The sequence below is a fragment of the Collinsella aerofaciens ATCC 25986 genome, from assembly GCF_964239575.1.
GTDB lineage: Bacteria > Actinomycetota > Coriobacteriia > Coriobacteriales > Coriobacteriaceae > Collinsella > Collinsella aerofaciens_BQ.
Map to the genome: position 1 here is coordinate 1 of NZ_CAXSQQ010000007.1, position 57,042 is coordinate 57,042.

The 57,042-nt window shown below is 60.3% G+C and carries 53 protein-coding genes and 2 tRNA genes (1 of these 55 only partly in view); 45 read left to right on the top strand and 10 right to left on the bottom strand.

Annotated elements, in window-relative coordinates:
- On the bottom strand, positions 1–494 hold a 494-nt coding region (locus tag ACESUZ_RS05235; protein ID WP_373198856.1), incomplete at its 3' end, for an IS110 family transposase.
- Between the two features lie 167 nt (positions 495–661).
- Between ACESUZ_RS05235 and ACESUZ_RS05240 the strand changes: the two genes are divergently transcribed.
- On the top strand, positions 662–1,291 hold the full coding sequence (locus ACESUZ_RS05240; RefSeq protein ID WP_373198857.1) for an MATE family efflux transporter: 630 nt from the start codon (positions 662–664) through the stop codon (positions 1,289–1,291).
- Between the two features lie 212 nt (positions 1,292–1,503).
- Positions 1,504–2,274: a transposase gene (locus ACESUZ_RS05245; RefSeq protein ID WP_373198859.1), complete on the top strand. Its 771-nt coding sequence runs from the start codon at positions 1,504–1,506 to the stop codon at positions 2,272–2,274.
- A 70-nt stretch (positions 2,275–2,344) separates the two neighbouring features.
- Here the strand turns inward: ACESUZ_RS05245 and ACESUZ_RS05250 are convergent, their stop codons facing one another.
- Positions 2,345–2,800: a cob(I)yrinic acid a,c-diamide adenosyltransferase gene (locus tag ACESUZ_RS05250; RefSeq protein ID WP_373198936.1), complete on the bottom strand. Its 456-nt coding sequence runs from the start codon at positions 2,798–2,800 to the stop codon at positions 2,345–2,347.
- A gap of 122 nt (positions 2,801–2,922) precedes the next feature.
- On the opposite strand from ACESUZ_RS05250, the gene ftsH reads away from it, so the two are divergent.
- Together ftsH and ACESUZ_RS05260 are read left to right on the top strand one after the other, a co-directional pair.
- Complete coding sequence (gene ftsH, locus ACESUZ_RS05255) at positions 2,923–4,815, top strand: ATP-dependent zinc metalloprotease FtsH (RefSeq protein WP_373198938.1); 1,893 nt, start codon at positions 2,923–2,925, stop codon at positions 4,813–4,815.
- 75 nt (positions 4,816–4,890) lie between these two features.
- The gene (locus ACESUZ_RS05260) at positions 4,891–5,352 is read left to right on the top strand and encodes a 2-thiouracil desulfurase family protein (RefSeq protein WP_373198861.1); all 462 of its coding nucleotides are present in this window, start codon (positions 4,891–4,893) and stop codon (positions 5,350–5,352) included.
- A gap of 46 nt (positions 5,353–5,398) precedes the next feature.
- Here ACESUZ_RS05260 and ACESUZ_RS05265 read toward each other — a convergent pair whose 3' ends face one another.
- A complete protein-coding gene (locus ACESUZ_RS05265; RefSeq protein ID WP_373198862.1) occupies positions 5,399–6,487 on the bottom strand; it encodes an iron-containing alcohol dehydrogenase family protein in 1,089 nt (362 codons plus the stop codon).
- Positions 6,488–6,997: 510 nt separating this feature from the next.
- Here ACESUZ_RS05265 and ileS point away from each other — a divergent pair.
- From ileS to ACESUZ_RS05390, 25 genes are all read left to right on the top strand, one after another.
- Positions 6,998–9,775 carry an isoleucine--tRNA ligase gene (gene ileS, locus ACESUZ_RS05270; protein WP_373198940.1) on the top strand — a complete coding sequence of 926 codons (2,778 nt, stop codon included), beginning with the start codon at positions 6,998–7,000 and terminating at the stop codon, positions 9,773–9,775.
- Positions 9,776–10,231: 456 nt separating this feature from the next.
- Complete coding sequence (gene lspA, locus ACESUZ_RS05275) at positions 10,232–10,771, top strand: signal peptidase II (RefSeq protein WP_373198864.1); 540 nt, start codon at positions 10,232–10,234, stop codon at positions 10,769–10,771.
- Positions 10,771–11,784: an RluA family pseudouridine synthase gene (locus ACESUZ_RS05280; RefSeq protein WP_373198866.1), complete on the top strand. Its 1,014-nt coding sequence runs from the start codon at positions 10,771–10,773 to the stop codon at positions 11,782–11,784. Before lspA ends, ACESUZ_RS05280 begins: the two co-directional genes overlap by 1 nt.
- Before the next feature lie 82 nt (positions 11,785–11,866).
- Positions 11,867–13,162, top strand: a complete 1,296-nt coding sequence (locus ACESUZ_RS05285; protein WP_373198867.1) for a glycosyltransferase family 2 protein — start codon at positions 11,867–11,869, stop codon at positions 13,160–13,162.
- Between the two features lie 82 nt (positions 13,163–13,244).
- A complete protein-coding gene (locus tag ACESUZ_RS05290; RefSeq protein WP_161160181.1) occupies positions 13,245–13,667 on the top strand; it encodes a prepilin peptidase in 423 nt (140 codons plus the stop codon).
- A 31-nt stretch (positions 13,668–13,698) separates the two neighbouring features.
- A complete protein-coding gene (locus ACESUZ_RS05295; RefSeq protein ID WP_373198869.1) occupies positions 13,699–14,946 on the top strand; it encodes a deoxyguanosinetriphosphate triphosphohydrolase family protein in 1,248 nt (415 codons plus the stop codon).
- 60 nt (positions 14,947–15,006) lie between these two features.
- Positions 15,007–16,356 carry a replication-associated recombination protein A gene (locus ACESUZ_RS05300; RefSeq protein WP_373198871.1) on the top strand — a complete coding sequence of 450 codons (1,350 nt, stop codon included), beginning with the start codon at positions 15,007–15,009 and terminating at the stop codon, positions 16,354–16,356.
- A 100-nt stretch (positions 16,357–16,456) separates the two neighbouring features.
- Positions 16,457–17,044, top strand: a complete 588-nt coding sequence (locus ACESUZ_RS05305) for a hypothetical protein (RefSeq protein WP_195362129.1) — start codon at positions 16,457–16,459, stop codon at positions 17,042–17,044.
- On the top strand, positions 17,037–17,414 hold the full coding sequence (locus ACESUZ_RS05310; RefSeq protein WP_006233993.1) for an ATP-binding protein: 378 nt from the start codon (positions 17,037–17,039) through the stop codon (positions 17,412–17,414). The genes ACESUZ_RS05305 and ACESUZ_RS05310 overlap by 8 nt, the downstream gene beginning before the upstream one ends.
- 1 nt (position 17,415) lies before the next feature.
- Positions 17,416–18,207, top strand: a complete 792-nt coding sequence (locus ACESUZ_RS05315; protein ID WP_373198873.1) for an RNA polymerase sigma factor SigF — start codon at positions 17,416–17,418, stop codon at positions 18,205–18,207.
- Positions 18,204–19,613, top strand: coding sequence for an AI-2E family transporter (locus ACESUZ_RS05320; RefSeq protein WP_373198875.1), 1,410 nt, complete (start codon positions 18,204–18,206; stop codon positions 19,611–19,613). Before ACESUZ_RS05315 ends, ACESUZ_RS05320 begins: the two co-directional genes overlap by 4 nt.
- Positions 19,614–19,765: 152 nt before the next feature.
- Positions 19,766–22,423 carry an alanine--tRNA ligase gene (alaS, locus tag ACESUZ_RS05325; RefSeq protein WP_373198877.1) on the top strand — a complete coding sequence of 886 codons (2,658 nt, stop codon included), beginning with the start codon at positions 19,766–19,768 and terminating at the stop codon, positions 22,421–22,423.
- 17 nt (positions 22,424–22,440) lie between these two features.
- Positions 22,441–22,869 carry a Holliday junction resolvase RuvX gene (gene ruvX, locus ACESUZ_RS05330; protein WP_035138185.1) on the top strand — a complete coding sequence of 143 codons (429 nt, stop codon included), beginning with the start codon at positions 22,441–22,443 and terminating at the stop codon, positions 22,867–22,869.
- Positions 22,862–24,295: an endolytic transglycosylase MltG gene (gene mltG, locus ACESUZ_RS05335; protein ID WP_373198879.1), complete on the top strand. Its 1,434-nt coding sequence runs from the start codon at positions 22,862–22,864 to the stop codon at positions 24,293–24,295. Before ruvX ends, mltG begins: the two co-directional genes overlap by 8 nt.
- Before the next feature lies 1 nt (position 24,296).
- Positions 24,297–24,794, top strand: coding sequence for a YqeG family HAD IIIA-type phosphatase (locus ACESUZ_RS05340; RefSeq protein ID WP_117646451.1), 498 nt, complete (start codon positions 24,297–24,299; stop codon positions 24,792–24,794).
- A gap of 8 nt (positions 24,795–24,802) precedes the next feature.
- Positions 24,803–25,336 (top strand): shikimate kinase, encoded by a 534-nt coding sequence (locus tag ACESUZ_RS05345; RefSeq protein ID WP_373198881.1) that lies wholly within the window; start codon positions 24,803–24,805, stop codon positions 25,334–25,336.
- Entirely contained in the window at positions 25,333–26,442 is a 1,110-nt protein-coding gene (locus ACESUZ_RS05350) for a hypothetical protein (protein WP_373198883.1), read from the top strand. Before ACESUZ_RS05345 ends, ACESUZ_RS05350 begins: the two co-directional genes overlap by 4 nt.
- Before the next feature lie 132 nt (positions 26,443–26,574).
- On the top strand, positions 26,575–27,705 hold the full coding sequence (locus ACESUZ_RS05355; protein WP_138112424.1) for a M24 family metallopeptidase: 1,131 nt from the start codon (positions 26,575–26,577) through the stop codon (positions 27,703–27,705).
- 160 nt (positions 27,706–27,865) lie between these two features.
- Entirely contained in the window at positions 27,866–28,429 is a 564-nt protein-coding gene (gene efp / locus ACESUZ_RS05360) for an elongation factor P (RefSeq protein WP_117799248.1), read from the top strand.
- A gap of 24 nt (positions 28,430–28,453) precedes the next feature.
- On the top strand, positions 28,454–28,816 hold the full coding sequence (locus ACESUZ_RS05365) for an Asp23/Gls24 family envelope stress response protein (RefSeq protein WP_006233982.1): 363 nt from the start codon (positions 28,454–28,456) through the stop codon (positions 28,814–28,816).
- 3 nt (positions 28,817–28,819) lie between these two features.
- Entirely contained in the window at positions 28,820–29,404 is a 585-nt protein-coding gene (gene nusB, locus ACESUZ_RS05370) for a transcription antitermination factor NusB (protein ID WP_373198885.1), read from the top strand.
- Between the two features lie 2 nt (positions 29,405–29,406).
- Entirely contained in the window at positions 29,407–29,646 is a 240-nt protein-coding gene (locus ACESUZ_RS05375; RefSeq protein WP_373198887.1) for an exodeoxyribonuclease VII small subunit, read from the top strand.
- Positions 29,647–29,681: 35 nt separating this feature from the next.
- Positions 29,682–30,485 (top strand): TlyA family RNA methyltransferase, encoded by an 804-nt coding sequence (locus ACESUZ_RS05380; protein ID WP_373198942.1) that lies wholly within the window; start codon positions 29,682–29,684, stop codon positions 30,483–30,485.
- Positions 30,482–31,342 carry an NAD(+)/NADH kinase gene (locus ACESUZ_RS05385; RefSeq protein ID WP_035138200.1) on the top strand — a complete coding sequence of 287 codons (861 nt, stop codon included), beginning with the start codon at positions 30,482–30,484 and terminating at the stop codon, positions 31,340–31,342. The genes ACESUZ_RS05380 and ACESUZ_RS05385 overlap by 4 nt, the downstream gene beginning before the upstream one ends.
- Positions 31,332–32,960, top strand: coding sequence for a DNA repair protein RecN (locus ACESUZ_RS05390; RefSeq protein WP_373198889.1), 1,629 nt, complete (start codon positions 31,332–31,334; stop codon positions 32,958–32,960). The genes ACESUZ_RS05385 and ACESUZ_RS05390 overlap by 11 nt, the downstream gene beginning before the upstream one ends.
- A 59-nt stretch (positions 32,961–33,019) precedes the next feature.
- Here ACESUZ_RS05390 and ACESUZ_RS05395 read toward each other — a convergent pair whose 3' ends face one another.
- Positions 33,020–33,877 carry a MurR/RpiR family transcriptional regulator gene (locus ACESUZ_RS05395; protein ID WP_240128741.1) on the bottom strand — a complete coding sequence of 286 codons (858 nt, stop codon included), beginning with the start codon at positions 33,875–33,877 and terminating at the stop codon, positions 33,020–33,022.
- A gap of 272 nt (positions 33,878–34,149) precedes the next feature.
- Here ACESUZ_RS05395 and ACESUZ_RS05400 point away from each other — a divergent pair, with 272 nt between their 5' ends.
- The 10 genes from ACESUZ_RS05400 to ACESUZ_RS05445 all read left to right on the top strand — a co-directional run bounded on the left by ACESUZ_RS05400 (position 34,150) and on the right by ACESUZ_RS05445 (position 44,956).
- Positions 34,150–36,129, top strand: a complete 1,980-nt coding sequence (locus ACESUZ_RS05400; protein WP_373198891.1) for a fructose-specific PTS transporter subunit EIIC — start codon at positions 34,150–34,152, stop codon at positions 36,127–36,129.
- Positions 36,130–36,678: 549 nt separating this feature from the next.
- Complete coding sequence (locus tag ACESUZ_RS05405; RefSeq protein ID WP_022094575.1) at positions 36,679–36,942, top strand: HPr family phosphocarrier protein; 264 nt, start codon at positions 36,679–36,681, stop codon at positions 36,940–36,942.
- Between the two features lie 133 nt (positions 36,943–37,075).
- Positions 37,076–38,779, top strand: coding sequence for a phosphoenolpyruvate--protein phosphotransferase (gene ptsP, locus ACESUZ_RS05410; RefSeq protein WP_035138206.1), 1,704 nt, complete (start codon positions 37,076–37,078; stop codon positions 38,777–38,779).
- A 74-nt stretch (positions 38,780–38,853) separates the two neighbouring features.
- Positions 38,854–39,786 carry a 1-phosphofructokinase family hexose kinase gene (locus tag ACESUZ_RS05415; RefSeq protein WP_055309489.1) on the top strand — a complete coding sequence of 311 codons (933 nt, stop codon included), beginning with the start codon at positions 38,854–38,856 and terminating at the stop codon, positions 39,784–39,786.
- 189 nt (positions 39,787–39,975) lie between these two features.
- Positions 39,976–40,908, top strand: coding sequence for a 1-phosphofructokinase family hexose kinase (locus tag ACESUZ_RS05420; RefSeq protein ID WP_138112436.1), 933 nt, complete (start codon positions 39,976–39,978; stop codon positions 40,906–40,908).
- Positions 40,909–41,072: 164 nt separating this feature from the next.
- Positions 41,073–42,467 carry a CCA tRNA nucleotidyltransferase gene (locus ACESUZ_RS05425; protein WP_373198894.1) on the top strand — a complete coding sequence of 465 codons (1,395 nt, stop codon included), beginning with the start codon at positions 41,073–41,075 and terminating at the stop codon, positions 42,465–42,467.
- 127 nt (positions 42,468–42,594) lie between these two features.
- Positions 42,595–42,671: transfer RNA gene (locus ACESUZ_RS05430), tRNA-Glu, on the top strand.
- 22 nt (positions 42,672–42,693) lie between these two features.
- Positions 42,694–42,770: transfer RNA gene (locus tag ACESUZ_RS05435), tRNA-Glu, on the top strand.
- A 150-nt stretch (positions 42,771–42,920) separates the two neighbouring features.
- A complete protein-coding gene (locus ACESUZ_RS05440) occupies positions 42,921–44,228 on the top strand; it encodes a lysylphosphatidylglycerol synthase transmembrane domain-containing protein (RefSeq protein WP_368135345.1) in 1,308 nt (435 codons plus the stop codon).
- A gap of 116 nt (positions 44,229–44,344) precedes the next feature.
- Positions 44,345–44,956 carry a TetR/AcrR family transcriptional regulator gene (locus tag ACESUZ_RS05445; RefSeq protein ID WP_373198896.1) on the top strand — a complete coding sequence of 204 codons (612 nt, stop codon included), beginning with the start codon at positions 44,345–44,347 and terminating at the stop codon, positions 44,954–44,956.
- Positions 44,957–45,144: 188 nt separating this feature from the next.
- Here the strand turns inward: ACESUZ_RS05445 and ACESUZ_RS05450 are convergent, their stop codons facing one another.
- From ACESUZ_RS05450 to ACESUZ_RS05475, 6 genes are all read right to left on the bottom strand, one after another.
- Positions 45,145–46,578: a radical SAM protein gene (locus tag ACESUZ_RS05450; RefSeq protein WP_349074244.1), complete on the bottom strand. Its 1,434-nt coding sequence runs from the start codon at positions 46,576–46,578 to the stop codon at positions 45,145–45,147.
- A gap of 188 nt (positions 46,579–46,766) precedes the next feature.
- Positions 46,767–47,969 (bottom strand): ABC transporter ATP-binding protein, encoded by a 1,203-nt coding sequence (locus ACESUZ_RS05455; protein WP_349074241.1) that lies wholly within the window; start codon positions 47,967–47,969, stop codon positions 46,767–46,769.
- A 12-nt stretch (positions 47,970–47,981) separates the two neighbouring features.
- Positions 47,982–49,004, bottom strand: coding sequence for a FecCD family ABC transporter permease (locus tag ACESUZ_RS05460; protein ID WP_195503389.1), 1,023 nt, complete (start codon positions 49,002–49,004; stop codon positions 47,982–47,984).
- A 22-nt stretch (positions 49,005–49,026) separates the two neighbouring features.
- The gene (locus ACESUZ_RS05465) at positions 49,027–50,598 is read right to left on the bottom strand and encodes an ABC transporter substrate-binding protein (protein WP_349127969.1); all 1,572 of its coding nucleotides are present in this window, start codon (positions 50,596–50,598) and stop codon (positions 49,027–49,029) included.
- A 4-nt stretch (positions 50,599–50,602) separates the two neighbouring features.
- Positions 50,603–51,136: a hypothetical protein gene (locus ACESUZ_RS05470; protein WP_195363984.1), complete on the bottom strand. Its 534-nt coding sequence runs from the start codon at positions 51,134–51,136 to the stop codon at positions 50,603–50,605.
- A gap of 145 nt (positions 51,137–51,281) precedes the next feature.
- Positions 51,282–52,208, bottom strand: coding sequence for a sirohydrochlorin cobaltochelatase (locus ACESUZ_RS05475; RefSeq protein WP_055286465.1), 927 nt, complete (start codon positions 52,206–52,208; stop codon positions 51,282–51,284).
- Positions 52,209–52,666: 458 nt separating this feature from the next.
- On the opposite strand from ACESUZ_RS05475, the gene cobM reads away from it, so the two are divergent.
- The 6 genes in view from cobM to cbiE are tightly spaced (at most 48 nt apart) and all read left to right on the top strand, a layout consistent with a single transcriptional unit that may run on beyond the window.
- Positions 52,667–53,458 (top strand): precorrin-4 C(11)-methyltransferase, encoded by a 792-nt coding sequence (gene cobM, locus ACESUZ_RS05480; RefSeq protein ID WP_373198899.1) that lies wholly within the window; start codon positions 52,667–52,669, stop codon positions 53,456–53,458.
- A 1-nt stretch (position 53,459) separates the two neighbouring features.
- Positions 53,460–54,644, top strand: a complete 1,185-nt coding sequence (gene cbiD, locus ACESUZ_RS05485) for a cobalt-precorrin-5B (C(1))-methyltransferase CbiD (RefSeq protein ID WP_373198902.1) — start codon at positions 53,460–53,462, stop codon at positions 54,642–54,644.
- On the top strand, positions 54,637–54,870 hold the full coding sequence (locus ACESUZ_RS05490) for an SAM-dependent methyltransferase (protein ID WP_187359579.1): 234 nt from the start codon (positions 54,637–54,639) through the stop codon (positions 54,868–54,870). The genes cbiD and ACESUZ_RS05490 overlap by 8 nt, the downstream gene beginning before the upstream one ends.
- A gap of 48 nt (positions 54,871–54,918) precedes the next feature.
- On the top strand, positions 54,919–56,004 hold the full coding sequence (locus ACESUZ_RS05495; RefSeq protein WP_225094248.1) for a cobalt-precorrin 5A hydrolase: 1,086 nt from the start codon (positions 54,919–54,921) through the stop codon (positions 56,002–56,004).
- A gap of 14 nt (positions 56,005–56,018) precedes the next feature.
- Positions 56,019–56,747 carry a precorrin-3B C(17)-methyltransferase gene (cobJ, locus tag ACESUZ_RS05500; protein WP_373198904.1) on the top strand — a complete coding sequence of 243 codons (729 nt, stop codon included), beginning with the start codon at positions 56,019–56,021 and terminating at the stop codon, positions 56,745–56,747.
- A protein-coding gene (gene cbiE, locus ACESUZ_RS05505; RefSeq protein ID WP_373198905.1) for a precorrin-6y C5,15-methyltransferase (decarboxylating) subunit CbiE crosses the window boundary here: on the top strand, positions 56,735–57,042 show its beginning. The gene runs 1,027 nt beyond the window's last position; the window shows 308 of its 1,335 coding nt (coding positions 1–308); its start codon is at positions 56,735–56,737; its stop codon lies off the right edge, out of view. The genes cobJ and cbiE overlap by 13 nt, the downstream gene beginning before the upstream one ends.

Genomic DNA, 57,042 nt, shown 5'->3' on the forward strand with positions numbered 1-57,042 from the left:
CCGGCGGGCGTGGTGCCGCCGTAGACGAACCCCCGCCTTGCGAGGAAGGCGAGCAGCCGCTGCTTGGCGGTCGCCAGGCGCGCGGTCGCCCCGTCGTAGGCGCCGGCGAGGTCCCTGATGCCTTCGACCTCGGGGGAGGGGACCCATACGGGGGAGATGTCGTGGGCGAGTATCGCCTTGGCCATCCTGGCGGCGTCGTTCCTGTCGTTCTTGGAGGCCGAGTCGGCGGCCGACCTGGGGATCTTCGAGACCGCGGCGACGACGCACTCGACGCCGAGCCCGGCGAGCTCCCTTTGCGGGGCGAAGCCGAGGTAGCCGCTCTCGTAGGCCGCGAGCGACGGCCCGGGGAACCCATCCATCCACCCGGCGATCTCGCCCCAGGGGTTGCCGGGGAACCTCCTCGTCACGGCCTCGCCGGTGTCCGCGTCGAGGGCGCAGACGGTGGTCGACCTCAGGTGGACGTCCATCCCGAACGCGGTAGAATACTTTGGCATGGGAGCCTCCCAACCTCGTTGCGGCGCGGCTGCGCCTATGGCACTTCGACATCATTGTCGCAGCCCCGACCCGCGGTCACGAGCGGGGGCTCCTGTCTTTTTAGTGCCCTCGGATTGGGTCATAGTGTCTGTCTAAGCTCGGTATCGATCGCGGTATTTGCAAGAGTATGATCTCGTGTGGTCTGCCACTCGGTTTTCAATCGGCTGCCTATTCGATCTCGAACGTGCTGATCCAGGTGTCGGTTAATTCGTTTGGCGCCGATGTCACGACTGCTTGGGGTCTATCTGGGCGCCTGGATGGCATTATCTGGATGGTGACCGAGGCGCTCGGCGTATCGATCACTACGTTCTCGGCGCAGAACTTTGGCGCGCGCAACTACGAGCGCATGCGCAAGGGCTACCATACGTCGCTCGTGCTGTCGTTTATGCTCATTGGTGGCCTGTCTGCCGTGCTGCTGGTGTTTTCGGGCCCGCTGTCGCGTTTGTTTGTCGACGATGCTTCGATTTCGGCGTACACCACGACCATCCTCCATTTCATTGCGCCGTTCTATGCGATTTTCTCGATTATCGAGAACGCCTCGGGCTCCATTCGCGGCGCCGGCGTGAGCTTGCAGCCCATGCTGCTCACGATTTTTGGCACTGTCGTGCTCAGGGTGATCTGGGTGTTTGCGATTATGCCGTTCGATCCGTCGCTTGAGCACCTGCTGTTGGTTTACCCCGTAACCTGGCTCATCACCGCAACCATGTTCACCATCTACCACCACAGCGGCAACTGGCTAGGCCGCGCCACCGTCTAGCCAGCACTTGGCACTTGGGGACGTCCCCTTTCTGCCGGCATATAGGGACGTTCCTTTTCTGCCGGCACTTTGGGACACTCCTTGTAAGGCTGTTTCGTCGTTTTTCGGAGAATCTGCCTGGCTTGCCCTGTAAACTGTCAGCACGGGCTTAGCTAATTAGATCGTCCGCGCCTATCAGATGTTGCCCGGTGGGTTTGTGATGGGAGGGCGATGTGCCAAGAACAGGTCGAGTCGTTTCGCTGACGGGCTATAACCACATTATCGCACGTGGTAATGGTGGCATCTGCATCTTTGAAGACGACGAAGATCGATATCGGATCCTTACGTTGTTCGAGGATAAGCTAGTTGGGAATGGTATCGGCGTTATCGCGTGGTGTCTCATGTCGAATCATTTTCATCTTATGGTTGATGATCCTCATGGGAAGATATCTTCGTGTATGAGCGGCGTTCTTACGTCGTATGCGATGTATTTCAATCGCAAAACCGACCGAGTTGGGCATTTATTCCAAGATAGATTTACTAATATTCCGGTCGAGAATGATGCGCAGGCAATTTCACTTGCGGACTATATTCATATGAATCCGGTCAAGGCGGGCGTTTCGGCCGCCGACAATTATCGTTGGTCCAGTTATCGGGCTTATGCTTATGGCTACGATTCGTTTGGGTTTTGCGACCCTGGCATTGTTCTGGATCTTGTGGGTGGCTCGCTTGAGTATCGGCACTATTTTGCCGATCGAATTGACCAGGCTCCCTACGATGCTGAACCTCGACCGCGCATTCTGGACGATGAAGCTCTTGAGGTCGCCAAGGGAATTGCTTTCCCCACAGCTCTTCCTGAGCTTGCAGCCATGAAGCCTTCCGAGCGTAGACCTATTCTCTGCAAAATGAGAAAAGCGGGCCTTACGATAAATCAGATCGTGAGTGTCGTTGGCATTGGTCGTACGTCTGTTGTTTCTGGTACGGCAGGTTGGAATGAAGGATAGATTTCTGGACTGTTGGCAAACAGGAGTGTCCCCAAGTGCCGGCAGAAAGGGAACGTCCCTAAGTGGCGGACTAGTATTCGATGCCTTGGCGGGCTAGGAGGCCTTCGTCGAAGTAGTGTTTGATGGGACGCATTTCGGTGACTAAGTCCGCGAGGTCGGCCAACGGCAGCAGCCCGCGGCCGGTGAGCACGAGTTCCGTGGTGGCGGGCTTTATCGCGATCAGCGCTTCGACATCCTCGCGTGTCACGAAGCCGCGGCGCATAGCCTCGCCGAGTTCGTCCAAAATCAGAACGTCGACCTGTGATATCTGCTCGTGTGCTAGCTCCAGAATCTGTGCCGCGCAGGCCTCGGGCGTGTCGCGGTCGGCTTGTACGATGCGCAGACCCAAACGGGGCGCCGCATCATGCTCGGCGCAGTGCAGTTTCTTGGCAGACTGCAGCCTAAGAACGTCGAGCCCGTAGCCCGTCGCGCGCAGCGCGAGCCCCAGCGCAGCCGTCGTCTTGCCCTTGCCGTCGCCTGTATAGATTTGAACCTTGCCGACTTACAGTGATGCCATCTCTGTCCTTTCGTGCCCGGCGTCGGTTTATCGCCGTCCGGGTTGGGTATTCTAGAAAGCATTATCAACCCCAGTAGATGGAGTTCAAGCAGATGGAGATGGATGACAACAAACGTAGACGGAATATGATCCTCTACGTGCTCATCGCCTTCGTCGTCTACCTCGTGCTCTCGACCGTTCTGTTCCCCAACATCGGTCACACGCAGCAGATTACGAAGACCGATTACTCGACGTTTGTCAAAGCGCTCGATAAGAAGAGCGTCGACAAGGTCGAGTACAACACGGACGATTACTCGATTTATTACACCAAGAAGGGCGAGGACGAGAACATCGCCTACAAGACGACCGGTGTGCCGAATGACGCGGGCTTTACCGATCGCGTGCTTGAGTCTGGCGCTTCGCTGGAGTCGGTCGTTCCCGATAAAAACTCGGATTTGATGACCTACTACCTGCTCACACTCATTCTTCCCATGGCGATTTTCTTCCTCATCGGTTGGTGGCTCAACCGCCGCATGAAGAAGGCTATGGGCGATGACGGCCCGTCGATGAACTTTGGCGGCGGCGGTTTTGGCGGCGGCGGACTGGGTAAGTCCGGCGCGCGCGTGATCGCCTCCAAGGACGTGGGCGTGACCTTTAAGGACGTCGCCGGTCAGGAAGAGGCCAAGGAGTCTCTCAAGGAGGTCGTCGACTTTCTGGAGAAGCCGCAGCGCTACGAGGAGATCGGCGCCAAGCTGCCGCGTGGTGCTCTCCTTGTTGGCCCTCCGGGTACCGGTAAGACCCTGCTTGCCAAGGCTGTTGCCGGCGAGGCCGGTGTTCCGTTCTTTAGCATTTCGGGCTCTGAGTTCGTTGAGATGTTTGTCGGTCGCGGCGCTGCTAAGGTTCGTGACCTGTTTAAGCAGGCCAAGGAAAAGGCACCGTGTATCGTCTTTATCGATGAGATCGATACCATCGGTAAGAAGCGCGATGGCGGCGGCTTTAGCGGCAACGACGAGCGCGAGCAGACGCTCAATCAGTTGCTGACCGAGATGGATGGCTTCGATAACCACAAGGGTATCGTTGTCCTTGCCGCAACCAACCGCCCCGACAGTCTCGATCCCGCTCTACTGCGCCCCGGTCGTTTTGACCGCCGCATCCCCGTCGAGCTGCCCGATCTGACCGGCCGCAAGAACATCCTCGAGCTGCATGCCAAGAGCGTGAAGACCGAGCCGCCGATCGACCTGACCGCGATTGCCCGCGCCACGCCCGGTGCCTCGGGCGCCGACCTGGCCAATATCATCAACGAGGGCGCCCTGCGCGCCGTTCGCGAGGGTCGTAAGCGTGCAACCCAGGACGACTTCGAGGAGTCGGTGGAGGTCGTCATTGCCGGCCAACAGCGTAAGTCCACGGTGCTGTCCGACCACGAGAAGCAGGTCGTTTCTTATCACGAGATCGGCCATGCCATCGTTGCCGCTCGCCAGAAGGGCTCTGCGCCGGTCACGAAGATCACCATCGTGCCGCGCACGAGCGGTGCTCTTGGTTATACCATGCAGGTCGAGGAGGACGAGCGCTTCCTGACGACGCGCCAGGAGGTCTTGGACAAGCTCGCTGTCTATTGCGGTGGCCGCGCAGCCGAGGAGCTCATCTTTGGAGAGATGACGACCGGCGCCGCCAACGACATCGAGCAGGCCACCAAGCTCGCCCGTAATATGGTGACGCGCTTTGGTATGTCCGACGAGTTTGGCATGATGGCGCTCGGTACCGTGCAGAACGCGTATCTCAATCAGGACACGTCGCTCACCTGCGCCCCCGGTACGGCCGAGCGCGTGGACGCGATTGTCGCCAAGCTGATCGAGGATGCGCACGACCGCGCTTTGCAGATTCTGAAGGAGAACAAGTTTAAGCTCCACGAGCTGGCTCGTTATCTGTATAAGAAGGAGACCATCACGGGCGAGGAGTTCATGAACCTCCTCACGCGCGAGAATCCGCTGATGCCCAAGCAGCAGTAAAGCCGCGGCCGAGCCAGTAAACGCCGACGCCCCATTTGAGCAGCTTTCTCAAATGGGGCGTTTTGCTTGAGAGGGATGGAAATGAAGATCGTGGTGAGCGCCTGCTTGATGGGCGAGAGCTGCAAGTATAACGGGCTCGACAACTACCATCGCGAGTTGGTCGAGGCCTGCGAGCGTACAGGGACCGAGGTCCTCTTGGTGTGCCCTGAGGTCTTTGGGGGCCTGCCCACGCCGCGCAAGCCGTCCGAGATTGTGAACGGAGAGGTTCGTACCTGCGAGGGCATATCGGTCGATCGCGAATTTCGCCTAGGCGCCCAACGTGCGCTCGACATGTGCGAGCAGGCGGGTGGGCCGGAAGAGATCGCCGCGTGCATTCTGCAGGACCGTAGTCCCTCGTGCGGCGCGGGCCATATCTACGACGGAACCTTTAACGGCGCCCTCACCGCGGGTAACGGCGTTTTCGTCGACCTGCTCCTGCACCACGGCTACCGTGTGATCCCGGCAAGCGAATTCGACTCGAGCATGTTACGGCAATAAAAAACGCCACAAAGGTGCTTGTCCCCTTTGTGGCGGTTTTGGTCGGTTAGGCCAGGATAGAGTGGCCGTAGGCGTTGGCGGCCTTGATGGCGGCGGCGAACTTTTCGTCGGTGAAGGGCTCGGGGTTTCCTTGCTTCCACTCGTTGGTGGCGTGTGCGAACTCGCACAGGGCCGGGATGTCTGCCTCGGAAAGCCCGACCTGCTCAAGCGTCACGGGCAGGCCCATCTGCTTGTTAAAGGCAGCGTAGCGTTCAAGGTTCTCGGTGTCGCCCGTATAGGCAAACAGGACCAGCACGCCCAGGCTCACGACCTCGCCGTGCAGGTATGTGCCCTCACGCGGAATGCTGCAGGTGGCGTTGTAGAACGCGTGCGCCACGCTCGAGTTGTAGTAGTAATCGTTCTGGTTGGTCAGGTTGGAGACGTAGCCCGTATTGACCACGATATCGAGTGCGATTTGCTTGACGGCCTCGCTCGACAGGTCCTGGCGCACGTCCTCAAGACCCTGGACGCCATAGGTAAACAGCGGCTCGGAGCAGGTGTGGGCAAGCGCCAGGCCAAGACCGGCGGTGTGCTCCAAATTACCGGCGCTCGTTGCGTACTCGACCTCGGGCTGCTTGGACAGGGCATCGCCCACGCCGGCCCAGAAGTACTCCGCCGGAGCCTCGGCGATGATCTTGGGGTTGATGAAGATGTGCGCCGGTCGGTTGGGGTACGAATAGCCCTCGAGCGAGCCGTCGTCGTTGTACACGACGGCAATGGCGGTCGCGGCGGAGCAGTTGGAACAGATCGTCGGGACAGTGAAGACGATCTTCTTGAGCTCGATGGCCGCCGTCTTGACGGTGTCGAGCGCCTTGCCGCCGCCGCAGGCGATAAGAACATCAGCCTCCTGGCAGGCAGGGGAGTTCACGACCTTGGCGATATTGGCACGCGTACTGTTGGTGCCATAGACGCGCGTCTCCAGGGCCTCGACATCGGTACCTTCAAGTGCCGCCTCGATTCCCGGCAGCGCCGCAGCCAGGGCTCGCTTGCCGCCAATGATGGCGACTTTCTTCGCGCCGTACTCCGCCAGTGCAGTTGGCAGCTCGGTAAAGCAATCCTCGCCAACGGTGTAGTCGCTCATTCCAATCGTGCGCATAGCAGCCTTCTTTCGTTCGATAAAGTGCTTTCAGGTATTTTGCTCCTAGAGAAGGGCTGTAATAGCGAGAAATTTCGAACGTATAAAACCAGTGTTGAGGGTTTTTCGCCGGCGCGGAACGTGCTAGCATACTCCGCATAAGCGTTGATGGGGACGAGTAGTCGGCCGTCCGCATGCTACAGAGAGCGGGGAGCGCTGAGAACCCGTGCATGCGACCGATGAAAATCACCCCGGAGCTGCGGTCCCAACGGACGTGCCGCGCAGGTTCGTCTTAGTAGACATCGCCGAGATGGTCGTCGATACAGGCCAGCCGAGTAACGGATGCGAGCGCGCGAATACGCGGGCGAGGGCATCTAAGCTGGGTGGTTAAGCGAAGAGCTTTTGCGGGCGTGCAGCCCGTTTTGTGGCGCTTCGTCCCAGCTTGCAGGGACGGGCGCTTTTTTGGTGCCCATCGGGCGTGCGCGCCCACGACATGAAAGGGGTACCGTGGCAAACGAGTACAAGCAGACGATGAATCTGCCCAAGACCGGTTTTCCCATGCGTGCCGGTCTTTCCAAGTCCGAGCCCAAGCGACTCAAGGACTGGCAGGACAACAAGGTCTACGAGCAGGTTCTGAAGAAGAACGAGGGTCACAAGAAGTTCGTGCTGCACGACGGTCCTCCGTACGCCAACGGCCCGATTCACATCGGCCATGCCATGAACAAGATCTCCAAGGACATGATCAACCGTTACTGGATGATGCAGGGCTATGAGGTTCCCTATGTTCCCGGTTGGGACTGCCATGGCCAGCCGATCGAGCATAAGGTCGAGGAGAAGCTCGGCACCGAGAAGTTCAACCAGACCTCCACGGCTAAGATCCGTGAGCTTTGCAATAAGTTCGCTGTCGAGAACATCGAGCTGCAGAAGGCCGGCTTCCGTCGCCTGGGCGTGCTCGGCGATTGGGACAACCCCTATCTGACGCTCTATCACCAGCATGACGCCGCCGACATCGAGGTTTTCAAGGCCATGTTCGACAAGGGCATGATCTATCGCGGTCACAAGCCCGTTCACTGGTGCAAGCACTGCCATACCGCACTTGCTGAGGCCGAGATTGAGTACTCCGACGAGACGAGCCCGTCCATCTTCGTGCGCTTTGAGATGACCTCCAAGCCCGCCGGCCTCGAGAACTTCGACGGCCCGGTTGACTTTATCATCTGGACGACCACGCCGTGGACCATCCCCTCCGACCAGGCAGTTTCCCTCAAGCCCGGTGCCGCCTACGTCGCCGTTGAGCACGACGGCCGCGCCGAGGTCATGCTCGAGGACCTAGCTCCCAAGTGCTGCGAGGAGTTTGGCTGGGAGTACACCCCGGTTGTGGTCGACGGCAAGCCCTATGTGGTTCCCGCCGAGACCTTCCATCACATTCACTATAAGCAGCCGATCTTTGACGGTGTCGAGGGCGTTGCGCTGTTGGCCGATTACGTCGGTGTCGATGACGGTACCGGTATCGTCCACAACTCGCCCGGTCACGGCGTCGACGACTACTTCGCCTGCCTCAAGGAGGGCATCACCGACATTTGCATGCCGGTCGATGACGACGGCAAGTTCTACACCGGCGAGGAGTTTGGCACCGGCGGCCCCTTCAGCGGCATGGATACCGACGAGGCCAACCCGCACATCATCGAGTTCCTGCGCGAGCGCGGCACCCTGGTCCTCGAGAAGAAGATCACGCACAGCTATCCGCACTGCTGGCGCTGCAAGCACCCGGTGCTCTTCCGTGCTACCGACCAGTGGTTCGTCTCGATGGACAAGACCGGTCTGCGCGAGCAGGCTGGCAAAGAGGTCCGCGAGAACGTCAAGTGGTATCCGGCTCACGCCGCCAACCGCATCGGCGCCATGGTCGAGCAGCGTCCCGACTGGTGCATCAGCCGTCAGCGCAACTGGGGCGTGCCTATCCCCAGCTACACTTGCGCCGACTGCGGCGAGAAGGTCATGAACGACGCCACGCTCGACGCCGTCATCAAGCTCTTCCACGAGAAGGGCTCCGACGCCTGGTTCACCGACGCTCCCGAGAGCTACCTGGGCGAGGCTTGCGTTTGCCCCAAGTGTGGCGGCCATCACCTCAAGGCTGATAAGGACATTCTCGACGTGTGGTGGGACTCCGGCGTGTCTTGGAAGGCCGTCTGCGAGTACCGCCCCGAGCTGGAGTACCCGGCGGATGTGTACCTCGAGGGCTCCGACCAGCACCGCGGTTGGTTCCAGAGCTCGCTGCTCACCTCGGTGGGCGCCAACGGCCACGCTCCGTACAAGGCGGTCGTCTCGCAGGGCTTCACCCTCGACGGCCAGGGCCGTAAGATGTCCAAGTCGCTCGGCAACGTCATCGACCCCAATAAGGTCTGCGACGAGATGGGCGCCGACATCATCCGTCTGTGGGTTGCCTCTGTCGACACCAGCTCCGACGTCTCCATCGACCACGAGATCCTTGCTCGTACGTCCGATGCCTACCGTCGCTTCCGCAACACGCTGCGCTTCCTGCTTTCCGAGCTCGAGGGCCAGTTTGAGCCCGAGACCGACGGCGTCGCCTTTGTCGACCTGCTGCCGCTCGACAAGCTCATGGTTGCCCGCCTGACCCAGGTCCAGGCCGAGGTCGACGATGCCTACGCCAGCTACGAGTTCCCGCGCGCCTACCGTGCGCTCTACGACTTCGTGGTTACCGAGCTTTCCAACGTGTACCTCGACGCCCTGAAGGATCGTCTGTACTGCGATAAGCCCGGTTCGCTTGAGCGCCGCAGTGCCCAGACCGTGCTGGCCGAGCTCTTCTCGATGCTCATGCGCGATCTGCAGCCGATCCTGTCCTACACCGTCGACGAGGCCATGGCCTATGCGCCCGCCGGCTGCGTCGACCACCAGAAGTACGCCGCGCTGCTCGATTGGTACAAGTCGCCCATCACGGTCGATGAGGCCAACGAGTTTGAGGGCGTGCTCGAGGCCTCACTCGAGCTCCGTAGCGCCGTGACCAAGGCCCTTGAGGATGCCCGTTCCGCCGGCACCTTCACTAAGAGCCAGCAGGTCCGCGTCAAGGCGGTCGTTCCCGCCGAGATGTACGCGCTGCTGACCGGTGATAAGGCCGTCGACCTGGCCGAGTTCTACATCGTCTCCGATGTAGAACTGACCCAGGGCGAGGAGCTCTCCGTTGCCATCGAGGCAGCCGAGGGCGAGTGCTGCGACCGTTGCTGGAACTACCGCACCACCGTCGGCGAGTACAACGGCCACGCTCATATCTGCAAGCGTTGTGCGGAGGCTTTGTAGGTTACGGCGTTCGTAGAACGCCGTAACCTACCGACGCTGCAAACGCCCCTAAGCGGCAATCTGACGTTCAATCGTCGGTCGCGTACCAAAGTACGCTTCCCTCCTCTTTCACGTCACCTTGCTCGCTTAGGGACGTTTTCGCTGTTGGCGACGGTAATGCGGCGTTTCTATTGTTTAGTTGTTGGGGACGTTCTTAAACGACTAGTCAAACAAGAACGTCCCCATTGACTACCTGTGTCACATTCAAGCGGCATTCTGTTTTTCGGAATGCCGCTTTCGTTTTTAGCTGGTTATTTCGCTTGCGTTGGTGGATATGTCGTGCGCTCTGCTTGTGGCAATATAAGATGGTTCATTGCGTTAAACGGAATTCGATGTTCTTGAGGGTAGGGGATTTCTTTGGGTCGTGCTGGGGATATGACGCCGCCTTTGCGTTGGCGGTTGGGTGTTGCTGGTGGGGTGGCGCTGGTTGTGCTGCTTGTTGACCAGCTAACCAAGCTTGCGGTCCGTGCCGTGGGCGACGCTTTTCATGTGACCGTCATCCCCGGTGCCATCGACTTTCTGTTTGTCCGCAATATCGGCGCTGCCTTTAGCATGGGCGAGGGGCATGGCATCGCGTTTGCCGTGCTGGCGCTGGCGGTCATTGTCGCTATTGCCGTGTACCTCGTTCGTGCACCCCAGCTCGCCCATCTTGAGGTTGTGGGCATGGCGATGGTTGCGGGCGGTGCTATCGGCAACGCTATCGATCGTTTGGCCTTTGGCTTCGTGACCGATTTTATTGCCACCACCTTCATCGACTTTCCCGTCTTCAATGTGGCCGATATCGGCATTACGGTCGGTGTTGTGCTGGCGCTTATCGGTTACATGTTCTTGAGTCCCGCTGCTCGCGAGGTCGATGCGACTGCTGAGCTCAATGCCCGTGATGAGGCCCGCGCTAAGCGCAAAGCCAAGCAGCGTGGGGAGCGTGCCCGCAAGATTCGCGAAAGGAATGAGCGTTAATGGCCGACATCCATATTCTTGTTGCCGACGATTGCTCTGGCCAGCGTCTCGACGCCTTTCTGGGTGCCAACGACGGCTGCCCCACGCGCTCTGCCTGCGCGCATCTGATCGAGGGCGGCGCCGTAATCGTGAACGGCGGGACCTGCCTATCAAAAAAATATGCTGTGCGCTCCGGTGACCGCATCTCGGTCGACCTGCCCGAGCCGCATGATCCCACTGATGTGATTCCCGAGGCCATCCCCCTCGATATCCGTTACGAGGACGACTACCTCATCGTGCTCTCCAAGCAGCGCGGCCTGGTGTGCCATCCCGCCCATGGCCACGAGAGCGGCACGCTTGCGAACGCTCTGGTCTACCACTGCGGCATTGACCATCTGGGTACCGTGCAGGGTGAGGACCGCCCCGGCATCGTGCATCGTTTAGATCGCGATACCTCGGGCCTCATGCTTGCGGCAAAAGACGACGACACGCAGCGCGCGCTCCAAAATCTCATTCGCACGCGCACGCTCGATCGTCGCTATATCACGCTCGTTCACGGACATATCGCTATGGATGAGGGCACCATTAACACCGGCATTGCCCGTTCTACGCGTGACCGTGTCAAGATGGCGGTTTCGGACGATCCTTTCGCGCGCCAGGCCATTACGACCTTTAAGGTCCTCGAGCGCTTCGATTCCACGCGTTTTGACGACGGCTATACGCTCGTCGAGTGCCACCTGTTTACGGGCCGCACACATCAGATTCGCGTGCATATGCGCCATATCAACCACGCCTGCGTGGGCGATCCGCTCTACGGCAAGTGCGATGCACGCGCCGATCAGGGTCTGACCAGGCAATTCCTTCATTCCTGGCGTGTTGCATTCGACCATCCCGTGACGGGGGAGCGCATTGAGTGCCGCGACGAGCTACCGTGGGATCTCGCCGCGGTTCTTGACGACCTGGCCCCGCGCTCGCTTGGCCGCACCGCTGCCGGCGACGAAATCGTTCCGCAGCTCGGTCTGCTCGAAGCCTAGCCAGTATTAGGTGGTTTCTTGAACTCGGTAAGCCTGCGGTAAGATATACGGTTGTTTACGTAACGCGTTCTCGGGAGCCTGCATGCTCGACTTTTTACAAACCAACACACCCATCGTGATCTTCAACCTGATTGTTGTCATGCTGCTCACGGTCTGCTTTCTGTACCAGGTGGTCTTCTTTGTCATTGGCGCTCTTCGTGGCGAGGTCGCGCCTCCCAAGGCCAAAAAACTTCACCGCTATGCCTTCTTCATTGCTGCGCATAACGAGGAAGCCGTAATTGCCAATCTCGTACGCTCCATCAAGGACCAGGACTATCCGTCCGAGCTTATCGAGGTCTTTGTCGTTGCCGACGCCTGCACCGACAACACCGCGCAGCTCGCACGCGAGGCCGGTGCCATTGTTTACGAGCGCAATGACCTGGCCCGAAAGGGCAAGAGCTGGGTCATGGACTTTGGTTTCGATCGCATTCTCAACGAGTATCCCGACACGTTTGAGGGCTACTTTATCTTCGATGCCGATAACGTCATCTCCCGCGATTACGTCTCCAAGATGAACGATGCCTTTGACCAGGGCTTCCATGTGGTCACGAGCTATCGTAACTCCAAGAATTTTGGCAGCTCGTGGATCTCGGCAGCTAATGCTACCTGGTATTTGCGCGAGGCGCGCTTCCTTAACAATGCGCGTAATATCTGTAAGACGTCTTGCGCCGTCTCGGGTTCGGGCTACCTCATCTCCGCCAGTGTTATTGAGGGCATGCACGGCTGGCAGTTCCACACGCTGACCGAGGACATTCAGTTCACTACGTTCTGCGCTATTCACGGTATTCGCATTGCCTATGCGCCTGCGGAGTTCTTTGACGAACAACCCGTGACGTTTAAGGCGTCCTGGAAACAGCGCATGCGTTGGACCAAGGGCTTCTACCAGGTGTTCTTTACTTACGGTAAGCACCTGGTCAAGTCGACCTTCCGCTACCATCGCTTTGCCGCCTACGACATGTTCATGACGATCGCCCCGGGTATGCTGCTGTCGCTCATCTCGATGCTCGCTAATGCGACGTTCTTGATTGTGGGTGGCCTTTCGCATGGTTTCTTGGCTACCGAAGTCGAGATGCAGGCGTGCGCCGCTTCGCTCATTATGACCTTCGCCATGATGTATCAGACGTTCTTTATCCAGGCGCTGCTCACGACTATCTTTGAGTACAAGCACATTCACTGCGCGCAAAAGTGGCGTCTGGTGACTAACCTGTTTACCTTCCCGATCTTTATGTTCAGCTATATCCCCATCACGGTGGCCGCGCTGTTCCTGAAGGTCGACTGGGTTCCTACCCAGCATGCCGTAAACGTCACCCTCGACGAGGTCATGCAAGGCGCCAAATAACCACCACCAAAACCACCGCAAAGGGGACAGTGCACCTTTGTGGTGGTTTTTGCTTTTGCGATGCAGCTTGAGGAGGTGCACGATGTTTTATATTCCGTTTTGGATTTGCATCTTTGCCGGCGCGGCGATTGATGCCCGTCAGCGACGTTTTCCCAATGAGCTTGCCGGTGCGTGTGCGGTGACGGCGTTAGTGGGCGTTTGGCTCGACAAAGGCGTTAACACGGCGCTTGACCACGCAGGTCTTGCCGTCATCGTGTATCTTGCTCTCGTGCTGACTGAGTCCTTCTGGCGTCGTCTTCGCCAAACCCCGGGCATCGGCATGGGAGATGCTAAGGCACTTTTCGCGCTTTGCACGCTCGACCCTATGGGTGGCATCGTGGCATTTGCCGTCGCGCTCCTGGCCCTGGCCCTCTCCTGCCTCATCACGAAATCGCGCTCCCTGCCATTGCTCCCGTTTTTGGTGCCGATTTTTGCCATAATCGAGGTTGTGGGCTGCACTTTGTAACCGATTGCGCATCCTTCTTAAGGAGCATGCCATGGCAACTAATCAAGAAACGGCCGTCATTAAGGCGCGCATGGACCGTATTCCCTCGGCGTTGTCGTCCGAACTTGTCGAGCGCATTGCCGCCGATCGTGCTTCGGGCTATGTCAACCCGTATCGTTGCAACGACGATCAGGTCATTCGTCGTATTGATCGCGCCGCCGACAAAGGTACGCTTATGCGTCCGGCGTTTATGCGCGATACCGAAAAGATACTTCATCTTCCGGCGTACACCCGTTATGCAGGCAAAACGCAGGTCTTTAGCTTCCGTAGCAATGACGATCTGTCACGCCGCGGTTTGCACGTGCAGCTCGTCTCCCGCATTGCGCGCGATATCGGTCGCGCCCTGGGGCTCAATTGCGATCTGATCGAGGCGATTGGCCTGGGTCACGACTTGGGACACACGCCTTTCGGCCATGCCGGCGAGCGTTTCCTCAACGATATCTATCATGAGCGTACGGGGCGTTATTTTTTCCATAACGTGCAGTCGGTCCGCGTGCTCGACACACTGTACGGCCGCAACGTGTCGCTCCAGACGCTCGACGGCGTGCTATGCCATAACGGCGAGTACGAGCAGCGTGTGTTTGAGCTCTCGGACATGAGCTCCTTTGACCAGTTTGACCAGACGGTTGAGGATTGCATTGCCATGGGCTATAGCGCAATTGGGCATCTGCGTCCCATGACGCTCGAGGGCTGCGTCGTTCGCATCTCGGATATTCTTGCCTACGTCGGTCGTGACCGTCAGGATGCGATCGCGGCGGGCCTGCTGTCACCCGACGCTTTTGATGATGGCCGGGGCGGTGCCTACAACAGTTGGATCCTCACGCATGCCTCCATCGATATCGTTGAGCACAGCTATGGTAAGCCGCGCATCGAGATGAGCGAGGACCTGTTTGAGGAAATCCGCCGAGCCAAGCGCGAGAACTACGAGAAGATCTATAGCAAGGGCGGTATCGAAGGCGATTCCGAGGTGGAGCTGCGCGAGGCGTTCGAAAAGCTCTACGACCGTTGCCTGCGGGATCTAAACAGTGGTGACGAGTCCTCGTACATCTTTAAGCACCATATTTCGCGCATTGAGCAGCAGCTTTCCTACTACGATCGCACCTATGCCTGGCAGGACGACAAGGATCAAGCCGTGGTGGATTATATCGCGAGCATGACGGACGGTTATTTCTGCGAACTGACGAGCAAGCTGTTCCCCGGTCTGGAGTTTCCGCACCGTACCTATATTAACGAACGGTAGTTCGTATATATTCGGTATACTGTTAGTGGAAAACGTTTTTGATTGATACACGGGATGGCTATGGACGACCTTTTTTCTGCTTCGACGCGCGAGCGTTCCTTTCAGAATGCGCCGCTTGCGGTGCGTATGCGCCCCAATTCGCTCGACGAGTATGTGGGCCAGCAAAAGGCCGTCGGTAAGGGCTCATGGTTGCGTGCCGCGATCGAACACGACGTGCTTTCCAGTGTGATTTTGTATGGGCCGGCCGGTACGGGTAAGACGACGCTGGCCCATATTATCGCCAACCATACTAAGAGCGAGTTTGTCGAGGTCAGCGCTGTGACGGGCACCGTGAAGGACTTGCGCCGCGTGATTGATGAGGCCAAGACGCGCCTGAATACCTACGACCGCCGCACCATTCTATTCATCGATGAGATTCACCGCTTCTCTAAGTCGCAGCAGGATGCCCTGCTGCATGCAGTTGAGAACCGTACCGTCATTATGATTGGCGCCACGACGGAGAATCCGTACTTCGAGGTCAACTCGGCGTTGCTCTCGCGTGGTCGCGTGGTGGAGCTCGAGCACTTAAAGGACGAGGATATCGCGACGCTCATCGAGCGTGCGCTCGAGGCACCGCAGGGTCTAAACGGTATGTTCTCGGCCGATGAGGATACGGTCAAGTCCATCTGCACGCTGGCAGCGGGTGACGCTCGCTCGGCGCTCACGACGCTCGAGCTTGCGAGCGAGATTGCCGTCACGCGTCCCGATACCGAGGGAACGCCAGCGCCCGCGGCGGGGGAGCGCTATCCCATCACCGTGGATGACGTGAAGATCGCCAACCCGCGTCGCGGCTTTACATACGACAAAAACGGTGACATGCACTACGACATCATCAGTGCGTTTATTAAGTCTATGCGCGGTAGTGACCCCGATGCCACGATCTATTGGCTCGCGCGCATGATCGATGCCGGGGAGGATCCTAAGTTTATCGCTCGCCGTATTATGATTCACGCTTCTGAGGATGTTGGCAACGCCGACCCGCAGGCGCTTTTGGTGGCGCATGCCGCGTTTAAATCTGCTGAAGTTATTGGCTATCCTGAATGTCGCATTAACCTTGCACAAGCTGCGCTCTATGTGTGCTTGGCGCCCAAGTCCAATGCGTGCGAGGCCTCGATCGATGCGGCGCTAGCCGATATCCATTCTAGTGGGCTTCGCGAGGTGCCGAGTTATCTGCGCGATCGCCATCGCCCGGGCAGCGATGAATACGGTGTGTATAAGTATCCGCACGATTATCCCGAAGGCTGGGTCGACCAGCGCTATTTGCCCGAAGGCTTGGAACGCGGTGCATTTTGGCAGCCTGCCGGCCGCGGTTGGGAAGAATGGCGCGTAGAGCAAAGTGAACGCGACCGCAGCGGGAATGCACCGAAGTAGCTGCTGATAATTTTGTCCCACGTTGCTGCTCATGGCATGTTCGGTCCCCTTTGGGGTACCATGGAAACCGTCTGTATATCGATTCCTTTGGGAGGCTTGTATGAGTCCCATTCAAATCGCCCTGCTGCTGCTCGCTGTTGCCGGCGTGTGGGCCATCGTTGAGCTCGCGCTTACCCTGCGCAAGACCCGCACCGTTGTCGACTCGCTCGATAAGACCGTTAACGACCTCAACAACACCATCGCCGAGGCTCAGCCTGTGGTGGCAAAGCTCGATGGCGCTGTCGATGAGCTTACGCCGGCGCTTGCCCAGATGGAGCCGCTGCTTAAGTCGAGCAAGACGGCAGTTGATGCTCTTACCTCCAATCTCGTAGAGGTCGAAGCCGTGGTTCGCGACATTTCTGAGGTCACCGGTAGCATGGCCGAGGCCAGCAATGCTGTGTCGAGCGTGACCGACTCTGCCGCCGGTGCTGTGCAGAAGCTCTTCAATAAGGTGAAGTCTCCTGCGGCTGACACCGAGCGCAAGCTCGCCGCTGCTGCTGCGGAGGCAGAGCGGCCTACCGAGCGCGTCCTAATTGGCGAGGACGAGGCCGCCGCGGGTGACGATGATGGTCAGAAGTCTGTATCCAAGCCGGCTCAGTATTACACCTATACGCCCGCCGAGACCTCTGAGGAGTCCTGCGATGAGTAGCGAAGCAACCTGCCCTATCACGCTGACCGTTGCCGGTGACCCGCGTCTCGCTCGCCTTGTGCGCATGACGGCAGCCAACGTTGGTGCCCTGTGCTCTATGTCTGTCGATCGCATCGAGGACATCCGCATGGCTGCTGAGGAGGCTTTCATCTTTGGTTGCACCGCGGTCGACTGCGATGACATCACCATCAAATTCGATGTCGATGAGACCCACGTTGGCATGACTATTACCTTTGGCGACCAGGCTACGGTCGATGAAGACGACCAGGCTGCGGTGTATGCCGAGCTCATCCTCGCGAGCGTGTGCGACTCCTACGAAAAGACTACGGCGCCCCTGACGCTTTCCCTCGACCTCAAGGCGGATATCTAATATGACCGAACGTTCCCGGAGCGGCAAGACCGCTTGGGACAAGGAGAAAACCCGCGAGCTGTTTCGTCGCTATAAAGAGACCGGTGACCCGGACGCACGCGAGCAGCTCGTCATGTCCCACATGAACCTGGTAAGGTTTCTTGCCAACAAATTTAAGAACCGCGGCGAGCCGCTCGATGATCTGATGCAGGTTGGCTATTTGGGCCTGCTCAAGGCTATCGACCGTTTTGATCCCGAGCGCGGACTCGAGTTCACGACGTTTGCGACACCCACTATCCTGGGCGAGATCAAACGCCATTTTCGCGACAAGGGCTGGAGTGTGCGCGTACCGCGTCGTCTGCAGGAGCTCTCGGCCAAGGTCAACCAGGCTACTGACAAACTTACCAACGAGCTGCAGCGTTCGCCCAAGGTTGAGGAGATCGCTGAGTATCTAGATGTGACTGTCGATGAGGTCCTCGAGGCTATGGAATCGTCTTCGGCCTATACCTCGGTGCCCATCGAGGCTCCTGGTGCGTCCGATTCCGACGATGCCCCTTCGATTCTCGACCGTTACGCCGACGACGACAACGAGCTCGACTTTACCGATGACCGCCTAGTGATCGAGGAAGCCATCCTTGATTTCTCGCCGCGCGAGCGCGAGGTGATCGAGCTGCGCTTTGTGAAGGGCATGACCCAGATCGAGATCGCCAAGAAGCTGGGTATTTCTCAGGTGCAGGTTTCGCGTCTGCTGCGCCGCACGCTTAAGAAGATTCAGGACAAGATCGACCCCGACGGAGTGATGATTCGTTCATGAGTGAACACCCCCAACAAACCGATCGCGTGCTGCGCGACACCCGCATTCTGACGCTTCGCATTTGGGCTGTTGTCGGCTGCATTGTCATCGCCGCTGTCATCTTTAACCTTATGGGCATCCTGGCGCCGGTTATCGAGTTTCTTGCCGTCGGTTCCATCATTGCCTTTGTGATGTCCCCGATCACCAACTGGCTCGAGCACCATGGCGTGAATCGCGGCATCGGTTCGCTTATCGCGCTTATTGTTGTTGTTGCCGTGCTCGTCGGTGTCGTTTGCATCTTGTCGCCGATTCTCTTTGGTCAGATCATGGAAGTCCTGAGCCGCCTGCCCGAGCAGCTTCGTGTTGCGGGTGGCGATCTCAATGAGATGATCTCGCATGCCAAGACGCTCAATAACACGCCGCTCAAGGAGTATTTGGACGATAATCTTTCGTCGCTGGTTACCGTGGCATCGAAGTATGTGTCTCAGATTGCTGCCGAGCTTGGCCGCGGTGTGTTCCCGCTCATCACCAATACGGCCTCGCAGTTGTTCGTGATCTTCCTTGGTCTGGTGCTTGCCTACTGGATGGCCTGCGACTACCCTCGCATGCATCACGAGATTTGCACCATCATCGGTCAGGAGAAGGAGACCTCGTACCGCTTTATGGTCGCCATCCTTTCTCGCTCTGTCGGCGGCTACATGCGCGGTATGGTCGTGACGTCCATCTGCGGTGGTTTCCTCGCCTTTATCGGTTTTATGATCATCGGCCATCCGTATGCGGCGCTCATGGCTATCTTTACCGGCATCATGCATTTGGTTCCGGTCGTCGGTCCTTGGGTGAGCGCAGCAATCGCCACGGTACTCGGTTTCATGTTCAGGCCCATGTTGGCGTTTTGGACGCTTATCGTGACGATGATCGCGCAAAACGTCACCGATAACGTGATTTCGCCTAAGGTTATGCAGAGCTCGGTGCAGGTGCATCCCATCATGAGCCTCACGGTGCTCGTTATTGGCTCGGCACTCATGGGCCCCATCGGCATGATTATTGCCATCCCACTGTGTGCGGCCCTCAAGGGTATCTTCGTGTACTACTTCGAGAATGAGACCGGCCGCCAGCTTGTGGCCTATGACGGAGCCGTGTTTAAGGGCACGCCGCACCGCGATGCCGCTGGCAACCCGGTCGCCGCCTACGACGCGCTCGGCGACGACACCTTCATTTACGAGTCCGAGCTCATCGGCAACGAGACTGCGCCCGAGGCCAAGGCCATGCCCAAGCCCGAGCTCGATAATCCCTGGATCAAGCTCTCGGGCCTGCAGCCCGATGCGACGGGTTTCTTCAAAAACCCCTTCGCCAAAGACGATGATTCCAACTCAGACGACGATACCAATACCGGCATCGACGGCTCCATGGACGATGATGACAACTAGCGGGGTAATTCGGATTAATATTCATACGCGCTAACATGCAATTTCGCTGAAGGGCCGGCATTGTGCCGGCCCTCTTTTTTGCACTTGCGCGGTGGGATGGTAATATCGTTACGTTTGAACTGTTTCGATGTGAAACCGAGGAGATTCCCTCTATGAGTGCTGACTACCCGTCAATGACTACGGCCGAGATCCGCTCCAAGTTCCTCAACTTCTTTGAGGAGCGCGGTCTTAAGCTCTATCCTTCTTCGTCCCTCGTCCCCGATGATCCCTCGCTGCTGCTTGCCAACGCCGGCATGAACCAGTTTAAGGAGTACTACCAGGGCAAGAAGACCATGAAGGAGATCGGCGCGATCTCCTGCCAGAAGTGCGTCCGCACCAACGACATCGATTGCATCGGCGAGGACGGCCGTCACCTGTCGTTCTTCGAGATGCTCGGCGATTTCTCTTTTGGCGGCGTTTCCAAGGAGCAGGCTTGCGCATGGGCCTTTGAGCTCATCACCAAGGAGTTCAAGCTGCCGCTCGACCGCCTGTACTTTACCGTCTTTACCGAGGACGACGAGACCCACGACGTGTGGCGTTCTCTGGGCGTTGCCGAGGACCACATCTCCCGACTGGGCGAGGACGACAACTTCTGGGCCGCTGGCCCCACCGGTCCCTGCGGTCCCTGCTCCGAGATCTACTTTGACATGGGCGAGGAGGTCGGCTGCGGCAGCCCCGACTGCAAGCCTGGCTGCGACTGCGACCGCTTCCTTGAGTTCTGGAACCTCGTGTTTACCCAGTACGACCGTCAGGAGGACGGCTCCATGCCGGAGCTGCCGCACCGCAACCTCGATACGGGCATGGGCCTGGAGCGCATGGCTGCTATCATGCAGCACAAGACTGCTAACTACGACGGCGATCTGATGCAGCACCTCATCAAGCTGGGCGAGGAGATCAGCGGCAAGACCTATGACGCCGACGATTACTCCGGCGCCAGCCGTTCTCTTCGCATCATCGCCGACCACTCCCGTGCCGTCGACTTCATGATCTCTGACGGCATCCTGCCCGGTAACGAGGGTCGCGAGTACGTCCTTCGCCGCCTGCTCCGCCGCGCCGTGTTCCACGGTCGCCTGCTGGGCATCGAGGGCGCCTTCCTGACCAAGTTTATCGACGAGGTCAACGCTCAGATGGGCGAGGCCTATCCTGAGCTGCTCAAGAACGTCGCGCTCGTCAAGGGTATCGTCGCCTCCGAGGAGGAGCGCTTCTCCACGACGCTCGACAACGGTCGCGTCTACCTGGATGAGGCCCTGGCAGCGCTTGCCGAGGGTGCTGTGCTTCCGGGCGATGTTGCCTTTAAGCTGCACGACACCTTTGGTTTCCCCATCGACCTGACCGTCGAGATCGCCGGCACCGCTGGCCACGATGTCGATATGGACGGCTTCACTGCCTGCATGGAGGACCAGAAGGCCCGCGCCCGCGCCAATGCCAAAGGCGACGCCTGGGGCAGCTTCAACGACGTTTGGGTCGAGCTTTCCGACAAGGTCGCCGCGACTGAGTTCGACGGCTATGACAACGATGTGATCGAGGGCGCCAAGGTTGTTGCCATCGTGCGCAACGGCGAGTCCGTCGAGTCCGCTGCCGCCGGCGAGGACGTCGAGGTCGTTCTCGACCGCACTCCGTTCTATGCCGAGATGGGTGGCCAGCAGGGCGATGCCGGCGAGCTTTCCGCCGAAGGCGTTTCGCTGACCGTTTCCGATACCAAGAACCACAACGGCCTGTATGCTCACGTCGCCCACGTTGCCGAGGGCACGCTGGCCGTCGGTGCTACCGTGACCGCCGCGCTCGACGCCGAGCGCCGTGGCTTCCTGCGCCGCAACCACACCGCCACGCACCTGCTCGACGCCGCCCTTAAGCAGGTCCTGGGCGAGCACGTCTCCCAGGCCGGCTCGCTGGTGACGCCCGAGCACCTGCGCTTTGACTTTACGCACTTCGAGGCCCTGTCCTCCGAGCAGCTCAAGGCTGTCGAGGACCTGGTCAACCAGCAGATCTTCGCTTCCAAGCCGGTCGTGACCCGTGTCATGGGCATCGACGAGGCTAAGGCTGCCGGCGCTGTCGCCCTGTTTGGCGAGAAGTATGGCGACGTCGTCCGCGTTGTCTCCGTGGGCGCTGAGGACCAGCCGTTCTCCCGCGAACTCTGCGGTGGCACACACGCTGCAAACACCGCCGAGATCGGCCTGTTCAAGATCATTTCCGAGTCCTCCACGGGCTCCAATGTCCGCCGTATCGAGGCCGTGACCTCTAAGGGTGCCCTCGACTATATGGCCGACCGCCTGGCACTCGTTGACGCCGCTGCTACTGCGCTCAAGTGCCGCGTGGATGAGGTTCCCGCTCGCGTGGAGAACCTGCAGGCCGAGCTGCGCGAGACGTCCAATAAGCTCAAAAAGGCTCTGACCGGTGGCTCCTCCGACGCCATTTCCAGTGCCATCGAGGGTGCCGTCGAGCTCGGCGGCTACAAGCTCGTCGTCGCTGAGCTCCAGGGCCTTGAGGCTGCCGACCTGCGCAACGTATGGGATACCGTGCATCAGAAGGTCGCCGGCCCTGTCGCTTGTGTCGTCGCCAGCGTGACTGAGAAGGGCACTCCGGCCCTGCTCGCTGCCGGCTCCGATGACGCCGTCAAGGCCGGTTTCCACGCCGGTAACGTGATCAAGCAGATCGCGGGTCTGGTCGACGGTCGCGGTGGCGGTCGTCCCAACATGGCCCAGGCCGGTGGCAAGAATGCTGCCGGCATCGCCGATGCCCTCGCGGCCGCTAAGACCGCGCTCGGCGCCTAAGAATCTAAGAAGTCGCTGTGGTTGCGCTCGCGCTGGACATAGGGGAGACCAGGATTGGCATCGCCGTCTCGAGCCGTGATGGCAAGATGGCGATGCCTGTCAAGGTGCTTCCGGCTGCCGAGGTCACCGGTATGGCCAAGACGTTCCGCTACCTGGTGGAGGACTATGAGCCCGACATCCTGGTAAGCGGACGTCCCCTGACCATGGCCGGTGAGCCCGGCCCTCAGGCCGAGCGCGTTGCCGCTGTGGCGCAAAAGATTGCCGACGAGCTCGATCTTCCGTTGGAGTTTGAGGACGAGCGTCTGTCCTCGCAAGAGGCCAAGCGTATCCTGCGCGAGCAGGGACTCAACGAAAAGCAGATGAGGGGCAAGATCGACATGATTGCCGCCAGCCTGTTTTTGCAGACGTGGCTCGATCGTAAAAACGAGGAGGTTTCGCATGCCTAGTGCTTCCGATCCGCGCCAGCCGAATCGAACACAGCAGCCGGCGTCGCGCCCTGCCCAGCCTGGCCAGCGTCCGGCACAGCCGACGCAGCGCGCAGCTCAGCTTGCCGCGCGCCCGGCGCAGTCCTTCTCTCGTTCGGCCCAACCTGTTCAACGGACGGGTCAGCAGCCTTCTGCTCGTTCGTTTCAGCACTCGGCTTCTCACGCGGCTCAGCAGCCCACTGCTCGTACGGCCCAGCCTGCAGGCGGCACCCGCTTTAAGCAGCAGGCACCTACCCAGCGAACGCAGGCCCCCCAATCGCATTCGCATCACGCTCGTGGTTCGCATGGCGTTGCTCCGGCGACCCGCTCGAGCTACAACACGCATGCTCGTCGCGGTGCTCAAAAGAAAAGCTCCCCGGTTCCCATGATCATCGGCGTTGTGGTGGCGGTGCTCGCGTTTGCTGCGATCGCTTTCTTTGTCGTGCCGGCCGTCAAGGGCTTCTTTGCTGGTGAGGATACGAAGGTCACGGCTGGTCAGCAGGTTACGGTGACCATTCCCGATGGTGCTTCGGGCGATACGATCGCTTCGATTCTCTCCGAGAACCATATCGTAGAAAATCCCAAGGATTACTATGCGGCGGTGAAAAAGCTCAACGCCGATATGTCGCTCAAGCCTGGTGATTATTCGTTCACCACACTCATGGATGCGACCAAGGTTGTTCAGCAGCTCATGGAAGGCCCCAACGCGGGCTCCAATGCGCTGACTATCCCTGAGGGCCTGACGGTCGATCAAGTCGCCGACCGTGTGGCCCAGGCCTACGACAGCATCTCTAAGGAAGACTTCCTCAACCAGGCCAAGGCCTCCAACTACGTGGACGACTATAGCTTCCTTAAGGGCGCCGCCAACGACTCGCTCGAGGGTTTCTTGTTCCCCAAGACCTATTCGTTGGGTGATTCGCCGACGGCCGATGGCGTGATTCGCGCTATGCTCGATCAGTTTAAGACCGAGTACAAGTCGCTTGACTTTGCGAGCTGCGAAGCCAAGATCAAGGAACGCTACGGTGTGGAGATGTCCGACTACGACATCGTCAACTTGGCCTCTATCGTTGAGCGCGAGGGCCTCAACGCCGATCAACGTTCGCACGTGGCCTCGGTCTTCTACAACCGTCTTGCCGGCAAGCTCGATGGTCTGCGCTATCTCAACAGCGATGCGACCATGATGTATGTCACCGGTGGCGAGGTTACCGCCGACGACCTGCAGAGCGATAGTCCGTATAACACCTATAAGCACGAGGGTCTGCCACCCACGCCCATCTGCTCTCCGTCGCTCGAGGCACTCAAGGCCACCCTTGAGCCGACCGACTCTGATGACCTGTATTTCTACATTACGCAGGACGAGGAGTACTTCTCGCAAACCTACGAAGAGCATCAACAGTCTTGGAATTAGCATGAGGATTTTTAGCCCCAAACGATACGTTGCCTCGGTCGATCGCATCGACCTTGATACCCTTTGGGCCGACGGCAAACGCGCCATTCTGCTCGATCGCGATAACACCCTGGTGCCGCGCGACACCGAGCAGGTTCCCGCCGCGGTTTCCGCTTGGCTCGATGCCGCCCGCGCCAAAGGCTTTAAGCTGTGCATGGTGTCCAACAACTGGCATCGCGACCAGGTCATGAGCTCTGCACGCGAGCTGGGACTCGAGGCCATCAGCCACGCTATGAAGCCGGCGCCGTTTGCCCTCAAGGCGGGTCTTAAGCGCCTCGGCGCCACGGCCGACGAGGCGGTGCTGATCGGTGATCAGCTCTACACGGACGTGTGGAGCGGCAACTTCGCCGGCGTCGATACCATCTTGGTTAAGCCGCAGGCGACGCAGGACCTGTGGTATACGCAGATCTTCCGTATCTTTGAGCGCCGGGCCCTGCGCGACCTTCCCTGCGAGGAATAGGTCTCGCTATGTCCCAGCACAACAAACACGGCTGCGACCATATCTTCTTTATCGGCTTTTTGGGCGCGGGCAAATCGACGCTCGCGCGCAACGTCGGAACCATGTTCAAGCGGCGTTTTATCGATACCGACCGCCTGGTCGTGCGCCGTTGCGGCAAGTCGGTAACCGAGATTTTTGAGACCGAGGGTGAGGGTCGTTTTCGCGAGCTCGAGACCTCGGCGCTCCGTTCGCTCCAAAGCGAGCGCAGCCTGTTGGTTTCGTGCGGGGGCGGTATCGTCGAGACACCGGTGAATATTGAGCTGATGCACGAAATGGGTACGTGCGTGTACCTCGAGGGCGACTTCGAGGATTCGATTCGCCAGATTCGTCGGTCCGACACGCGCCCCGATTTCCGCTCGCCCGAGCATGCCGCGCGCCTGTTTGAGCATCGCCGTCCGCTGTATCGCCAGGCCGCCGACCTTACCCTTGATATTCGCAACAAGTCCTTCGAGGACGTTTCCTACCTTTGTGCCGAGATGCTTTTGGAGCGTGGGCTGCTATGATTCGCCGTCAACTGATCAATTTCCAAAACCGCAGCGTCGATGTCCGTGTCGGATTGGGCGCGTTCGAGGAGCTGTCGCGCATGTTTGCCTCGGCTGTGGGCAAGCCTAAGCGCGCGATGGTGGTTTGGAACTCCGCCTCGTCAGAACGTTTTGATGAGGTCGTCGAGCATGCGCTGGTCGACGCCGGTTTTGCCGTGTCGCTGCTCGTCCTCGAGGTTTCGCCTGCTGGTGCCACGCTGGCCGATGCCGATGCTATCTTTGGCGCCTTGTCTGCCAACGGCATTACCTGCGACGATCTGGTTGTCGCCGTTGGCGATGCCGCAACCTGCTCGGTTGTTAGCTGGTGCGCCAACCAGTGGTGCGGTCGCACCGAGTGCGCGCTGCTGCCGACGACGTTCGACGCCATGCTCACGGTCGCGACGACCATGAAGCCGCTCGTCGCCTCGTCGGCCAATGCGCTTCCCGCTATCGCGTTTCGTCCCGAACCGGGCTTGGTCGTGTGTGACCTCGACCTTGTTCGCGAGACGGACCCCGAGGACCTCAAGCTCGGCTATGTGGTACTTGTTGGCACCATGCTTTCGAGCAGCAAGTCCCGCTGGAATCAGTTTACTGAGACCGTCCCCGAGATTCTCGCGGGCGAGGAGGTCGCGCTCGTCAATGCCGTTCAATGGTCTCAGACTGCCCGCAAGGACGTACTGATGGCCACGAACCCGAGCGCCCGCCATGCGCTCGATTTTGGCAAGACGGGGGAGCGTACCTTGCGCGCTTGCTTGGGCGATGCCGCTTCGCAGGTCCCTGCCTACCAGCTGTTGTCCGAGGGCATGCGCTTTGAGGCGCGCCTTGCCCACGACGCCTGCGACTTCGATATCGATTACGTCTTTGAGGTCGATGACTGTCTGGAGGACTTTGGCATCGAGGAACTTGCCTTCGATCTGGAGCCTGCCGCATATATCGAGGAGTTCCGCAGACAGCAGTTCGCGCGCTCAAACCGCAGCATGCTGCCGCTGCCCGCGGCACTCGGCGCAATTCGCCTAACGAACGTTGAGGACGAGGTTCTTGAGCGCCATGCTCACGCCTACTTGGCTTCTCGCAAAGAACTTCTCTAAGATTTATTGACTTCCATCGTCTTTCGTATCATGTTGAGGGGCGGGTTTCCAATCGGTTGCGGATCGCATGCGATTCCGTCGTTCGGTTGAGACCCGTCCCGTCTATCTTGAGACAACAAGAAAGGAATCTGCATGTCTGAGTTTGCTGCCGGTCCTGCCGGTCGTATCGAGCGTGTCCGTGCCCTGATGGCCGAGCGCGGCTACGATGCCATCGTGGTGCGCGACGAGGCCAACCTTCGTTGGCTCACGGGCGTGAAGGGCGTCTTCGACTACACCTTCGAGTTCCCGCACGCTGCGTTTATTACGGTCGACCAGTGCCTGTTCCACACCGACTCGCGCTACCTCAACAGCTTTGAGGAGAACACGCCCGCCGGCAGCCCCTGGGTCTACGACATGGACGAGGGCACCATCCCTGGTTGGGTCGCCGGCAAGATTGCGGCTAACAAGTGCCGTGTCTGTGCTGTCGAGGACGATATGCAGATCAACTTCTACCAGGGTATTCAGCGCGGCCTGGAGGACCGTTCCGTCGCCTGCATGCTGCCGCTGATGCACGACGACATCCGCAAGATGCGCGCCATCAAGGATGCCGAGGAGATCGAGCTCATGCGCCATGCACAGTCGATCACCGATGCCGCCTTCCAGCACATGCTCGGCTTTATTAAGCCCGGTATGACCGAGAAGCAGGTTCGCAACGAGCTCGAGAACTTTATGTTCGCCAACGGCGCCGACAGCCTGGCCTTCGGCTCCATTGTGGCGAGCGGCCCCAACACCGCCAACCCGCATGCCGTGCCGAGTGACCGTGTCATCGAGAAGGGCGACTTCGTCCTCATGGATTACGGCGCGGGCTACTGCGATTACCGCTCCGATATGACGCGCACCGTCGTGATGGGCGAGCCCACCCAGGAGCAGCTTGACCTGTACGCACTCGTGCGCCGCACGCACGAGGAGTGCGTCGCCGCCATCCATCCGGGCGTTGAGGGTAACGACATCTTCAAGCTTTCCAAGAAGATCATCGGCGATGCCGGCTATGGCGATTACTACAACCATGGTCTGGGCCACGGCGTGGGCATCGACATCCACGAGCTGCCCAACTTCAACCGCAGCAAGAACACCATCGAGATCGGCTCGGTTGTCACCATGGAGCCCGGCGTCTACCTGCCCGGTGTGGGCGGCGTGCGCCTGGAGGACTACGGCGTCGTCACCGAGAACGGCTACGAGCCCTTCACCAAGACCCCGCACGACCTGCACGTTATCGACTGCTAGTCTACTTCGGTAGATAGTTTGGGGCGGGGCGTCCGGATCGATTCGGACGCCCCGCGTTCTCTTTTTATGCGCTCGCCGCAGGCGCCGTCTGCAAGTGTATAATTTCTGTCGTATGTAATTTGGACGCTTGTGCGTCCTGCCCATAACAAGAAAGGTCGCTATGCCTACCATTTCTACCGCCGACTTCAAGAACGGCCTCGGTCTCCGCATTAAGGACAAGGTCTACACCATCGTCGAGTTCCAGCATGTCAAGCCGGGCAAGGGCGGCGCGTTTGTGCGCTACAAGACCCGCGACATCAAGAGCGGCCGCGTCGTCGAGAACACCTGCAACGCCGGCACCAAGTTCGAGAGCGTCATGCTCACCACCCGTGAGTTCCAGTACCTCTACAACGATGGCACCGACTATATCTTCATGGACAACGAGTCCTATGAGCAGGTTCCCGTTCCCGAGGACATGGTGGGCGAGAACTCCAAGTGGCTGCGCGAGAACGACGTCTGCCAGCTGCTCTTCGCCGACGATGAGCTCATGGGCGTGACCCCGCCGATGTTCATCGAGACCACCATCGTCCAGACCGACCCGGGCTTTAAGGGCGACACCGTCCAGGGTTCCACCAAGCCGGCCACGATCGATACCGGCGCTGTCATCCAGGTCCCCATGTACCTCAACGAGGGCGAGGTCATCAAGGTTGACACCCGCGACGGCAAGTTCGTCTCCCGCGTCTAGCAACCAACTCTTCTAGGAGGACTCATGCCCCAGGAAATCAAGATTGACGGTATCGGCATTTCGCCCGATGTTCTGACCGCCATCGTCTCGCGCGCCGTGTCCGATGTCGAGGGCATCGCCTCCGTTGGCGTCAAGGACCTTGCCACCAACCTTGTCTCCATGATGCTCTCGTCCAAGGCCCCGGCTTCCGAGCCGGCGGTCGAGGCCGAGGTCGTCGGCGACAAGCTCGCGCTCACCGTGCGTGTCGTGGTGTTCTTTGGCTATCCGTTCAAGAAACTCGCCGAGGCCGTTCGCGCCGCAGTGGTCGCCGCCATCGATGCCCAGGTTGGCGTTGAGGTCGAGCGCGTTGACGTTTGCATCGACGGCCTCGTTTTCCCCAAGGAGTAACCTTTGAGCCTTAAGGTTTATCGCGGGCGTACGCTTGCCCGCAGTCAGGCGCTTCAGCTTCTGTTCCAGGCCGAGGCCACGGACAGCCCGCTCGAGCGCGTCCTCGAGGGCGATTTCCTGATCTCGAAGGGTCCCCTCGACCCCTATGCGCTGGAGCTGTGCCGCGGTGCCTATGAGCACATCGATCGCATCGATTGTGCCCTGCGAGCCGTCGCCAAGAACTGGGATCTTATGCGCATGCCCGGCGCCGACCGCAATCTGCTGCGTATCGCCGTCTACGAGATGCGCTTCCTCACCGACGAGGAGGTCTCGGACGCCATCGTGATCAACGAGGCCGTCGAGCTTGCCAAGGCCTATGGCACCGACCAGTCCGCGTCGTTCGTCAACGGCGTGCTGGGCAAGATCGCTCGCAGCGAGGAGCTGCCGGGCGAGGACCTGTACCAGGAGCTGCTGGCCGAAGATCGCGCTCGCGAGGAGGCCCAGGCTGCCGAGGCTGCCGCCAAGGTCGCTGCTGCTCAGGCTGCTGCCGGTGTACTTGCCGAGGATGCGGACGCCGCCGAGGCTGACATCGACTCCGTCGAGGAGTAGCCATGCCAGAGGGTTCTGTCCGTAACTTCGACGAGATCTCGGACCGCTTGGACCAGATTATCGCTACCGTTCGCTCCAAGGATACCTCCTTGGAGCGTTCGCTCGATCTGTTTGACGAGGCGATTGAGCTGGGCTCCCGTGCGGTCGATATGGTCGACAAGTTTGAGCTGACGCCGCGTGAGGCCGACAAGCTCGAGCAGGAATACGATGAGGATGCGGCAAACGAATCCCAGGATAACTAGGCCGCATCTCCGGATACGAATGGTTGATGGCATTCATGAAACGCGTGCGTCTTGATGACGAACTGATTTCACAGGGCATCTGCGCCGATCGCGCGGATGCCCTTCGCACTCTTATGTCCGGCTTGGTCTCGAGTGGCGGCGAGCGCTTGACTTCGCCGGGCCTTAAGGTGATCCCAGGCCTGCCGCTGCACGTGAAGGGGCGCATTCCCTATGTTGGCCGCGGCGGTCTTAAGCTCGAAGGCGCGCTTGATGCGTTTGACATCAATCCGACGGGCCTTGCCTGTCTGGATGTTGGCTGCTCTACCGGCGGCTTTACCGATTGCCTGCTCAAGCGCGGGGCTTCGACCGTTGTCTCGGTGGACGTGGGTCGCGCCCAATTCGATTGGTCGTTGCGTCAGGACGATCGCGTGACGCTGCATGAGCGCACCAACGTGACGCAGCTGCCCGAGCTTGGCTATGCCGGTGCCATCGACCTGGCTGTGTGTGATGTCTCGTTTACCAGCATCGCGAACATTATCGATGCGGTGCTGGCGTGCCTGGCGCCTACAGGTTCTTTTTGCACGCTCGTAAAGCCCCAGTTTGAGGCGCCGGCTGCGCTGGTGGGCGAGGGCGGCATCGTGACCGACCCCGCCGTCCGCCGCGATACGCTCGTGGCGGCGGTTGAACTCTTTGCTGCCAAGGGCCTGTTCCCGGTCGATGTGTGCGTGTCGCCCATTCATGGTGCCAAGGGCAACGTTGAGTTTTTCCTATACGGCACGAGGTTTGCCCCCGGCGAACGCACCGACGATGAGCTGCAATCCCAGGTATCGGTTTTGAGCGAGAAAGCTGCAACGCTATGAAGGTCTTTCTGGTTCCCAATTACTACAAACAAGAGGCGGTCGAGAGCGGCCTGATGCTTGAGCTTTGGTTGACGCGCCAGGGCTATGAGGTCGCATGGGCTGCCGACCAGCGATCGAAGATTCAGAGCACGCCTGATATTGACGGCTCCGATCTGGTCATTACGCTCGGCGGCGACGGTACGTTGCTGCGCGCTGCCCGCATCCTCAACCATCGCGAGATTCCTATCCTCGGTCTTTCCTATGGTCACCTGGGCTTTTTAACTGCTGCGAGCCCCGAGGAGCGCGACATTCTGCAGGTCGTGAGCGACGCCCTGTCCGGTGAGCTGCATGTGAGCCGTCGCGCCACCATCGCCGCGGATATCGTATCCGTGCGCGAAGACGGTACGAAGGATGTCGTGCGCACCTTCGCCCTCAACGACATGGCGCTTACCCGCGGTCCGCTGTCCGATATGGTCGAGTTCGACATCACGGTGTCGGGCCACCATATCGACCGACTGCGTGGCGACGGCGTGGTCGTTTCGACGGCGACTGGTTCTACGGGTTACGCGCTCAGCGCCGGTGGCCCCATCGTGAGCCCTGACTATACGGGCATGGTCTGCGTACCCATTGCGCCGCACACCATTCAGGCCCGCGCCTTCTTGACTTCGCCGAGTGATGTCGTCGAAATCTTTATGTCTGATGACCGTCCGAGCGTTCCGGCGATCGCTATCGATGGACAGTTTATTACCTGCGATGGCACCGTTGAGAGCGTGGCGGTGCGTCGCGGTCCCGGAGATGTGCTGCTTCTCGATTACGGTCCCGAGAGCTTCTATAACTCGGTGAGCCGCGTATTCTACGGAGTCCGTCATGATCGATGAGCTGCAGGTTTCTAACATTGCACTCATTCGCGAGGCGACGTTGGTGCCGAGTGCCGGCCTGACTGTCCTGACCGGCGAGACCGGTGCCGGCAAGACCGCGCTGCTCTCGGCCCTCAAACTTATTTTGGGCGAGCGCGCGGATTCGTCGACGGTGCGCGAGGGCGAGGCGCTCGCGAGCGTCGAGGCACGCCTGTTTGACGGCCCGCACGACACGGAGGGCTTCACCGTGCAGCGCAGTCTTTCTGCCGAGGGCCGCAGCCGCGTGAAGATTGACGGCCGCATCGCCAGTGTGCGCGAGCTTTCGGAGCGCGTTGGCGTGATGATGGATCTGTGCGGCCAACACGAGCACCAGCGCTTGCTCGATCCGGCGCATCATGTTGCGATGGTCGATGCCTGGGCAGGGCGCCCTGCACTCGAGGCGCTCGAGCACTACCGCGCCTGCTTTAAGGCTTCGCGCGCTGCCGCCAAGGAGGTTCGACGTGTTGAAGAGGCCTCGCGTGCGCAGGGGAGCCGCGTCGAGGAGGCGCGCTTTGCGCTCGAGCGCATCGGCGAGGTCGACCCTAAACCGGGCGAGTATGAGGAACTCGAGGAACTGCTGCCGCGCTCCGAACATGCCGAGGTGCTGGTTGCCACAGCTAACGATGCCCATGCATCGCTTGCCGCCGAAGGGGGAGCGCTCGATGCCGTGAATGGCGCCGTGGCCGAGCTTTCACGCATGGCGACCGTCGATCGCAAGCTGGGTGACATCGCCGATGCACTTTCGGATGCCTGTATCTCCCTTGAGGATTGCGCGAACGAGCTTCGTGCCTATCGCGATGGCATCGCCTTCGACCCGCGCGAGCTCGCTCGCATGCGTGAGCGGTATTCCGACCTCAAGGGTCTGTTGCGTCAGTGGGGTCCCACTATGGACGATGTTTTTGCCATGCGCGATCGCTCGCAAGAGCTGTTGTCCCTGGTCGATGATGGCGATGAACAGATCAAAAAGGCGCGTGAGGCACTCGGGAGCGCTGAGCGCGAGTTGTTTGCCGCTGCCAAGGCACTTAAGCGCGCCCGCAATACGGCGGCCCCGCGCTTCTGTCACGAGGTTGGCCGCCAGATGGCTCGCCTGGAGATGGGCGGCGCCGAGCTCGTCTGGGAGTCGCGCGATCTTCCCCGTGCTGAGTGGACGCCCGTTGGTCCTTCGAGCTACGAGCTGCTATACCGCAGCGGTGCCGGTTTGACTCCACGTCCCCTGCGCCGCATTGCGTCGGGCGGCGAGCTCAGCCGCGTCATGTTGGCAAGTAAGGTTGTCCTCGGTAACGCGGACGGTGTCGATACGCTGGTGTTTGACGAGGTCGATGCTGGCGTCGGTGGCTCCACGGCGCGTGCGCTCGCGGGCGTGCTGGCAGATCTCGCCGCTACGCATCAGGTGATTGTCGTAACCCACTTGGCGCAGGTCGCCGTCATGGCTGACAAGCATTATGTCGTCAGCAAGGAACCGGGCGATGTTCCCCAGACGCATTTGGACGAGGTAACCGGTGAAGCGCGTACCGCCGAGATCGCCCGCATGTTGAGCGGCGATCAGTCCGAGGCAAGCTTGGCCCACGCGAAGCAGATGCTCGAAGAAGCTCGAGGTTAGGTCGTATCAGCGGTGTTGGTGGGACAAAATGGACTGAAATTTTTGTCCCACTACGCGTTTTACTCAACGACCTTATCCGGCTGGATGAGCTCCTCGTAGTAGCTGATATGCTCGCGAGCGTCTTCAATCTCGGGCAGCAGGAAGTTGTAGATGACTTCGATGATCATCGTGGCGCTGATCTTGGAGAACGCAAAGTCGCCCGTTGTCAGCAGCGCTTCGTGGTTGACGGTGTTAAAAGTGTAGTCTGCCAGGCGCGCGAGCGGGGATTTACTGTCGCTGCTGATGACGACTACGGTTGCGCCGCAGTTGTGAGCCGCTTTTGCCATGCGATTCAGTCGGCGCGATTTGCCAGAGTTTGAGATTAGCACGATGACGTCACCCGGGCGTAACGTGAGCGCAAAGCCGATTGATGTCTCGCTAATGGTGCTCGCCATGCAGCGCAGGCCCAGCTGCGAAAACTTAAACGTCGCATCGAGCGCGACCGCGTTCGTATTGCCCACGGCGGCGAACTCAATAACGCCGGCATTCTTAAGCGCGTGTACAACTGCGGCCAACGTGTCGTGATCTATGCCGTCGATGGTCGCATTAAGCTCACTCACCTTGGCGGCGAGGATATTTTTTAGGCTCTGCTCCATATTGTCGAGCGAGACCTCGTCAGTCAGGCCCTCGTTACGCTGGCTTTCCAAATCCCTCGCCAACGAAAACTGAAAGCTGCGGAAGCTACCAAAGCCAAGCTTGCGGCAGAAGCGCGAAACGGTCGCCTCGGACGTGGCGGCGGCGCGCGAGAGCTGAGCGGCCGTGAGGCGTGGCGCCTCGGACTGGTGCTCCAATATATAGTCGACAATGCGCTGCTCGGACTCGCTGTATCCCTGATGGGTGCTAATGAGGGAAAGTGCGCTCTTGCTACTATCGGTCATGGATGGCTCCTGGTTGGCATGAAAATCTAATTTACTACGCCATGCCATAGTATACGGGCATTTTCAATTACAAGATACACCTTGCCGTTTCAAGTGTTGATGGTAAACTTTCACTTACCGTTTACGGTTATGAAAGAACCTTTCACCGGAGATTTGCACCTTAGCTCTTCTCACGCGGACGGTAGGTTGGTATCTTTCAGTTGTGGAAAAACGCGCATCGAAGCGCGTGTAGGGGAGCGCCCGCGGGCGCTGTACTCAAGAAGGAGGGACACATGGCTAAGTTTGACATCATCGCCGCGACCGGTTGCCCGACCGGCATTGCGCACACCTTCATGGCGAAGGAGGCGCTGGAGAAGGCTGCTGCCGAGCGTGGTCTGACCATTAAGGTCGAGACACATGGCCAGGTCGGTGTCGAGAACGAGCTCACCAAGAGTGAGATCGCTGGTGCCAAGGCCGTTGTCGTCGCAGCCGATAAGGATGTCCAGGCTGAGCGTTTCGCCGGCAAGCCCATGGTTTCCGTCGGTGTTTCCAAGGCCCTGTCCGTCGAGGCCGCCGGAAAGCTGATCGACCGCGCGCTCGCCGCCAAGGGCGACGACACGGTTGCCGCTGCCGCCGATGTCGAGGACGAGGTCGAGGAGAAGGAGTCCATCGGTCACGTCATCTACAAGCACCTCATGAACGGCGTCAGCCACATGCTGGTCTTCGTCGTTGCCGGTGGTGTTCTGACCGCCATTTCGTTCCTGTGGGGCATCACGTCCTTTGATTCGACGGCTGCCGACTACAACAGCTTTGCCGCGATGCTCAAGATTATCGGCGGTATCGCCATGAACCTCATGGTTCCGGTGCTCTCCGCTTACATCGCCGAGTCCATCGGCAAGCGCCCGGCGCTCGTCCCCGGCTTTGTTGCCGGTATGATTGCCATCCAGGGTCTTCCCATCAACGCCGATACCGGCATGATCGACGCTGGAGGCTCGGGTGTGGGCTTCGGCTTCCTGGGCGGCATCGTCGGCGGCTTCCTCGCTGGCTATGTCATCCTGCTGCTCGAGAAGGCTTTCTCTAAAATTCCCGCGAGCCTTAATGGCCTGAAGGCAATCTTCCTGTATCCGCTGTGCTCTACCGCCATCGTCGGCCTGGTCATGCTCGGTATTTCCGGCCCCATGGCTGCCATTAACCAGGGCATGATGGATTTCCTGCAGAGCCTCGGTAACTCCGGTCCGGTGATCCTTGGCCTGGCCATCGGCTGCATGTGCGCCTTTGATATGGGCGGCCCGGTCAACAAGGCTGCTTACGCTACTGGCACCTTCCTGCTCGGTACCGCTCTCGAAGCTGGCGTCGGCACCGAGACCTACAACTTCGGCACCAACTTCATGGCTGCCGTCTCCGCCGCTTGCATCGTTCCGCCGCTGATCACCACCTTCGCCGTCGTTGTCGGCAAGAAGTACTTCAGCCAGGAGGATCATGACGCCGGTATCGTCAACCTCATCCTTGGTTGCACCCACATCACCGAGGGCGCCATTCCGTTCATGACCAAGAACATCTGGCCCGTCATGCCCATCATGATGCTCGGTTCTTCCATCGCTTCCATCTTGACCATCTTCTTCAACGTTCACGATCCGGCGCCTCACGGCGGCTTCCTGGTCCTGCCTGTTGTCGAGAACGGTCCGCTGTGGGTCCTCGCGATCCTCATCGGCGCTGTGGTCGGTGGCATCCTGTTCGTGGCCTTCAAGAAGTACGACTTCGAGAAGAATCAGAAGGCCGCTCCTGTAGCCAAGCCCGTCGAGGCCCCCAAGGCCGAGGCTGCCGACTTCGTGAAGGTCGAGAATGTCTTTGTCGCCGAGGACTTCGCTTCTCGTGACGAGGCTCTGAGCTTCGTTTCCAACCAGGCCGTCAAGGCAGGTATCGCCAGCGACGCCGACGCCGTGATGAACGCCTTCCTGGCTCGCGAGGCCGAGGGCACTACGGGCATGATGGAGGGCTTCGCCATCCCGCATGCCAAGTCCGACGCCATTACCGAGGCTGCCGTCATCGTCGTTAAGGACGAGTCCGGCGTGACCGGTTGGGACACCATGGACGGCGCTCCCGTTAACGTGGCTATCGCCCTGCTCATCCCTGGTGCCCAGGCTGGCACCACGCACCTCAAGATCCTGTCCAAGGTCGCCGAGGCGCTCATGGACGAGGACTTCCGTGCCACCGTCAAGGGTTCCACCGACGCCGCCGAGATCGCCAAGACGATCAACGCCCGCCTGGTCTAATCCCCCAGCCCGCGAATAACATCGCCCCCTGTATATAAGGCGGAGTCCCTCCCCAGGGCCTCCGCCTTTTTTCTATCCCTCCCATAAGTTGCGGTGAAATAGGGACTGTTTAAACGATTCAACCCCAAATTCAGTCCCTATTTCACCGCAACTTACAAAAGGGCATAGAGGGGGCTACCTATCGAGTCTTTGTCGCGAACAGATCATTAGCCAGAATTCCGTTCGCACGATATTGCTCTGGACCGACCGAGTTTCTGCAGCTTGCTCGCCCACAGGGGGCCGGGCGCGGCCAGTGAGATTTATCGCGAGTTCCGCACGAGCCGAAGAGCACTTAATGTGCTCTTCGTGCGAGCAGGACTGTAGAGCAGGAAATCTCACTGGCCGCGCCCGGCCCCCTGTGGGCGAGCAAGCGGACGACAAACACATCTGTCCAACAATTCGTCCGAAACATAATGAAAAACCGTTTGATGTGAGTTAATATAAACAACGTCGTGAATCTGACTCCTGCCACATACATGACAGGGGTTAAACACAAAAAAGGAGTCAACTATGGTTTCTGAGAAGGCTACCCTCGTTAATCCTCAGGGTCTGCACATGCGTCCGGCTGGTCTGTTCGCCTCCACCATGGGCAAGTACGCCTGTGACGTGACGGTCGTCACCCCCGAGAAGGAGGTCAACGGCAAGTCCCCGATGGCCCTCATGGCTGCTGGTATCCCCTGCGGCACCGAGGTCGAGGTCAAGTGTGACGGCGCCGACGAGGCCGAGGCTCTGGCTGCTGCCATCGAGCTCATCAAGAGCGGTCTTGGCGAGTAGAACTCAAACGGGTCGCATGTTGAACAACTAAGTTCATATTTGGGGGCGCAGTGACCTGTTGTAAGGTAACTGCGCTCTTTTGTCATGGATATGGCAAAACGCTTTATCACATGACACGGAGAGAGGAATGGGAATGTATCAGGGAGTCAACGCTTCCGAGGGCATCGGTATCGGCACCGTCATGGTCGCCGTCGATCCCGACTTGACGTTTGAGCCGCATGAGGTTGCTGATTCGGCAGCAGAGAAGGAGCGCTATCAGTCCGCTCTTTCGGTCTTCTGCGAGAAGACCCAGGCTCAGGCCGACCACATGAAGGAGACGGTGGGCGAGGCCGAGGCCGAGATCATGAGCGGACATATTGTCCTGGCTCAGGATCCGGGTATGACCGACGCCATTAACGCCGCCATTGACGGCGGTACCTGCGCCGAGCAGGCGCTCATGGACACCTCGACCATGTTCGAGAACATGTTCCTGTCCATGGACGACGAGATGTTCCGTCTGCGCGCGGCCGACATCGCCGACATCCGCACCGGTATTCTGGCCGAGCTGCTGGGCAAGGAGGTCGTCGACCTCTCCGTCCTGCCCGAGAACACCGTCGTTGTCGTGCATGACCTCACGCCGTCCATGACCGCCACGATCGATAAGGCCCACGTTGCCGGTATCGTCACCGAGACCGGTGGCCGCACGTCGCACTCCGCGATCATCGCGCGTGCCCTCGAGATCCCGGCTGTCCTTTCGGTTTCCAACAGCTGCACCGCGCTGCGCAACGGTATGACCGTTGTCGTCGACGGTGGCAAGGGTATCGTTGAGGCCGATCCCGACGAGGAGACGCTCGCTGCCTACACCGCCAAGGCCGAGGCCTTCGCTGCCGAGAAGGCAGCCCTCGAGGCCTTCCGTGGCAAGCCGTCCGTGACTGCCGATGGCATCAAGAAGATCATCGCCTGCAACATCGGTAACCCTGATGACGTTCCCAACGCGCTCGATCACGATGCCGAGGCCATCGGTCTGTTCCGCTCCGAGTTCCTGTTCATGGACTCTGCCGAGCTTCCTTCCGAGGAGGAGCAGTTCAACGCCTACCGTAAGGTCGCCAGCGCGCTCAAGGGTGCTCCGGTCATCATCCGTACGCTCGATGTGGGTGGCGACAAGGAGATTCCGTATCTGCATATGGTCAAGGAAGACAACCCCTTCATGGGCTTCCGCGCCGTGCGTTACTGCCTGGCCAATCCCGACCAGTACAAGGTCCAGCTCCGCGCTCTGCTGCGCGCTAGCGCCTTCGGTGACGTCAAGATCATGATCCCGCTCGTCACCTGCGTCGAGGAGGTCTTGGCTGTCAAGGAGCTCGTCGAGCAGTGCAAGGCCGAGCTGACCGAAGAGGGTCGCAAGTTCAACGAGAACATCGAGGTCGGCATCATGGTCGAGACACCCGCCGCTTCGCTGCTCGCAGACCGTCTTGCCGAGGTTGCCGACTTCTTCTCCATCGGCACCAACGACCTAATCGGCTACACCATGTGCGCCGACCGTGGTAACGACACCATCTCCAACCTGTACCAGGTTTACTATCCCGCCGTGCTCCGCTCGCTCAAGAACATCATCGAGAGCGGCGTGAAGGCCGGCATCATGGTCGGTATGTGCGGCGAGGCCGCTGCCGATCCGCTGCTCGAGCCGCTGCTGATCAGCTGGGGCCTGGAGGAGTTCTCGATGAGCGCTCCGTCGATCCTGCGCGCCCGCAAGACCATCAGCCAGTGGACCAAGGCCGAGTGCGACGAGCTCGCCGAGAAGGCACTCGCCTGCAACACCGCCGCCGAGGTCAAGGCACTGCTCGAGTCCGCAGCTCGCTAATTTGGTATCAGAGGTAACCGCGTGGTTGGAATGGGCCGGCCACGCGGCCCTCACATATACAGGGGGTACTGTAAATGTTCTACACGCTAACCGCTAACCCGGCTGTCGACATGACGGTTTCGAGCTCTCCGCTCGAGCCCGACGAGAACGTCCGCACCGGCTCGGCCAGCTACACGGCTAACGGCAAGGGCCTCGACGTGTCCTTCGCCTTTAAGAAGATGGGCGTCGACACCGTCGCGCTCGGCTTCTTCGCCGGCTTCACGGGCAAGTTCATCGTCGAGGAGGTCATGAACCTGGGTTGCCTCTGCCGCCCGGTCTGGACCGACGGTATCACGCGCATTAACACCTATGTCAACGATGGCCAGCACGAGTACGGCATCCTGAACCCGGGTGCTCCGATCACGCCGCAGCACCAGGAGGAGCTCTACAACATCCTGGACACCGCGGGCGATCTCGAGTGCCTGATCGTTTCCGGCTCCGTGCCTCCCAAAGCTACGCCTGACTTCCTGGCTAAGGTCATGGAGCACGCTCAGGCTCGTGGCGCCGATGTCGTCTTGGACCTGTCCTCCGACAAGCTCAAGGAGCTCGCTCACAAGAAGCCGCTGCTCATCAAGCCGAACCATCACGAGATGAAGGCCATCTTCGGCGTGCCGGTCGACACCGACGACGAGGTCCGCGTTGCCATGAAGATGGCTCACGACGCCGGCGTTCAGAATGTGCTGCTCACCCGTGGTAGCCGCGGCGACGCTTACTTCTCCAACGGCGAGGACATCTGGTACGCCAAGCGTGAGTTCAACATTAAGCTGGTCTCTTCCGTCTGCGCCGGCGACTGCACCCTCGCTGCGTTCCTGCACAAGTGGTACAGGGATCGCGACAACGTCGAGGAGGCCATGAAGCTCGCTATGGCCACCGGCGCCAACGTTGCCGAGTCCGTCGGCATTGGCGACTTTGGTCACGTCGATGAGTACAGCAAGCGCGTTGCCGTCCGCAAGCTCGATCGTCAGTAATCGAATCGCGACATATTCGTGCGCATGCGGCGCCCCGGTTTCGGTCGGGGCGCCTTTTTTGTTCCGCCATGGGGGAGAGGTGTCCTGCCGTACTTCATCGCTTCCACACCGTTCACCGAGTTGTCCTAGCCTTTTACCGATGCGTGGAATATACTTTCATTAACACGTTGTTTCGTGAAAGGAACATCCATGATTTACACGCTCACTGCAAATCCCGCCATTGACTACAACATCGCCTGCGACGGCCTTACTGCCAATACCGTCACGCGTACCCGCAATGCCGTCTACACGCCCAACGGCAAGGGCCTCAACGTCTCGTTTACGCTTGACCACTATGGTGTCGACACCACGATCCTGGGTTTCTTCGCCGGCTTCTCGGGTGAGTTCATCGTCAAGGGCGCCGAGGCCCTGGGCGTGCCCGTCAAGCCCGTGTGGACCGACGGTATTACGCGCGTCAATGTGTTCCTCAACGCCGGTCCCGACACCGAGTACAACATGGTCAATGCCGGTGCCGCCATCAATGAGGCCAACGAGCAGGAGATGTTTGAACTTATCGATTCGCTCGATGACATGACCTGCCTGGTCATCAGCGGCTCGCTGCCTCCCAACACTTCCGAGGGCTTCTTGGCCGAGGTCCTGCGCCGTGTCAAGGCCAAGGGGGCCGAGTTCGTCCTCGACATCTCGAGCCATCAGCTGGCAGACCTCATTGCTCTGGAGCCACTGCTGATCAAGCCCAATGACGACGAGCTGCTTGACATCTTTGGCATCAAGGTGAGCGGTGGCGACGACGAGTCCGTCAAGGGCGCTATGGCCGAGCTGCACGCCAAGGGCGCCAAGAACGTGCTGCTGACCCTTGGTGGCGCCGGTGCGTACTTCTCCAACGGCGAGCATATCTGGTTTGCCAACCGCACCTTCGACGTCAAGCTGCTGTCGACGGTGTGCGCCGGCGATTCCTCGCTCGCTGCCTTCCTGTCCGTGTGGCACGACGCCCCCGAGCGCGTCGGGGACGCCCTGCGCCTTTCGATGGCCACTGGCGCCAACGTGGTCGAGTGCCCCGGTCTGGGTGATTTTGCCAAGGTGGACGAATATAAGAAGCACATCGAGGTTCGCCAGGTCTGCTAGTTCCGGCACCTTGTCTGAATAGTTTGATTATTTCGCATCCGTCTTAGACTAGGACGGATGCGTTTTTGTTTATCGGACTTGCGTGTGCAGTGGAGGCTGTTTCTTGCTAGACTTCTTGCAGACGCAATCGATAGCCAATTTGATAGTCGCAGGAGGCCATAGGCATGTGCAATGTTTCGCTCAACGGTACTCAACCGTCCGATGCGTCCCTGTGCGTCCTGCGCGCGCTTGAGGCGGCTGGTCTTGAGGCTTGGTACGTGGGCGGTTGGGTGCGCGACGCCCTGATGGGGTACCCCAGCCACGATGTTGATATGTGCTGTAGCGGCCTGTGGCAGGAGTCCAAAGCGGCGCTCGAGGCCGCCGGCATCGCGGTTGTGGAGTCGGGCATTAAATTTGGCGGAATCACGGCTATTTCCGATGGCGAGCGTATCGAGGTCACCACGTACCGTCTGGATGGCTTTTACACCGATGGTCGCCATCCCCAGAGTGTGGAGCGTGCCGCCTCGCTCGAGGACGATCTGGCGCGCCGCGACTTTACCGTCAATGCCATGGCCTGGCATCCCGAGCGCGGGCTTGTCGACCGCTACGACGGCCAGGGTGACTTGGAGCGCAAGCTGATTCGCGCTGTCGGCGATCCCAAGCGTCGCTTTAACGAGGACACCCTGCGCATGCTGCGTGCGGTGCGCTTTGCCTGCCGTCTGGACTTTATGATTGAGCCCGAGACCAAGCGTGCGCTTGCCGAGTGCGCGCCGCTGCTCGATGCCGTGGCGCGTGAGCGTGTGGGTATTGAGCTCGAGGGCATTCTTTCGACCGGTCACGGGGGAGACGCCATGTTGCGCTACCCTGAGCTCATCTGCGCCGCTGTGCCCGAGTTGGCAGCGGGTCGCGGGTTTGATCAGCGAAGTGTCTATCATGCGTTTAACGTCTACGAGCATATCGCCCGTGTGCTGACGGTGGCAGGGGAGCTGGCGCTGTGCGACGGCGTCGCGCCATCGTCGAGCCTTATGTGGGCGGCGTTTTTGCACGATGTCTCCAAGCCCGAGTGCTTTACGGTCGATCATGCCGGCAGCGGACACTTCTACGGTCATCCCGAGCTCGGCGCCAAGAAAGCGCGCGTCATTATGGATCGCCTGGCACTCTCGCACGACCTGGTGCGCGACGTTTGCCTGCTCATCAAATATCACGATAAGCCGCTGCGCCCCGAGCGCTCCTGCCTGCTCAATATGATGCGCGCGCTTTCGGGTGAGGGCGTCGACACGGCCCGCCTGATTGACGAGCTCATGGACCTCAAGCGTGCTGACACGCTTGGCAAGGCCCCATCGTGCTTCTATTACGTTGAGACGATTGAGGAGATGCGCGCGATGGCGCACGAGCTGCTGAGGGCGGGGGAGCCCTATACGCTCAAGATGCTCGCCATCAACGGCGGCGACCTGATCCGTGCTGGAGTCAAGCCCGGGCCGGAACTGGGGCAGCTTCTCAACTCCGCCCTCGACGCCGTGATCGAAGACAACATTCCCAACGATCGCGAAGCTCTTTTGGTCCATCTCAACTTGAATTAGCTACCTAGTTTACCTGCGTGTTCCATAACCTGCCGACAATTTTTCGGCAATTTGGAATTTCTTCTTGCGCTGACGTTTTTTGTCCCGTAATATATTACCCTGCAGCACGGCAGTGCAGATGTCATGTGGCCCGTTCGTCTAGCGGTTTAGGACGCCGCCCTCTCAAGGCGGAGATCACCAGTTCGAATCTGGTACGGGCTACCACTTCTTTTCTGCTGAGGCTTATGGCCCGTTCGTCTAGCGGTTTAGGACGCCGCCCTCTCAAGGCTGAGATCACCAGTTCGAATCTGGTACGGGCTACCACGCATCTGATACCCGGACTTCCTATGGAAGGCCGGGTTTTTTATTTTTAAACAACCGTCTGCAATTCCCGTTTGAACCAGAGCTTTGCGTTCTGCCTATGGCCCTTACGGGTACAATATCCAAGATATTTTGACTGTTAGAAGGAGTCTCATGACGGAGTCCTCTCAGCATACGTCTAAGCCCCAGGTCGAGGTTGAGGCCTCGGGCGGAGATGACAATAAGAGCGCACGCCGCGGCGCCATCTTTATCGGCGTCGTGCTGGTAGGTTATATCGTCTATCTGGTGGTAACCGGGCAGATGGGGCAGTTCTGGGCCGCTATGTCGAGCGTCCAGGCGTCATGGCTCGTTGTCGCGTGTCTTTGCATGTTCATGTACCTGTTCTTTGGCATTGTGGCCTATGCGATCGCCGTCTGGCTCGATCCCAATTCGCCCGTCGGCATCCGCGACCTGATCTCGGTCGAGGCGAGTGGCATCTTCTTTGGCAACCTGACGCCCATGATGATGGGCTCCACCCCGGCTCAGATCTATCGCCTGACCAAGGCCGGCCAAAACGTGGGCGAGGCCGGCGCCACGCAGTTCACGCGCTTTATCGTGTATCAGTTTGGCCTCGTTGCCTGGGGCGCTATCCTACTGCTTGCTCGCATGCCTTTTTTTGCCGAGCGCTATGGCGACATGACGCTGCTGTGTGTCTTTAGCTTTGGTGGGCACTGCTGCATCTTGCTTGGCATCTTCGCCGTCGCGCTCATGCCTAAGACCGTCACGCGCGTCGCCCATTGCATCATCAATTGGCTCGAGCGCATTGGTGTCTCGGCCACTAAGATCGAGGGTTGGCGCACGTTTGTCGATGGCGAGATCTACTCGTTCTCTGAGAAGTTCAAGCTTTCGGCTGGCCACTTTTCGTCCATGCTGCTCACGGTGGTCATCACCATGCTGCAGCTCGCGTTTTTCTACCTCGTGCCGTATTTCCTGATGCTTGCCTTTGGCCACCATGAGGTCGACTTTTTCTCGGTCATGGCCGCGAGCGCCTTTGTCCAGCTGTTGAGCTCTGCGGTCCCCCTGCCCGGTGGAACTGGTGGCGCTGAGGGCGGCTTTGCATTGTTCTTGGGTCATTTCTTTGGGTCGGCTTCGACCGCCGGCTATCTGCTGTGGCGTCTCATTACGTTTATTGCGCCGACCATTTTGGCTGCGCCCCTGTTGGGACTTAAGAGCGCCCACAACGAGAGCATCCATGCGCGCTGGGATCGCGTGATGCGCAAGCTCGGCCGCACGCCTCAGACGCCCTCTGCGCCCACTAAGCCGCACCCCACTAATGCTGTTACCGTTGATCCCAAGAAGCACGCTCAGAAGGCTTCTGGGACCGCTAAGCCGGCTCATAAGGCCTATGTGCGCCAGACAGGCGATGGTATTCGCGTATCTCCGTCGGCACTCAATAAGAAGAAGCACCCTAAGTCGCAGTAGGGCAGTCGTGCGTTCTTCATGATGCGGGGCATATTTGTACTGTATGGGGGATAATCCTCTTACGTAGATTATCTCTCATCTGTTGATGAATGCTCGCATATCGAAGGGACATGCCCATGGCAACCAGCAAACCGCGTCTTGACCGCCGCATCGTTCGCAGCCGCAATGCCATCCTTTCCGCTTTCGAGCGCCTGCTCATGGAAAAGCCGCTGGCAGACATTACGGTGAGTGCCATCGCGCGCGAGGCCAATGTCGACCGCAAGACCTTTTACGTTCACTTTGGCACGGTTGACGGCCTGCTCGATGCCATTGCCGTCGATGTGGTGGAGATGATTGTCGACTCGGTCGAGAAAACGCTTGCTTCCATGGACGGCGACACCAACGAGCGCGCCCTGGGCGCGGCGGCGACCTTCTTTAAAACCATTAACGAGGCACTGTGCAACAACTTGGTGCTCAATCGTCAGCTGATCGAGAACATTCCGCTCGATGATTTTATGGCTCGTCTTCGTGCGCCGCTCGAGCACGAGATTGCCGAACGCGATCTGCTGCCCCAAGGTCTCAAGGACGAGATGTTCGACTACTATCTGGCGTTTTTGCTGTCGGGTATTATCGGTATCTATCGCACGTGGGCGCTGTCTGACGGTTCGGTTCCTATCGAGCGCGTCTCTGGGGTCGCCAACGATCTGACTCTCAACGGTCTGTCGAGTCTGGAATCTCGCTTCGAATAGCATCGATAATTCAACAACTTATAGAAGTTGCGGTGGAATAGGGATTGTTTTGGTTATTGGAAGGCCGTTCTGGTCCCTATTTCACCGCAACTTAGTAAAACTGTTTTGATGGTAAGGCGGAGCAGCCTCGAAGATGAGCCTCGAGACTGCTCCGCTTCATTTCTGAGCGTTTGTCGTGTAGGGCAGCATTAATCGCCGTTTTTGAGTATGCGGCCCTGTTTTTCGAACTTGTGCATGTCGCTATCGGCCATGCCCTGCGACTTGTCCTCGTGACGCTTGGCGTATAACGGATCGTCGGAGTCGTTCCAGATGCGGTCGGCGACAGGTGACCATGCCTCGGCGGCAGCCTGGGTCTTTTCGCGCAGCTGCTCGGGTGACTCCTTCTCGATTAGGTCGGTGCTCATTGCGCCACTCTCGGCGACCAGTTTGGGCAGCACGTCGGGATTCTCGAGCATGGGGCATGGTTTGAGGTAGTTGTCGTTAAACGGCATGTTCTCGTAGTACTTCATAAAGAGGGGAGAGCGCAGCGCGTCGAGTAAACTCACATCGTGGATGTTGGCGTTTGAGTAGTGGATGAACACGCACGGCTCCACGTCTCCGGCGGCGTTGATGTGCAGGTAGCGGCGGCCGCCGGCGATACATCCGCCTACAAACTCGCCGTCGTTTTGGAAGTCGAGCGTAAACAGCGGCTTCTTCTCACGCATTTCGCGGATAAAGTGATACATGTGCTCGCGCTGCTCGGGCGTGGGCATGAGCTCGGGGGTTGCATTGCGGCCAACCGGCATAAAGTGGAAGTACCAGCAGAAGAGTGCTCCCTCGCCGATCATCCAGTCCATGTTCTCCTCGGTAGCAACCGTATCGGCATTGGCGCTGGTCCAACAGGTGGAGATACCAAACGGCAAGTCGCGCTCGCGCAGGAGTTTCATGGCGTGCTCGATCTTTGCGTAGGTACCCTCGCCGCGACGGGCGTCGGTGGTGTGCTCATTGCCCTCGGCGCTGATGGCGGGGACAAAATTACCTACGCGAATCATATCGTCGCAGAAGGCCTCGTCGATCAGCGTGGAGTTGGTAAAGCAGAGAAACACGCAGTCCTGATGTTTTTCGCAAATTCTGATCAGGTCGTGCTTGCGGACGAGCGGCTCGCCGCCGGTATAGATGTAGATATGCGTACCGAGCCCTTTGCCCTGCGTAACGATAGAGTCGATGTCTTCGAACGAGAGATTCTGCTTGTAGCCGTACTCGGCGGCCCAGCAGCCCGTACAATGCAGGTTGCAGGCGCTCGTGGGATCGAGCAGGATGGCCCACGGAACGTTGCACTGGTACTTTTCGCGGTTCTTTTCCTGCTCTGGCCAAGCTAGCAGGTTGGCGTCGACAATGAGGGTCTTAAGCAGTTTGGTTCGCATCTGGGGATTAAGGCTGAACACACGCATGATCAGGTCATACCAATTGCCGCGGCTCTTGATGACATTGGTGAATGCCTCTCGCTGTACAGGAAATACGCGATTGGGGACCAGCTTGTTCACGAGGTCCATGATTTTGTCGATGTTTTCTTGCGGGTTGTCGTCGAGATAATCGATGAGCTTGTTGAGCGCTGCACGCTCTGCTGACCGTGTAAGCGACATGGGTATATCCTTTCACGTGTGCTTAATGTGTGATAATACCCACTTGTGGATTAAACGAAGTCTAAAGATTTGTAGTGTGTCTATTCAACGAATCAATTTAATTTGGGGTGAAGCGTTATACGCCGACACCTTCTAAGTTGCGGTGAAATAGTGTCAGATGGGGATGCGGACGATTTCTTGGACCGCGCCTAGGCGTATCCATTGGAATCCTCCGATGCGCCTTCGCACGCTTGCATGACCTCGATACCATGCGATCGTGCGAACTCGACGAGCTCTGCGTTGCGGGCGTTTATGGTGCCGAAGGCGGCGGGGCACACGATAAGGCGCGCGCAGTGGACGAGGAGCTCTTTGGCGCGGGCTATGGTTTTATCCCCGATCGGCTCGAAGGCGCGCTCGGCCACGCATTCCGTCGCCAGGTCGCGCGCGAGCTCGCAGTCGATGTCCCCTTCGTGCAGAATGCCCGCGTAGAACGCCTTGCCCTGCCGGATGAGCTGGCGAAACACAGCTGACCCCGTACCTGCGCCGGCGATGACGAACGTGTGAGCATCGCCGTGTGGGCGCCCAATTTCCACGCTGCCGAAGCGCTCGTTGAAGGTGCCATGTTGAAGGCCGTAGAGCTCGCCAATCGTCTCGCGCGTGAATATGTCCTCGGGTGCGCCGGCGCGGAAGACCCGGCCGTCCTTCACGCAAATCACCTTGTCGGCGCTTTTCTGCGCGAGCTCGAGTTCGTGGATGGACATGATGACAGCAACATTCCGCGATTTCGCAAGGTGGCGAAGTATTCGCAGCAGGTCGATCTGGTAGCGGATATCGAGATACGACGTGGGCTCATCGAGCACGAGCACACGCGGATCCTGCGCGATGGCGCGTGCGAGCATGACGCGCTGGCGTTGCCCGTCGCTTATCTGCATGAAGTCGCGCTCGGCGAGCCCTTCCACATGTGCGGTTTTCATGGCCTCGTCGACCCGATTATGGTCATCGGGCGTGAGTGTGCCCATTCGCCCGGTGTAGGGATGCCTTCCCGCCTCTACGATATCGCGGCAGGTGAGGAGCTCGGTCCGGGGGCGATCTGTCAGCATAACGGCAAGGTTCCTTGCGAACTCCGCCGTCTTCCATCGGGAAATCTCTCGCCCGTCGAGCTCGACCGTGCCGGCATGCGGTGCCAGATGGCGTGTGATTGTTTTCAAGATGGTCGACTTGCCCGAGCCGTTCGGCCCGATGAGCGCCACGACGTCGCCCGCGCGAACCTCCAGATCGACGCCTTCGACTACGACCTTCTTGTCGTAACCCGCCGACAGGTCGCTTATGCGGAAAAGCGGCGCTCCGTCAGCCTGCGTTTCGACCGGGGTTTCGAGGTTCGACTCCCCTCCGAGCGTTTTGGGCTGCGGCACGAATTTCCCCATCTACCTCACCCGCTTCTTCAACATGAGTGCGATAACCACCGGCGCGCCGAAGATGGCGGTGACGGCGCTGATGGAAAGCTCGACGGGGGAGAACAGCGTGCGTGCGATCAAATCGCAGCCCGCGCAGAAGATGGCGCCTCCCAAGAAGCACGCAGGAATCACGCGGATGGGCTTCGACGACTTCAGCGCCGACTTAACGAGATGCGGAACCGCGATGCCTACGAACGACACCGGACCAGCGAACGCGGTCACGCAGGCGGAGAGCATGCTTGCTAGAAGGACGAGCACCACGCGGAAGCGTGCGACGTTCACGCCGACGCTTTTTGCGTAGGCTTCTCCCAGCTGGAAGGCGGAAAGGGGCTTCGATATCGCGAATACGCATGCGCTCACGGTGATCACCACGACCGCGATGACCGCGACGTCGTCCCAGCTCGAACCCGAGAAGCTACCCAAAGACCAGTTGTGCAGGTTCACGATGGACTGGTCGTCGGCGAAGGCGATGAGGAAGTTCGTCGCCGCCGAGCAGATGTATCCCACCATGACGCCCGCCACGATGAGCATGGCCATGGAACTTATGCGCCGTGCGATGAGGAGCACGAAGCCGATGGTGATAAGCGATCCCAGAAACGCTGCGGCCACCATGACCGGCGAGGACATGGCCTGGTTCGCGCCCAGAAGCACGATCATCGTAAGCGCGACGACGAACTTTGCGCCCGAGGAGACGCCCAAGATGAACGGGTCGGCGATGGGGTTGTTGAAAAACGTCTGCAGCAGGAACCCGGAGAGCGAAAGTGCCCCGCCGAGAAGTATGGCTGAAAGCACGCGCGGCAGGCGAATCTCCCAGATGACCTGGCTTTCCATGGAATTGGCCGCGCCGCCCGAAAGGATGTCGGGGATGTGGTCTGCGGGCACGAGCACGCTCCCGATGCACAGGTTGGCCCCGACGAGCACGATGAGGGCAACAGCGAGCAGCGCCGTCACGACGCGACACCGCGCGGCGCGCCCCGATTCGTCGTATGCCATGGTAAGCCGGCTTCTCATGGCGCTAGCCGAGCTTCCTCAGATAATGGAAGTCACTCGTGTCATCGCCGGTGAACGCCCCGTGCAGCTCGTCGATAATGTCGGCGGTAGAAGTCATCTGCTGGTACATGTCGGCGCTTGTGACCCAGACGTTGCCGTTCTTCACGGCTTTGAACTGCGACAATAGCGCGTTTTTGCTTACGAAGTCGCTCAAGGTGGCAACCGATTCGTCGATGGTGCCGTTGTAGACGATGATGTCGGCATCCTTCGCCGTCGCATAGAAGCGCTCCATTTCGAGCGTTACTGACGAACCTGACGTCGACGCCGTCTGTGCGTCATCGAGCGCGTAGCTGCCGCCTGCGAGCTCGATCATCTGCGCCACGTAGTCGCCCCTCCGCCGCGTGACGGCGGCCCCGTTCGAGTTAATGTAGAAATACGCCACGGTTTTACCTGACGACGCGAGCCCCGACGTTTGCTCGACGCGGGCCTTCTGCTCGTTGAACAGGTGCGCGGCCTCCTCTTCCTTGTCGAACAGGACGCCGAAAAGCTTAATCCACTCGACGCGTCCGAGTGCTTCGGGCTCGCTCGACGACTGTTCGGTGAGCACGACGAGCCCGAGCTTCTGCAGCTTTTCCTTCACATCGGGCGTGTGGTTGATCATGGTGTTCTCGATGGCGAGCGTGCAGCCCGAGGCCGATATTCGCTCGTAGTCGGGCGCGCTGTACTTGCCGCCGTAGGCGATCGCCCCACTTTCGAGCGCGCTTTTGAAGCCCGCGACCGAGCAATCGTCGGCCTTCGTGCCCGACATTAAGATATTGTCGTTCGCATCGAGCGCGTCGACCAGGCACATCGTCGCCGACGACACGAGGTACACCTTGTCGGCGGGGCGTCTTATGACCGCGATGTCGGAGCTCAACCCGTCAGGTACCTTCGCATCTTGCGGCACCACGAGGAAGCGCTCCCCGTTCGAAACGCAGATAAGCCGCAAGCCGCCTTCGAACTCGTCGACAGTGAAGTGCTTGGCGTATTCAAGCTGAAGCGCCCCCGTCGGCTCCCAGCCGCAGCCCAAATCAGCGTTGTGGAAGTCGGCCGCGGCGCTTGAAGCCGTTCCCGCAGGGGAGCCGCCGCTTGCATCGTCGCCCGATTTCTCCTTCATGGTGGATGAGTCGAAGTGGAGCGTGTAGTCGATGGTGTGCGGCGTCGACATGGCGACGGTCTCGGCCGACACGGCGATGTCCTCGTCGAGCGTGACGGGTATCTCGAACGTGGAGTTGCCGCCGTCGTTTACGGGCGCGTAGTCCACGCCGTCGACGGTCATCTTGTCGTAGTTCGAACTCGACCAGGTGATGGTCGCGGTGTAGGTGTCGCCATCCTTCACAATTGTGGTGGGCGAGGCGATGCTTGCGCGCCCTGACCCGCCGGAAAGCGAGACGCTCACAGTGTATTCCTGAGAGCCCGCCGTGGCACCGGTCACGTTCGGGCTCGCACTGCACCCCGCGAAGGGAAGCGCGAGCAGGGCGACGAGAACGCAGGCGATCGCGCGCGCCGCGATGCTGCGGCGCTTCCTGTTTTCCCCCTTGGGAAGAATCGACCGCATGGCGTTACTTCAGTGCGTCGGCGCGCAGATCGACGCCGGCGGATTCGAATACGAGCGTGCGGTCGTACCACCGCTCCCTTTTAATGCTCCACGCGGCGCAGGCGGTGTCCTCGTCGAGCGCATCAACGGGCACGTCGTAGGTGTACTTGCCTTCCGCGTTTTCCACATAGGGGATGAAGTCGGCCTCGCTCGCGGCGGCAGCCTCGTCGCCCGTGCCCATGAAGAGCTTGCCGTAGCCCGTGCCGGAAAGTGTCATCACGCAGTGCATGGAGCCGTTTTCCACGATGAGCTGGGCATCCACAATCCTGAACATGTTCGAGCTGGAATCTACGGTGATCGGATAGGTGCCGTCGGCCACCTTGTCGGCGGTGATGGGGGCAGCGCTTGCGCCCTCGGGCGCATCGGCCGCCTGTTCGGTCTTTTCCTGGGAATCGGCATCGCTTGCCTTTGCGCTGTCGATTGAATTTCCGCCGCAGCCGGCGAGCGAGAACGCGAAAAGCGCCGCCGACAGGGCGAAGGCGAGGGTTTTCTTCAACATGGAGGGGGTTCCTTTCAATCGCTTCGACCGCCCGCGCCGTGCGGTGGGCGGGCGGGATGCGAATGCAACGGGCATGCGCCGTCAGTCGGGGAAGGCGCATGCCCGTTGCACGGGGACGCGACCGGCGCCCCCGTGCGCGGCGAGTTTACAGCTTGGCGATGGCGTCGTCCACGTGCGCGACGTAGATGTCGTCGACCGCGACGTTCTGTCCCAGACCCTGGAGCAGGCACGTCACTTCGAAGCCGGCAGCCACGAACTTCGCAGCCCAGCTGTCGGGGTCGGTCTCGTCTGCCATGTCGTTGTTCGCGTGGTCGCCCGCGACCACCATGAACGGCGCGAGCACGGCCTTCTTGTAGCCTGCGGCGCTCGCGGCGGCGATAACATCCTCGCAGGTCGGTTCAGCCTCGACGGTGCCGACGAAGAACTGCGTCAAGCCCTCGTTCTTAAACACTTCCTGCATCTTGGCATAGTCGGCGTTGGAATCGGCTTCGGTGCCGTGGCCCATGAGGCACAGCGCCGTCTTGCCGTCGTCGAAGGACGCCATGTTCTCCTTAATGGCTGCGGCCACCTTCTTGTAGTCGTCGTCGGAGGTGAGCAGCGGGTCGCCGAGCGAGATTTTGTCGAACTTGTCGGCGTACTTGTCGAGCTCGTCTTTCACGTCGGTGTATTCCAGGCCACCCATGAGATGCGTCGGCTGCACGACGATTTCCTTCACGCCGTCTTCCACGCAGCGGTCGAGCGCCTCGGTCATGTTGTCGATCGTGATGCCGTCGCGCTTCTTCAGCTTGTCGATGATGATCTGCGCGGTGAAGGCGCGGCGGATGTCGTAGTCCTGCCAGTACTTCTCGCGGATAGCGTCTTCGATGGCGCCGATGGTGATGTGGCGCGAGTCGTTGTAGCTCGTGCCGAAGCTCGTGACGAGGATGACCGGCTTCACGGCCTTCTCCTTTTCACTCGATTTCTCGGAACTCGCGGAGGTGTTGGAGCAGCCCGCGAGCGCGACTCCGGCGAGCGCGAAGGCTCCGGTTGCTGCGGCGCCCATGAAGCCGCGGCGTGACATCTGGTCGGACATGGTTTTTCCTTTCCTCGGTTTGCCGGTCCCCCGGCGACAGTTGCTTGTCGGCACAAGCGAAAGAAAAGCGCACCCCTCGGGGTTCACAAGGAGCTAACGCCACGGCGATGCCGTGAGGAAAAGGCGAAGCAGTCTGGCTTGGGGCGCGAGGCGGTTCGCCCGTGCGTCCTATACAGTAATGTCCCTTGCCCAGGATTCCCACCTGGTTCCCTCCGCAAGCCAGCGCGGGCTGTGCGGGCGCCGCGCCGGTCATTTCCTTTTATCCGATTGTCATATGCTCGTTGCCGAATCTTTTACTATGATAGTGGGCACTTTTGAACGTGTCAAAGCCAGGGCGGGCGGCATTGCGCCTCCTGCCTGCGTATTTGCGCCGATTGCCGCTGCGGGCGCCGTGTTTTGGCCGCTGCGCGAATGGCAGCGTAAACGGTTGCGATGAGAAACGGGAAGGGAAGGCTCGGATGATTCATATCGTTGGCGCTGGCTCGGGCGCCGCCGATCTTATCACGCTGCGCGGGGCGCGCCTTTTGCGCGCGGCCGACGTGGTCGTTTGGACGGGAAGCCTTGTGAACCCCGAGCTGCTCGCTGAGTGCAAGGAATCCTGCATCGTCTACGACAGCGCGCACATGACCTTGGAGGAAGTGCTCGACGTGATGTGCGCGGCAGATGCGCGGGGCGAGGACGTGGTGCGCCTGCACACGGGCGACCCGTGCCTGTACGGCGCCATCCAGGAGCAGATGGACGCGCTCGACGCGCGCGGCGTGGACTACGAGGTGGTGCCCGGCGTGTCGAGCTTTTGCGGTGCCGCGGCGGCGCTTCGCCAGGAATACACGCTGCCGGGAATCAGCCAGTCGGTCGTGATCACGCGGCTTTCCGGGCGCACCCCCATGCCCGCGGGCGAGGGCATGCGCACCATGGCGGAAAGTGGCTCGACTATGGTCATCTTCCTGAGCTCGGGTATGCTCGCCGAGCTTTCCGCCGAGCTTTTGGCCGCGGGCCGCAGCTCCGACGAGCCGGCCGCGCTCGTGTACAAGGCGACCTGGCCTGAGGAGCGCGTGGTGCGCTGCACAGTGGGCACGCTCGCCGATGCGGGCGCGCGAGAGGGCATCGACCGCACGGCGCTCGTGGTGGTGGGCCGCGTGCTCGGAGCTCGCGGCGGGTTTTCGCACAACGGCGCGCAAGCAGAGTCGTACGAGCGCAGCAAGCTTTACGACCCTTCGTTTGCCACGGGGTATCGGAAGGCGAGCAGCTAGCGTGGCCTTCGAGCACTACATATATACCGGGACGACCCGCCTGCGCTGCGGCTACACCACGGGGAGCTGCGCCGCGCTCGCGGCGAAGGCGGCCTGCGAGATGCTTTTGTCACGAAAGCCCCTCGGCCGCGTGTCGATCGTCACCCCCGGCGGGCTGCCCGTCGAGGCGAACGTGGTCGACGCATGCATCGGCGAGGGGTGCGCCCAGTGCGCCGTGCGAAAGGACGCAGGCGACGATGCCGATGTGACTGACGGCGTACTCGTGTACGCGCACGTGGAACATGCGGGGTCGGGCACGGGTGCTGCGGGCAGCAAGGACGTGCCCGCGCGCGAATCGGAAGTTTCCGTCGATGGCGGCGTGGGCGTGGGGCGCGTGACATTGCCCGGGCTCGAGCAGCCGGTGGGGGCGGCCGCCATCAACGCGATGCCGCGCGCGATGATCACTTCGGCGGTGCGCGAGGTGTGCGCCGCGCACGGCTTTTCTGGAAATATTGCTGTGACGATTTCGGTACCCGAGGGTGTTGCCCTTGCCAAAAAGACCTTCAACCCGCATCTGGGGATAGAGGGCGGCATCTCCATCCTGGGCACGACGGGCATCGTCGAGCCGCGCAGCCTCGCTGCCTTGCGCGACAGCATCGAGCTCGAGATCCGGCAGCATGCGGCTATGGGGCGGCGCGGAGTCGTGCTCACGCCCGGCAACTACGGCGGGCAGTTCATCTCGGGGCATTTCCACCTAAACGGTGCGCCGGTGGTCTTCATCTCCAACTTTGTGGGCGATGCGATTGACTGCTGCGTTCGCGAGGGATTTACCAATGTCCTTCTTGTGGGACACATCGGCAAGTTGGTGAAGGTCGCGGGCGGCATCATGGACACCCATTCGCGTACCGCCGACTGCCGCGCGGAGATTCTGGCCGCCCACGCGGCCATGGCCGGCGCGGGCGCGAAGACCGTGCGCGAGATCATGTCGTCCGTTACGACCACGGCGGCGCTCGAGGTAATCGAGGCCGCCGGCGTTGGGGACGCTGCGCGCGCCTCGCTCGCTGCGGCAATTGAGGACAGGTTGCGCCGACGCGCGGCGGGCGCATGCGACATCGCCGCGGTCGTGTTCGACGCCGAGCGCCGCGAGCTTTTCCGCACGTCGGGCGCCGATGCAGTTATCGGGAAATTGGGGGCGACGTATGAGTAAAGGCGTTCTGTACGGGGTGCGCCGTGCAATCGGCTGGCCGGGGACGAAGGTGGTCATGAAGGCGCGCCGCTCGCTTGCGGACACGAAGCGCTTCCTTTGCGAGGAGGGTGCCTTCGACGGTGCCGAGCTTGTAGAGGACTGTGGGCTTCCGGGCGAGCGCGTGTACCGCTCGCTCGACGATGTGCCCGATCGGGGCAGCTACTTCTCGACGATGGTGGTGCGCTAGATGAGGGTTTCCTGCATAGCGTTCACTGAGAGGGGGTATGCGTTGGCGGTGCGCACCGCACACGCGCTTTCCGATTGCGCGCAGACAGGTGAAGACGACCCTGGCTGGGACGTTTCCGTTTCGCGCGGGTTCGGCGAGGGGAAGGCCGACCTGCGCGCATGGACGGCGCTCGCGTGGGAAGCGTCGGACGCGCTTCTGTTCGTGGGCGCGGCGGGCATCGCCGTGCGGGCGATCGCGCCGCATGTCGCCTCGAAGGCAAACGATCCCGCGGTTGTGGCGATCGACGAGGCGGGGCGCTTTGCCGTCCCGCTTTTGTCGGGGCATTTGGGCGGTGCGAACGAGCTTGCGCAAACTGTGGCACGCGCGGCAGGGGCCATCCCCGTCATCACCACGGCGACCGACGTCCGCGGCGTGTGGGCGGTGGATACGTGGGCGCGCTGTGCGGGGCTCGCCGTTTCGAATCCCGAGGCCATCAAGCGAGTGTCGGCGCGGCTGCTTTCGGGCGGGCGCGTGGCGCTCTATTCCGACATGCCGATTTCGGGACAGCCGCCTGAGGGGGTTGACATTGCGTCCGACCGCGCTCGGGCCGATATCGTCGTGTCGCCGTTCGCTGGCGCGAATGCAGGTGCGTCCGTTCGTGCGGCGGAGACAACGGGCGAGGTCGTGCCCGCCGGTGAGACGGGGAAGCCGGCGGGCGTGCGGGCGCAGGCGCCTGCCCCCGAGCCGCTTCGCCTTGTCGTGCCCTGCATCGTTGCGGGCATAGGATGCCGTCGCGGTGCGTGCGCCGAAGCGATCGAGGAGGCGTTTCTTCTCGCGTGCGGGCAGGTGGGTATCTCGCCTTCGGCCGTGCGCGAGGCGGCGACGATCGACGTGAAGGCGCACGAGGAGGGTCTGCTCGCCTTCTGCTGCGCGCGCAATATCCCGCTTGCGACGTATTCCGCAGAGGAGTTGTCGCAGGTCGAAGGCAGCGTTTCGCCATCTGATTTCGTGCGCGCGACGGTGGGGGTCGACAACGTGTGCGAGCGGGCAGCGCTCGCGGAGGGGGGCAAACTTATCTTCCCGAAGCTCGCTCACGGCGGCGTGACCGTCGCGTTTTCCAAGGTAACTATTAAACTTTCGTTTAAGGAGCGGTGATGGGAAAGCTCTTCGTGGTGGGAATCGGCCCGGGCGGCCCCGACGGCATGACGATTGCGGCTCGGCGTGCGCTCGAGGCGTCCGACGTCGTTGTGGGTTACACGAAATACGTGGAGCTCGCGCTCGCCGCCGTGCCCGACGCGGCGCATCTCGCGACGCCGATGATGCACGAGGTCGAACGGTGCCGCCTTGCGCTTTCGCGCGCGCAGAGTGGAGACGCCGTGGCGCTCGTGTGCAGCGGCGACGCGGGCGTGTACGGCATGGCGAGCCCCGTGCTGGAGCTTGCGGAGGACTACCCCGATATAGACGTGGAAGTTATCGCCGGGGCCACCGCGGCTCAGAGCGGGTCGGCGGTGCTCGGCGCCCCGCTTGCCCACGACTTCGCGGTCGTGTCGCTCTCCGACCTGCTCACGCCATGGGAGGTCATCGAGCGCAGGCTCGCCGCCGTGGCGAGCGCCGACTTCTGCATCTGTTTGTACAACCCGCGCAGCAGAAAGCGCGCCGACAGGCTCTCACGCGCGGCGAAGATTATGCTCGAATGGAAGGCCCCCGACACGCTCTGCGGCTGGGTACGCAACATCGGGCGCGAGGGGCAGCAGTCGGGCATGTGCAGGCTCTCTGAGCTGGGGGAGATCGACGCCGACATGTTCACCACCGTGTTCGTCGGCAACGCGGACACGAAGCTCGTAGGCGGCCGTATGGTCACGCCACGCGGGTATCGGGAGATTCCATGCGAAAGGTAACGATCATCGGGGCGGGGCCCGGAAACCCCGACTTGCTCTCGCGCGCGGCGCTCGACGCTATCGACTTCGCCGACGTGGTCATCGGCGCTCATCGCGCGCTTGCCGGCATCGACGTGCCGCCCGACGTGGTGAGATGTGAGCTCGTGAAGACGGCGGACATCGTCGCCGCGCTCACCGATGCGGCGTCGTGGCGGCGCGCCGTGGTCGTGATGACGGGCGATGTGGGGCTGTTCAGCGGCGCGCGCCGCCTGGTGGAGGCGCTCTCCGGCGACGCGCAGGTGGACGTGCGCGTCGT

Excerpts from the sequence above, each read along its gene's own strand:
- ACESUZ_RS05240 (WP_373198857.1), top strand. The coding sequence starts at position 662 with ATGATCTCGTGTGGTCTGCCACTCGGTTTTCAATCGGCTGCCTATTCG.
- ftsH (WP_373198938.1), top strand. The coding sequence starts at position 2,923 with ATGGAGATGGATGACAACAAACGTAGACGGAATATGATCCTCTACGTG.
- ACESUZ_RS05260 (WP_373198861.1), top strand. The coding sequence starts at position 4,891 with ATGGAAATGAAGATCGTGGTGAGCGCCTGCTTGATGGGCGAGAGCTGC.
- ACESUZ_RS05265 (WP_373198862.1), bottom strand. The coding sequence starts at position 6,487 with ATGCGCACGATTGGAATGAGCGACTACACCGTTGGCGAGGATTGCTTT.
- ileS (WP_373198940.1), top strand. The coding sequence starts at position 6,998 with ATGAATCTGCCCAAGACCGGTTTTCCCATGCGTGCCGGTCTTTCCAAG.
- ACESUZ_RS05280 (WP_373198866.1), top strand. The coding sequence starts at position 10,771 with ATGGCCGACATCCATATTCTTGTTGCCGACGATTGCTCTGGCCAGCGT.
- ACESUZ_RS05285 (WP_373198867.1), top strand. The coding sequence starts at position 11,867 with ATGCTCGACTTTTTACAAACCAACACACCCATCGTGATCTTCAACCTG.
- ACESUZ_RS05290 (WP_161160181.1), top strand. The coding sequence starts at position 13,245 with ATGTTTTATATTCCGTTTTGGATTTGCATCTTTGCCGGCGCGGCGATT.
- ACESUZ_RS05295 (WP_373198869.1), top strand. The coding sequence starts at position 13,699 with ATGGCAACTAATCAAGAAACGGCCGTCATTAAGGCGCGCATGGACCGT.
- ACESUZ_RS05300 (WP_373198871.1), top strand. The coding sequence starts at position 15,007 with ATGGACGACCTTTTTTCTGCTTCGACGCGCGAGCGTTCCTTTCAGAAT.
- ACESUZ_RS05305 (WP_195362129.1), top strand. The coding sequence starts at position 16,457 with ATGAGTCCCATTCAAATCGCCCTGCTGCTGCTCGCTGTTGCCGGCGTG.
- ACESUZ_RS05310 (WP_006233993.1), top strand. The coding sequence starts at position 17,037 with ATGAGTAGCGAAGCAACCTGCCCTATCACGCTGACCGTTGCCGGTGAC.
- ACESUZ_RS05315 (WP_373198873.1), top strand. The coding sequence starts at position 17,416 with ATGACCGAACGTTCCCGGAGCGGCAAGACCGCTTGGGACAAGGAGAAA.
- ACESUZ_RS05320 (WP_373198875.1), top strand. The coding sequence starts at position 18,204 with ATGAGTGAACACCCCCAACAAACCGATCGCGTGCTGCGCGACACCCGC.
- alaS (WP_373198877.1), top strand. The coding sequence starts at position 19,766 with ATGAGTGCTGACTACCCGTCAATGACTACGGCCGAGATCCGCTCCAAG.
- mltG (WP_373198879.1), top strand. The coding sequence starts at position 22,862 with ATGCCTAGTGCTTCCGATCCGCGCCAGCCGAATCGAACACAGCAGCCG.
- ACESUZ_RS05340 (WP_117646451.1), top strand. The coding sequence starts at position 24,297 with ATGAGGATTTTTAGCCCCAAACGATACGTTGCCTCGGTCGATCGCATC.
- ACESUZ_RS05345 (WP_373198881.1), top strand. The coding sequence starts at position 24,803 with ATGTCCCAGCACAACAAACACGGCTGCGACCATATCTTCTTTATCGGC.
- ACESUZ_RS05350 (WP_373198883.1), top strand. The coding sequence starts at position 25,333 with ATGATTCGCCGTCAACTGATCAATTTCCAAAACCGCAGCGTCGATGTC.
- ACESUZ_RS05355 (WP_138112424.1), top strand. The coding sequence starts at position 26,575 with ATGTCTGAGTTTGCTGCCGGTCCTGCCGGTCGTATCGAGCGTGTCCGT.
- efp (WP_117799248.1), top strand. The coding sequence starts at position 27,866 with ATGCCTACCATTTCTACCGCCGACTTCAAGAACGGCCTCGGTCTCCGC.
- ACESUZ_RS05365 (WP_006233982.1), top strand. The coding sequence starts at position 28,454 with ATGCCCCAGGAAATCAAGATTGACGGTATCGGCATTTCGCCCGATGTT.
- ACESUZ_RS05375 (WP_373198887.1), top strand. The coding sequence starts at position 29,407 with ATGCCAGAGGGTTCTGTCCGTAACTTCGACGAGATCTCGGACCGCTTG.
- ACESUZ_RS05380 (WP_373198942.1), top strand. The coding sequence starts at position 29,682 with ATGAAACGCGTGCGTCTTGATGACGAACTGATTTCACAGGGCATCTGC.
- ACESUZ_RS05385 (WP_035138200.1), top strand. The coding sequence starts at position 30,482 with ATGAAGGTCTTTCTGGTTCCCAATTACTACAAACAAGAGGCGGTCGAG.
- ACESUZ_RS05390 (WP_373198889.1), top strand. The coding sequence starts at position 31,332 with ATGATCGATGAGCTGCAGGTTTCTAACATTGCACTCATTCGCGAGGCG.
- ACESUZ_RS05395 (WP_240128741.1), bottom strand. The coding sequence starts at position 33,877 with ATGACCGATAGTAGCAAGAGCGCACTTTCCCTCATTAGCACCCATCAG.
- ACESUZ_RS05400 (WP_373198891.1), top strand. The coding sequence starts at position 34,150 with ATGGCTAAGTTTGACATCATCGCCGCGACCGGTTGCCCGACCGGCATT.
- ACESUZ_RS05405 (WP_022094575.1), top strand. The coding sequence starts at position 36,679 with ATGGTTTCTGAGAAGGCTACCCTCGTTAATCCTCAGGGTCTGCACATG.
- ptsP (WP_035138206.1), top strand. The coding sequence starts at position 37,076 with ATGTATCAGGGAGTCAACGCTTCCGAGGGCATCGGTATCGGCACCGTC.
- ACESUZ_RS05415 (WP_055309489.1), top strand. The coding sequence starts at position 38,854 with ATGTTCTACACGCTAACCGCTAACCCGGCTGTCGACATGACGGTTTCG.
- ACESUZ_RS05420 (WP_138112436.1), top strand. The coding sequence starts at position 39,976 with ATGATTTACACGCTCACTGCAAATCCCGCCATTGACTACAACATCGCC.
- ACESUZ_RS05425 (WP_373198894.1), top strand. The coding sequence starts at position 41,073 with ATGTGCAATGTTTCGCTCAACGGTACTCAACCGTCCGATGCGTCCCTG.
- ACESUZ_RS05440 (WP_368135345.1), top strand. The coding sequence starts at position 42,921 with ATGACGGAGTCCTCTCAGCATACGTCTAAGCCCCAGGTCGAGGTTGAG.
- ACESUZ_RS05445 (WP_373198896.1), top strand. The coding sequence starts at position 44,345 with ATGGCAACCAGCAAACCGCGTCTTGACCGCCGCATCGTTCGCAGCCGC.
- ACESUZ_RS05450 (WP_349074244.1), bottom strand. The coding sequence starts at position 46,578 with ATGTCGCTTACACGGTCAGCAGAGCGTGCAGCGCTCAACAAGCTCATC.
- ACESUZ_RS05460 (WP_195503389.1), bottom strand. The coding sequence starts at position 49,004 with ATGGCATACGACGAATCGGGGCGCGCCGCGCGGTGTCGCGTCGTGACG.
- ACESUZ_RS05465 (WP_349127969.1), bottom strand. The coding sequence starts at position 50,598 with ATGCGGTCGATTCTTCCCAAGGGGGAAAACAGGAAGCGCCGCAGCATC.
- ACESUZ_RS05470 (WP_195363984.1), bottom strand. The coding sequence starts at position 51,136 with ATGTTGAAGAAAACCCTCGCCTTCGCCCTGTCGGCGGCGCTTTTCGCG.
- ACESUZ_RS05475 (WP_055286465.1), bottom strand. The coding sequence starts at position 52,208 with ATGTCCGACCAGATGTCACGCCGCGGCTTCATGGGCGCCGCAGCAACC.
- cobM (WP_373198899.1), top strand. The coding sequence starts at position 52,667 with ATGATTCATATCGTTGGCGCTGGCTCGGGCGCCGCCGATCTTATCACG.
- ACESUZ_RS05490 (WP_187359579.1), top strand. The coding sequence starts at position 54,637 with ATGAGTAAAGGCGTTCTGTACGGGGTGCGCCGTGCAATCGGCTGGCCG.